The following is a 57,671-nucleotide window of genomic DNA, read 5'->3' as shown; positions in this document are numbered from 1 at the left end:
GCGATCAGCTCGCACTCGTCCGCATCGGCCCGCGCGCGCAGCAGGTTGATCCGCGCGTTGACGGCAGCCCACGCCTGCAGCTGAAAGTCCTGCTTGCGAAGGGTCACCTGCTGACCGACGACCGGCGCGAGGTTGGTGTCGAACGCAAACAAGAAGCTGGCGACGGCGAGCATGGTGTCGATGTCGTGAAAGCCCTCGGCCGCGAACGAGAAGCCGTTGAAGATCCGCAGCAGCTGGTCTTTGGAGCCGTCGTGCGCGTAGCCGAACCCGCGGACCTGATCACCTTGGTGGCTGTCGTCGTAGAACGGTTGACCGGGGCTGTTGAAGAACGCGTCGCCGCCGACCATGCCGAACGCGCCGACCCGCGTGTAAAAGTTGCGCATCTGCGGGATCTTGAGGGTCTGACCGAGCTCGGCGAGGACGAGCTGGCCGTCGCTGCCAAAGAAGCCGGGCCGCGCGACCCCGTACTCGGCGTTGGCCTGCGCGTCGATCCGGTGGCAGTTCTCGCACGTGAACTGGGAGAGATCCGCGGTAATGACCGATTTATTGTTGAAGAAGAAGTCGCGGCCGACCTGCTGCTGCGCGGTCAGTGAATTGTCGAGGTTGCGGATCGGGTTGGGCGGGTAGACCAGCTGCAAGGCGAAGTCGGTGAACGCCTGCATCTGCTCCGGGGCCAGCTCCTGGTCGCGGCCGAGCAAACCTGGGAACGCCACGTTGAAGGTGTTGAACGCGGCGACCTCGCTGTAGGCCCCGGTGTCAGGCTGGGCGCTGGGCTGCTGATCAACGCCGTTGCGATCGCCGCGCCAGTGCATGGGCCCGTGGTTGTCGAGGCCACGCAGGCTCTGGGTGAGCATGGGCCCCTTCATGGGGTGAAAGTCGATGTCGCCGATCCCAAAGTTGGTGCGGATGTTGTCGGTCACCGCCATGATGTCGCCGTCGGGGTTGCCCAGGTCCCAGGCCAGATCGTCTTTGTCGCCAAAGATGTGGCACGAGGCGCAGGACTGATCGCCGTGGCTCGAGGTCAGGGCCGCGTCGTAGAGGAACCGGCGCCCCGCGATGAGATCGGCCGGCTCGGGGTTGTGCATGGTCAGGTGGTCGACCTCCTCGAGCGCGTCGGTGTCGATGATCGAGATGCCGTTGTCGAACCGGGTCATGACGTAGAGCCGGTCGTTGGCCTCGTCGAGGACCAGGCCGGTGGGCCCGCCGCCGCTGACTGGGATCTGATCGAAGGCGTCGGGGTAGAAGCTGTCGTCCTCGAGCTCGGCGGTGTAGTAGATCGCGACCTTGTCGTTGCCGATCACGGCGGTGTAGAGCACGGCGCCGTCGCTGGTCGTGGCCATGCCCAGCGGCTGCGACACGCTCAGCTCGCTCTCGGCGTTTGGCACCGGAGCGCAGCAATTGTCGTAGTCGATGTGCTTGTTGAGCAGGCGCGGGTGAACGCCCTGGTCGTCGAGGACGGTGATGCGATTGTCGACAGCGTGGCCGCGGACGGTGGTGTCGGCGAAGATCCCGGGGCCCTCGAACCGGACTTGGTTGCGGGCCTCGGTGTTGGTGACGTAGATCTTCCCGCTGACCGGGTTGACGATCATGTTGAACAATGTGGTGCCCACGCCCGCGAAGAAGCCGTCGTCGTCGGGGAGCAGCGCTGGCACCGGGGCCTCGGCGTTGATCACGAACACGTCCTTGTCGGGCAGGTTGAACTTGATCATGTGGTCCCAGACCCGACCGAGCTCGTCGACCCAGTGGTCGCCGTCGAACCGGACGATCAGACCATTGTCAGGCTCGCCGATGCCAGCGTGGTTGACGTTGGGCCCGGGGAGGCCGCCGGCCTGCTCGCCACCCTTGGGCATCACACCCGGGGCGATGGTAGCCGTCTGGTTACCCGAGTTGAAGGCGGCGGCGTAGACCCGCGAGCCGTCGGCGTTGACCGCCAGCGCCCGCGGGGTGTCGCTGAACAGGTTGACGATCGTCAGGGGCTCGGCGCTCACCTGGCTGGCCTGAAACACCCATACGTCGGCTCGCCCGACGCTGGGCGTGGTCAGCTGGGGATCGAAGGGGGCATGCTGCCCGCGGTGGGCCGCCGTAATGAAGGCCCGCTCGCCCCCGACCCCGGCGAATACGATGTCTCGGGGCTCGTCACCAACCTGCAGCGTGCGCTTGACGTGAGCATGCGCGCCGACGGCGACCACACTGACACTATCTGACAGGTGGTTGACCACCCATACCTCGTGATTGTTGCGCGCGGCGACTGCGACAGGCTCGAGCCCGACCGCCACCGAGGCCTCACGCTCGAGGCCGGCCGGGGTGATCGCATAGATCTCGAGCCGATTGTCGGGCGTGTTGACCACAAACAGCCGCTGCCCATTGGGCGACATCGCCATTGGGCGGACTTGCCCGCTCTCGAACGCGGTCAGTGGTTGCGATGCGCGTGCCTCACCGCTCGCAGCCAGGAGCGCGAGGGCCGACACCGCGGGAAACACCAGCTTGCGAAGCAACATCGCCTCCATTGTTGATCGATATAGTGGCCAGTTCCAAGATCTATTTCTACTTTTTGATGACGCTGAATAGTGGCATGATTGCCGAGCGCGCAAATGCCCGACGCGCGCGTCTCGAATTCGCGCCTGCTTTCCCGAAAAATAGTAGGATCGAAACACGCTCGAGCGGACACTACATACCCGACACTGAACCACGCAGGCGTCCGTCCGGCAGCCATGGCAGCCGGACGGCAAGCGTTTCGCAGACACCATGGCGAATCTGCTCGGCATAGCCACATTGGCTAGCCGCCCAACAGTCCAGCTCGATTCGGCCACCAGCGGGCTCGACGCTATCTGGGCGAGCCAGGCGATGCTACAAGCGCTCGATGGCGCCCACGCCCACATTCGAGCATCTCACCCTCCGCGTCGGCGAGCTGGGCCCCAAGCTGCATGGCTCGCCGCTGACACCCCCTGACGCTGCTGAGCGCACGTGCCCGACCCATCAAACTTGGTTCGCGGCCACGGCCGACGCGGTGGTCGGAGCGCTCGAGCACGACGGCGAGCTGCATCTGGCCACCGGGGCTGGCGGTCGGGTCTGGCAGATCGACGCCGGCCAGGCGCGCGAGCTGCAGCTGAACGCCGAGCTGCCCGAGCTCCTGCGCTGGACGGCGGCCACTTCCGAGCCAAGCACCGGACACCTCGGCGATCGCCGCAACCTGGTCCGCCAGCTGCGATGGGCCAGGCACACGCCGATCCCGGGCCAGCGGCTGCTGCTCGTCGATGGTCTCAACCCCGACATCGCGCAGCTGCCCCTGAACGCCGAACCGAGCGTGTTGCTCGAGGCCCTCCGCCCCCGCGTGGATCCGCCCAGCCGCTGGCGTCGCCTGCTTGGGGCCAAGTCGAGCGGGCCGAGTGGCGCGGCGTTGGTGCTCGACTGTATCGAGTCCGCGCCGCTGCCCGACGGCTTCACGCCGTGGCTGCGCGCGCTCGAGCAGCGTGGGATGCACCTCGACTGGAGCGGCAACGAGGCCGGGAACTACCCGCTCCCGCTGTTCGAGCTGCCGCCACCGAGCGGCCCCGATCCGCTGCGGTCGGCGCTGTTGGGCATCGCCCGCGATCAGCTCGAGCGCGCCAGCGAAGACGCGTGGGCAGACTGGCCGCCCGACTCGTCCCCGACCGAGGGCTACGAGCAGCTGGTCTCGGGCCAACCCCAGCGCGGGTGGTGGCGCGACGCCAGCCACGAGGAGCTGGTCTCGGGCCTCGAGCTGCGGGGCTCGGAGTTTGCGGACCGCGGCACGCCCACCGCCCAGCTCACGTGGTCCCGCTCGATCAGCGGCGGCGAGCTGCTGGGCCGCTTGCAGGCGTCGGTCCAGGAGATCTGTGCGGTCGCGGTGTCCGGCGTCCCGGACGACGAGTGTGTCGTGGTCTGGTACCTGCTCGGCGGGGTCTCGCGGACCAGCGGCAAGCTCGAGGTCGTCGCGCTCGAGCGTGTGTGGAGCTGAGCCAGCACCCGAATCAGCGGGTTGCGAGCGGGGTTGGATAGCTTTCGAGCAGCTTGTCGTCGAACAGCGGCACGACCCACGCGCCCCCAGCCTCGCGCGTATACACGAGGTACCACAGCGCGGCCTTCGGGTACTCGATCAAGTTGAACGACTCGTAGACGAACTCCACGCTGGTCAGGCGGTGCTGCACGCGGCCGTTGCCGGTTGGGTCGAGGGCCCGCATCCGCGTCGAGGTCACCTGCAGCGCCCGCACGGCGATCTGGGTGCACCAGGTTCGGTCTCCCCACGGGCTCAGTCCACAATGGTTTGGGTCCAACGACAGCGCACCCTCGCGGTGACCCTCGCGCTCGGCGGTCAGCTGCAAGCCAATCCGATGCGCACCCGCGACCGCCGACGAGAGATACAGCGACCCGAGGTCGAGCTCATGCTCTCGATTGCGCTGCTTGGCGTGGGTGTCGTCGTCCGACGTCGTCATGCTCTGCAACGTAGTGGAGGCGGAGCGCGACAACGAGCGCAGTCGTCGCTGCGCGCACGGGCTGATCGCCGCAAGCAATTCACGCATGGCCACCCTCGAAGCTCGAGCCGAACCGGGGCCCGCTTGCCGGGTTCCGTCGGTTTGAGCATGATGGCCGCCAGTGCCGCAACTCGAGGCAGCGGGCGTCGATCCTCGCCACGCAAAGATCGGCCGGGTCGTCCACCGACTTGGCGTGTGGGGCTTGCCCGCGTGTGTCGGCGCGGCGCTCGGCTTCTACCTGGCCGACCGCGGCACGCCGTGGCTCCCGTCGATGCTGGCGCTGCTGTTGATCCTCGGCGCGCTCTCGCTGCTGGCGATCGCCAGCGGTCGCGCGCTGCAAGGTCGAGCGTTCCGCCGCACACCCGAGGGCCGCGTGGTCCGGCGCCGCGTCCTTGTTGCGACCGGCCTGGCCTTCGCCGCCGGGTTCGGCCGCCTGGTCCTGATCTGGGTCGAGCAGCCCAGCCCGCTGACCGAGCTCTCGCGCGATGACTTTGACGAGACCTTCATCCTCGACAGCAAGAATTACAGCGAGCTCGACGCGGGGCTCGAGCACTATCTGGTCCTGCTCGAAGCGCGGCCGGAGCTGTTCGCGGCTGACGCCCTGCTCGGCCCCGATGACGAGCGCCTGGTCCTCGATGCGTGGGAAGCGATCTACGCCTACTCGTTCGCGCTGGATCAGATCCGCGTGTTCTATGAGGACTGGTATCGCTTCGATCCATCTCGGGCCCAGCGCAGCCAGCACCTGCGCAGCTTTTTGCTCACGTTCGCGGCCGAGCTCGCGCTCTACGAGAAGGCCACCCGGGTAGTCACGCTGCTGGGCAACAACCGCAACGTGGTCAAATACCTCGACGGTCAGCATACAGAGCGCGGCCTGGGCGAGAGCTCGTTCTCCAACTTTCGTCAGGAGCTGCAGGGGGCCCGCGACGCCACCCGCGTGATCGCGGGCAAGCAATATCTGCGCTGGCTCGAGCAAGCCATGAAGGGCCGCGCCGAGGCCCGCGCGATCGGCTACGCGTGGCTGTGGGATCGCGTCGAGCGGCACCTGATCCTCATCGAGGGGTTTGGCGTGCTCGCGGCCGGGACCAAGACAATCGGCAGCGACGCCGAGCTGCTCAAGCGCGGGTTTCGGCGGGCCTGGTACCCGGCGCAAAAGGGCGTCGCCGAGTGGATGGGCGACACCCGGGTCCGGCGAATCAACTGGTATTTGATCAACGAGCAGATGCAGGCCGAGCTGGTCGAGCACCTCGAGCCGGGGGACATCTTGCTGTCCCGCAAGAACTGGTACGTCAGCAACGTTGGCCTGCCTGGGTTCTGGCCCCACGCGGTCCTCTACATTGGTGACCCCGAGCAATTCACCGCGTACTTCGACGACCCAGGCGTGCGCGCGTGGGTCCGCGAGCACAGCGGTGAGGACATCGACCTGCCCACCTACTTGAGCCACCGCTGGCCGTCACGCTGGCTCCGGTTTGGGTTTCGAGATCACGGCCAGCCCTACCGCGTGATCGAGGCGATCAGCGAGGGGGTCGTGTTCAACACGATGGCCCACGCCAGCGGCGACTACCTGGCCGCCCTGCGGCCACGGTTGAGCAAGAAGGCCAAGGCCCAGGCGATCGTCGACGCGTTCTCGATGCTCGATCGGCCCTACGACTTCGACTTCGACTTCGCGACCGACAACGCGCTGGTGTGTACCGAGCTGGTCTGGCGCGCGTACCGACCAGCAGCGGACAAGCACGGGCTCGACCTGCGCCTGGTCGAGCTCGCCGGGCGCCCGACCCTGCCCGCCAACGAGCTCGCCAAGCAGTTCGTGGCCGAGCACGCCAACCCCAACGCGCAGCTCGAGTTCGTGTACTTCATCGACGCGGTCGAGCACCAGCAAGCCGCCGTGGTGTCCGACGAGGCCGCGTTCTTGCTGACGCCTGGTCGCACCAAGTGGGACTACCGCAAGCAGTAGCCATGCCGAGGTCTCTGCTCGACATCATCGAGGATCTGCAAGCGCAGCTGGCCACCGGTGCCCAGCGCGTCAGCTTGCGCGTGCTCGATCCCGACTATGGTCGGGGCCGCTTCGCGGGTGAGTCTGTCGAGCTCGAGGGCGAGCGCCACATCCACCGACCGCTGCGGGTGTGGGTTGACCTGGCCGAGCGGCTGGGCCTGCGCTTGTCGACGCCCCGGCCGACTGCAGACGGCCAGCTCGAGCTGTGCTTCGAGCGGCTGGACGCCAGGGCGAGCTGGCACGATGCCCAGCACCCGCGCGGCGACACCACCGAGAAGTACGGGGTGGGATCTGGGTTTGCTCGGGTCTCCAAGCTCGAAGATCCCGGCTTCGTGCTCGACCTCGCCGACGCGCTCACGCGGGCCAAGCTCGGCCCCGCGCCGCGGATCTTGGATCTCGGCTGCAACGACGGTGACGTGCTCACGCTGATCGCCCGGCTGCTGGCGCCCAAGCAGCCTCGCTTCGTCGGCGTCGACCACAGTCACTCGGCGATCGCCCGGGCCCGCGCGCGGCTCGGCGACCCTGCCCACCGCTTCATCGAGGCCGACGTCAACAACCTCGCCGAGATCGAGCCCGAGCTCGGCCGCTTCGACCTCGCGCTCGCGCTGAGCACCCTGCACAGCCCCGGCGTCGACGACCGCGCGATCCTGCGGCAGATCACCAAGCAGCTGCTCGAGCCCAATGGCACGATCATCATCGGCATTCCGAATTGCCGCTATGTCGACGGCGAGCTGCTCCACGGCGCCCGCACCAAGAATTTCAGCCAGCCCGAGCTCTCGCTGTTGATCAAGAGCGTGGCTGGGTTCAAGCGTTATCTGCAACAACACCGTCGCCGCGTCTACGTGACCGGCAAACATTACCTGCTGATCACGGGTGCGCCTGTCTGAGTGACTCTATTTATATCCACCTTCGAACCCACGAATCGAGATTGGCCGGCTGCGCTCGCGATCGTCGGTATCCAGCGGGTGGAGCCCCGAGGGCAGCGGCAGCGCGTCGCGTCGCGCGGCGATCAGCAGCTGGTTCTCCACCGCCCACAGCAGCGCGCGACCGGCCTCGCGCGAGAGCTGATCCTGGCGCTCGCGCAGGATCCTGGCCGCCTGCATCATGGTCTCCACGGTCCGCGCCTCAGACTCTGGCTGGACCGAGCCAAGCGCTGAGCCCATCACATCGAGGGCCTGCGCGAGCGCGCTCGAATTGCGCGCAGAGTCGAACCTGCGCGCGTCGTCAATCGCCGCGGCCGCGAGCTTCTCAAACTCACCTGGAGCGCTCACCGCAGCGTCAGCGAAGTTCGCCAGGGCGCTCAATCCCGTCTCGTCGAGTACCATGGCCGCACTATGGCAGGCTTCACTCGGGCGCACCAGACCAAATGTCGATCGCGCAATCGTACGCTTTGACACGTGTAAATTGTTGACGGGTTCAGAACCAATCAATGGATTAGCGCGGGTGCCCATCGCTGGGTTTGCTCGCCGCCCCTGGAGCCTCGTCGGCGCGCGAGCTTGGCTCGGGCGCGAACACTTGCTGAACACCCGTCAACACCAATCGCACGGCGGCGCCGTGATCCGAGCGTCCATCCGCGGTGAACTCTTCGACGAACTCCGCCGCGACCGTGACGACCACCGCGTCGGCGCCCGGATCCAGGTCGATCTCGCGCGCGCCTTCGGCTGGATCCTTCCACAGCGCGACCGTGCGACGCGGGGTCATGCCTGGCGGGACCGAGCGAAGCGCCATCCCCAGTGAGGTGACGGTCAGGATCGAGCTGCCGGGATCGTCAGCGAGCACACTGGCATAACGCCCCGGCCACCGGGCGCTCAGCTGCGGTCCGTCCATGAGCAGCGCGATCACGAGGTTGGGCCCGACCGCACGAATTACATCGGCGACCGGATCAGGCCGGGCGAGGTCCTCGCAGATGAGCGGGGCCATGCACAGCCAGGGGTTCGCGCACACAAAGTTGATCTCCCGTTGCCGCACCCGCATGGGCTCCCACCACAATCGGTTTGCGTCGAGACTCTGGCCCAGGCCGTATTGGGCGATCTGGGCTGCGTCGAGCCGCCACCGGTGGTGTTTGTCTTGATCATAGCGAGCGAGGTGCGACGGGTGACGCACGCCGAGATACGCATAGTTGCGGCGATGCCCACGAACACCGGCCAAGAAGAACCCGACACGATCACCGAGCGCAGCCTCGGCCGCGTCGAGCTCGGCCTCGTTGATCGAGCTCTCGGGCAAGATCACAGCGCTGATGCCACCGACGTCGCGCTCGGCCGCGGAGATGACCCGCAAGAGGTTGTGGGCCGGGTCAAACCGCTGCGTCGGCTCATACTCGAAGAACCCAAACGCGCGTGGATCCACGACCGTGTCGAGGATCGTCGACGCGCGAAAGTCACTCGCCTGCACCTGATACGGCCACGGAATGATCAGCAAGCTGAGCTCGTGTGCGCGCTCGCCCGGCAGCAACATGGTGCTGGTCTGCCAATTGACCTTGACCTCGGATCGGTCAATTCCGAGGTTGTGTGAGAGTGAGCGAATCGTCAGACCCGTCTGCGGCGTGCGGAGCTTGGGCAGCACCCGAACCCGATCGGTGCCGAAGTCGCTGACGGTCCCGCGATACAGCAGTGCCTGCCGCGCCCGCATGCCAATACCGGGCTCGGCGCATGATCCTGGCACACCAAATCCGGCGCTGGCCACGTCGGCGTGAGCGTGAAGTTCGAGCAGCGCTCGACATAGTGGCCACGCCGCTGGGTCGGTGAGCTTGGCGACCGGGGCGTCAAAGCTGGCTTCGATCAATTGGCACAATGTCTCGATCGTGGCCCCCGGTCCATTGGCCGGGCCGCCCTCGGGGTCGGCCTCCACACCCGCGGCCGGCCGCCCGCCGCTCGGGGTTCGTCGCCGCTCTCGGCTCTCGGCGAAGGCTCGCCAGTCCCGCGCGGTGTGGTTTAGGTGGGCCTGCCAGCGCGCCCGGCGAAGCTCGGCGTGATCATTGACGGTGTCACCCCGACGCCGACGCCGCGGGACGTCGTCGTAGGCGCTATCGGTCTGCTGTGGGCTCATGTCAGGCGGCCACTGGTGCTCGCTGGCCTCGCTGTGCGGCGAGATCACCATGCGATAGGCGCCGCTGTCAGCGAGCACCACGGACGTGAACGCAAACACGTCCGGCGGCCACGCTGGGCGCAGCTGCCAGGCACGCTCACCGGCGATCTCTCGCCACGCTTCGCCAATTGTCTTGCCACTCATGCGCGACCTCCGATTACCCGTTTGTGCGGTCTGGTCCGAGCCAAACCCTGCTCGCCGCTGGCGGGCGTTCTCAGGAACACCTCGAGCCAACGTGTGAATCCATAATAGACGATTGAGACTACGCTTTGACTCGGTCAATTGCACGTGGCACGAACCGGCATCTCCGCGGAAACTCATGACTTTTTTGCCGAGCCATCCCCTGGGCTCAAAAATGTTTATTGCGTTGGCACTCGGCACACTCGACCCGGGAATGGGTGCTCGAGGTCAATCGCTCGTGTGCCCTGCCCCAGCGGTCGGCGAGCGGACTGACGCGGCGATGGGTCGACGGGTCGCTGCCCCCCGCGCGGAGGTCGGGTTGGTGGGCGTAGGCGCGCGCGCTGAGCCAATGTGCGGCCAAGCCCGCAGCCCGACTCGAGATTGGCTATGATCCCGCCATGCCCGGACTTCGGCTCCTGACCCTCGCGCCGAGCGTGTCCGAGCGCGACGGTGTGCTGCGCGCCCGAACGTCGCTGCTGGTCCGGCTGCTGACGCTCGGGACCGTGGTCCGCGAGGTCACGGTTGATCGACGGTCGCGCTACGTGATCATCGACGAGCGACTGCTGTGGCTGCGTCGACGCCGACGGATCATTCCCTTTCGCATGATCAAGCGAATCGCCTATGACTACGAGAGCACGGCGACGTCGCTACATGGCACGATTCAGGGGGCCGTGACCGGCGACGAGATCGAGCGCTTCGATGTGGCCCTGGTGATCTGCGAGCGCGAGGATGTGCCGGCCAGCCACGCGCATCTGCACGAAGAGCGGGTCGTCCTGTTCAGCTTTCACGGCGAGGGCCAGGCCAGCCACTTCACGCTCTCGGTCGACTTTCAGGGCCAGCAAGAGCAGCTCTCACGCCGCTATGTCGAGCGGCTGCGAGCGCTGACGGGCGTGGGGTTCGGCAATGAGATCGAGCCGCTCGCAGACAGCGGTGGCCGGACCTGGGCGTGCGCGGGGTGTGGGCGACCGGGGCCGCCGAGGCCGGGGAGCTGCTACTACTGTGGGGGAGAGCTGCGCGCCGCGGAGTGACGATGGGCCGGCATGCGCGGGCCGAGCTCAGGGCGCGCACACCTCGTGGCGCCACAGGCGAATGCCGTCGCTAATGAACACGCCGCCCGGGACCGGCTCGAGCATGTCCTGGACGCGGGCCCACCCGTGCAGCAACGCGGGCGTGTCGAGGACCGTCCAGACCTGACCATTCCAGTGGGCGAGGTTCTCGGGCTCGAAGCTGCGCGACGACATCATCCACATATCGTTGGGCGCGCGAGCAGAGAGCGCCGACCACTGGTCGTACCCGGCGATCTGCGGGAATAGGTTCTTCGCTACGTTCCAGCCACCGCCACCCCAGAAATACAGCTGCTCCGGATTCGAGCTAGCTTGGCCGGTGCTCGCGGTCATCCACAGCTGGAACTTTCCGGTCGAGGCCAGCGAGATCGCCCTGCTGTTGTTCAAGGGGTTGCTGATATCGGTCCAGATCCCAGCCTCGAACATCCAGGTGACGTTGCTGCCGGCCCCGTTGAAGTTGACGAACACCCGCTGACCACCCTGGGTCATGTGGAGCCCCTGAAGGGTGAGCCCCGGCGGCTGACGATCGACCCAAACACCACCGACGCGGGCGTAGAGACGGTACTGCGAGTCGTCGAGGGTCGCAGTCGCGACCCACAGCTGCGCCTGACCGTCGAGCGTGAACACCTCGGCGGTGGTCACATCGAGGTCGGGGGCCGGAGGCGCGAGCTCGGTCGGCTCACCGTCGATGATCTCGTAGATCGGATGGAAGTCAGGGTCGACCTCGCCAGACAACAGCTGGCGCGTGGCAAAGCCCTGGTCGACAGCGCCGACGAGCCTGTCGAAGCCGGAGAGCTGCGCGAGGTAGGTCGGCGACCAGCTCACGCCGTCCCACTCGTAGCTGCCGTTGGGCGCGTAGGCCGAGCTGTATCCTTCGTGGGACGAGCTGGCGATCGCGCTGTCGAGGTTGTCCGCGACCAGCGTCTGCGGCTGAAAATTGCGTCGCCAATAGACGATATCGACGGTCTCGTTCTCAATGTCGACGAACTCGACGAGGTGACCGTCGTCGTCGCCGACGACCGCCAGCAAGTCATCCATCACGACAAAGTCGCGGGCGTGGGGGAGTGAGAGCCACGCATTCCAGCCGACGCTATCGTAGGCCCACAGCTCGCCCTCGTCGTCGAGCGCCCAGATCTCGGTGTTCGAGCGGCCTTCGATCTTCACGACCTTGGCCACCGTCGGTAGATCATGGATCTCCCAGTCGAGCCCGTCGTAGCGGCGCAGCGTGCCCTCGTTGCCGCCGACCCACACATCGCCGCCATCGAGCGACCACAGCGTGCGCAGCGGCGGCAGCTCGACGGCCTCGATCGTCCAGTCGGCGCCGTCGAAGCTGGCGAGCACGCCCTCGACCGGCGTCAGCCAGGGGGTGTCGGACTGGTCGCGACCGCCGACGCCCCAGGTGCTGGTGCCGTCCGTCCAGATCTGCGTGATCAGACCCGGGGACGCGACGTCGCTCCACTCGACCCCGTCGTAGTGCATCAGCAGCGACGGTTCGCCGTTGCACGAGCAGTCCGGGTCCTCACACGCCATCGTGCCGCAGTCCAGCCAGGCCGTCGCCCACACGTCGTCGGGGCCCGAGCCAGCGAGCGACTGCGGGACGACCTCACCGAACAAGTTGGCCGGTGGAGCCGGAAACAACACGGAGCTGTCCAGCATCACGCCGTCGTGGTGAAACACGCCCTTGCCGTAGCTCGTCGCGAAGCCGAGCACCCACTGATCGTCGACGGCCGAACCCCAGACGTCGTAGCTCTGGGCGAGCATTCGATCGTTTGTGGTCGCCTCGATGTCTGTCCACTGCCCGTCGGCGAGCCGGACCATGTCCGCGCTGCTCCGGATGTTGCTCACGGCGACGAGATCGACGCCGTCCGTCCAGACCCTGTCGAGACCGAGCGCGCGGGTCTTGACCGCGCTCCACTCACCACAGTCGCCGTCTCCGTCTCCGTCACCCGTGGTGCCCCCGTCGCCCGTGGTGTCCCCGTCACCATCCCCATCTCCCGTGGCGTCGCCACCTCCATCCCCATCCCCGTCACCATCCCCCGAGCTCGAGCTCGAGCTCGAGTCGCCATCTCCGTCGCCCGAAGTCGAGCCCGAGTCCGTATCACCGCCCGAGGTCGTGTCGTCGTCGCCACCCTCCCCCACGCACGGCCCAGCGTCGAACAGCGGGACGTAGTGCACGCCCGCGTCGGTCGGCGCGACGTCGGTGCACTGCGAGACCTGGGTGGTGAGGCTCTCCCAGTCGAGCTCACCAGCGATCCCGGCGAAGTCGCGACACGCAGAATCAGACGCGAGGTAGTACTCGGTTCGGCCGTCGAGGTCGAGATCCGCCGGCTCGAAGGGATCGCCGTCGAGGATCACGAACGGCTCGACCGTGTCGTCGTTGGCCGTCGGGGCGACGCATGAGTGGTCGAGCATGATGTCGTTGCCAACCACGGTGTCGGGCCACGCGACGATGTGCCGCATCGCAACCAGGGGACCCGCAGGCGCGTAGACGGCCCCGCCAACGCTGCCTGTGTTGCCGGTGAAGGTCGACGCGACCACCGTCGCGCGACCGAAGATCCCACCGCCGCCGCCGACCGCCGTGTTACCCACGAACTCGGTGTTGACGATCTCGACCTCGTGCTCCTCGAGCAACATCGCGCCGCCGCCCGTCACCGTCGCGTGGTTGGCGATGAAGCGAGCATCACGGATCTCCCAGCCGGGAAGCTCGGTCGCGGGGTGAATGTTGTCGATGTGGATCGCCCCGCCGAAGCCAGCGGCGTTGTCGACGAAGGCCGTCCCCTCAATCGTGGCGAGGGTCTCCTCAGACGAGATCGCGCCACCGCCGTGGATCGCGGTGTTGCCGATGAACTCTCCCCCTTCGATCGTCAGCGCGATTGGGTTCGGCGTTCCGGGATAGTCGTCGAGCGCGACCGCGCCGCCCCAGGTCGCTGTGTTGTCGGTAAACGTGCTGTCGATGATCGCCACCAATTCGTCGCCGGCCGAGGTGTTCGACGCATAGATCGCACCGCCGAACTTGCCGTGGTTCCCGCCGAACCCGCAATTCGTGACGTTCAGCTCGCCGCTCGCCACATCTTGCTCGTTGCCAGCCGTGAAGTAGATCCCGCCGCCGTGCAGGCCCGAGTTGCCCTCGAACCGAGAATCGATCACATCCACCACCGAGCGGCCGCTCACCCGCAGCGCGGCGCCGTAATCAGAGACCACGTTGTCGCTGAGATCGAGGTTTACCAGCGTCGCGGTGATCGGTGGTGTGCCCGAGAACGCGCCGTTCAGAAAGATCGCCCCCGCGTTGCTCCCCGAGATGTGAAAGCCGTCGATCCAGACCTCCTCGAGCTCCGACGCGGCGCTGGCCTGAACGAGGACAACCCGCGCGTTCCAGCCGTCGGCCCCCAAACGGGTGACGTGCGAGTCGACATCGCGCTGCGCGAACGCGACCTCGTCACCCGCGAAGCCGCCATAGATCGCCACGGGCGCGGTGATGGTTGCGACCGGCGACGCCGGGTTCGGGGCGTAGGTGCCCTCGGCTACCCAGATCTCCGGTTCCTGGCACTCGAGCGCGGCGTCCAGGGCCGCCTGAAGATCGTTGAAGGCGCTCGCCCAGGTCGTCCCGTCCCCATCGCCGGGCGCGTCGACGTCTACGTGAATGGGGCCATCGCACAGCGTCGCCGGGGTCGGGCAGATTGTTGCGATCTCGGCCTCGGTCAAGGCCCGATTCCACACCCGCAGCTCGTCGATCTCACCCTGATACCAGCGCGAAGCCAGCGATCCCCGACCGACAGCAGAGAAGCCATAGTTCTTCAGCCCGATGTTCGGGCTGAAGAACTCCGCGTCGAGCGTGCAGTCCAGGTAGGTGCGCGCCGCCACCCCGCCGTCGACGACAACCGTGACCTCGACCCATGTATCGTTGGCCAGCGATTGCGTGCTCCACGGCCACAGGCTGCCATTATTGCTGGTGTCGAGCAGCGCCGACATGGTTCGCGCGCCGTAGGTCTCGGTCCCGACAAACATCGTCGAGAACGGTCCACACCCAAAACACAGCGTGTTGTAGCGGGCGACATCGGAGACCCGCACGCGGGCGTTGATCGTGAAGTCGCCGTCGACTCCGCCGTACAGGCTTGGATCGCGCGGGCCCACGAACGCGATGTAGTCGTCGACCCCATCGAGGCTGACCGCCTCCCCGTTGGACGACGCGACGAACGAGCCACCGCCCAACAACCAACCGTGGCGACCCTTGCCGCTAATATCCAGGACCTGGTCGCCGATCCGATCCTCGAAGGTCCAGTGCAGCTCGAGTCCGTCGGTCGGGCCAGCGCGAAACTGCTCCGGCTCCCCGACCTCGCTTGGCTCGCCCGCACATCCGATGCAAGCGAAGGCCGCCCACATCATGGTCAGACCGGTGGTTGTACGCATCCGGGCTGTATGGTCGACGGCGCTGGGGCCTTCACACCCCCGTTGGAGCAGCCCGACTCGCGGGCGGCTCCGGGCTGACTCAGGGCTTGGACGGCTCGAGACGCAGGGCCTGGCGAGGGCACACACGGACAGCGCGCTCGGCCTTGTCCTCGAGCTCGGGCGGGATCACGGCGAGCCGCAGGTGCAGCTGATCTTCGTCGTCGAGCTCGAGCGCCTCCGGGAGGATGCGTGTGCACGCGCCGTTCGCCTCACAGGCGATCACGTCGATGATGAGCCTCATGCTTTCGCCTTGCCCTGGTCCGCGCCCAGGCGCACGGGCAAATTATCGATCGGGCGCATGATCGGGTTGTGGTGATCGATCACGGGCTCACCAGCGAGCGTGGCGTGAGGGAAGCGCTCGATCAGCAGGATCTCGATCGCCTTCATCATCTCCGTTCGTGCGAGGTTGGCCCCCAGACAGAAGTGACGCCCAAGTCCGAAGGTCAGGTTCGCGACGTTCTCCCGGTGGATGTCGAAGCGGTCGGGGTCGGCATAGCCATTGGGGTCGCGCAGCGCGGCGCCCATCAGGCCGCTGACAGCTTGGCCCTTGCGAACCGGCACGCCCGCGAGCTCGAAGTCGCTCAGGGCGTAGCGAAACAGCCCGATCTTGCCAAAGCTGTCCCAGCGCAAGGTCTCTTCGATTGTGCTGCGCAGCAGCGAGCGATCTGCTTGCAGCTCGGCGAGCGCCTGGGGGTGACGCAGCAGCGTGAACACGGCGTAGCAGGTGCCGTGCACCGTGGTGTCGGAGCCTGCGGTGATCAACGCAAAGATCAGCGACATGAGCTCGGCGGTCGAGAGGCGGTGAGCCTCGTCGCGGGCTTCGATGAGCCTCGTCAGCAGGTCGGCGGGAGGGTTCGGGTCTGTGCGGCGGGCTTCGATGAGCTGCTCGAGCAAGACCTTGCCCTGGGTGAAGCCATTGGCGATCTCCGAGAGCACGGCAGGATCGAGGTTGGGTTGGACCGAGCGGATCGCCGCCAAACCGAACTCGCGAAACCCGGCACGCATCTGGCTGGGGACGCCAAATAGATCACAGATGACGGTCAGCGGGATGGTCTCGGTGAAGTCACGGATGTTCACGACCTCGTCACCGTTGGCGATGAGATCATCGAGGGTGCGCTCCACCGTGGCCCTGACCGCGCCCTCCATCGCCCGCACGGCCCGTGGCGTGAGGGCGACGCTCGCCAGCTTGCGGACCCGCGCGTGATCGGCTGGTGGGAGCTGAAACAGTGAAGTAGCGATGATTGATCCCCAGGCCTCGAAGCCCGGCTGCTCGAACAGCTGCCCGCCCGGGTGATGCTCCCAGTCGGCGATGTCGGTCGAGAGCTGCTCGTGGGTGAGGAAGGTCCGCAGGTCCTCGAGCCGCGAGAGCAGCAGCGTGTCGCGCTTCTCCCAGTGATAGACGGGCGCGTTCGTACGTAGCCACGCGTAGGCGGGATAGGGGTCGTAGGCGAAGGACTCGGAGTCGGGATCGAAGTCGAAGTGCACGATGGTTCCCTTGTGGTTCACTTTATGAATACTGGCTCATCTTTCAGAGATCAAGTGGATCAGTGTTTCTCCAGCAAATTTTAGAGATTGAGAGGAGTGATGTCGCTGGAGTGGCGCCGACGTGGCACCATGTGTTCACAGACCGGAACTTCAGTTCACGCATATTGCGCGCGCAACCACCGAGCCTGGGACCCGTGGACTCATGCTAGCTTCGGCCATGTCACAAGACCTTGACGCCCTCGCCGCCACGGTCCAAGCCACCAGGCCAAGCGCTGCGTCGACGCCAGCCGAGCAAGTCCGCCACGCGCAGGCCTTGCTCGCGTTCGCCCAGGCTCTACAACCCGCGCAATATTTCCGGGACGGAGCAGAGGCCAGCGCTGAGGCGATTGCGCTGTTTAATGATCGCATCGAGGCCGGAGACGAGACCTTGTCACCCGACCTGGCGGCCGCGCTTCTGGTCCACGCCAACTGCCTGCATGGGCTCGGGCTCGGGCGGGCTGTCAGCGTGTTCCAGACCGCCGCGGGCCCGGAGGTCAGGGGCGTGCTCTGGGTCGCGTCGAGATTTTCCCCCGCCTGCTAATGCAGCTCCGACGGCACGCCTTCGCTGACGAGGCAGCCCGAGCACAACCCGTGGCTGAACAACACCCCCTTGGGGATCAGCTCACCAGCGACCGCCAGCGGATACCACTGCTCGTCCACCGCACGAACGTCCCGGCAGACGCTGCACATCGTGCAGACCGGACGCTTGGGTGAAGAGCCCGACGTCGTCTCCATGTAGAAGCGGACGAACTCCGGGACCAACGCGCGCAGCTCGGCTGGAAAGCTGTCGAGCATGGGCTCGCCGTCGAGCTTCAGCTCGGGATCCACGGTGAAGCTGTTGATGACCTGGTTGGCGGCGTGGACCCGGAGCACCTGCTGGTACTCGGCGTCGCTGCAGTTGCGACGCAGCAAGTACTCGGCGGCGTGCTGCTGGGGCCCGTCGAACTGCGAGAGCCACGTCAGCTTGAGCACTCGGCTCCAGCGATCGAACTCGGGCGTCACCGCTGGCATGTCGAACACACGGGCGAGCTCCCCGATCGAGATCTGCGTGGCCCCCTGGGTGGACAGGGTCAGCGAGTGGAGCACGAAGCAGTAGTAGCTCGAGCACCGCAGCGAGAGGACGATGAACAAGGCCTGGACCACCTCGGGTGGCAGCGGCTCGGGCTCGACCAGCACCGCGCGAATGGGGGGCCAGTTGCGCTCGAGCTCACCCGACGCGTGCATGCGCCTGAACACGTTCGGGACCGTGCCGTTGAACACATCCCGGATCTGATCGAGGGTCTCGTCGGTCTCCATGCCGTCGCGTGGCCGGAGTGTAGCCTGGCGACGCATGAGCCGGTGACGCATGGGGCGCCGCGCTGTCGACGGGGCCGATCAGCTGGTTCACGATCGCAGCTGTGACGCTGCAGACACGCAGCTCCGAGCGCGGTGACCGGGCTGGCTCGTGCAGGCCAGCCCGGATTGCGCTCATGTGACCGAGTTCTCAGTCGCGCTCAGACGCACTGCTGCAGGCCGAAGTGGCAACCGTTGATGCAGTCCGCGTTGAGCGAGCAGGGCGAGCCGGCTTCGCCAGTCTGGCAGGTGTCGTCGAAAGCCGAGCAGAACGGAGCGTCGACCGAGCAGTCCGTGTCGTAGGCACACGCGTCGCCAACCTGACCGTCGGAGCACTTGCTCAACGAGCACAGCGGCGCGCCCATCGAGCAGTCGTTGTCGTACGCGCACGCGTCACCCTCTGCGCCGACTGAGCACTTCTCCAACGAGCACAGCGGGGCGCTCATCGAGCAGTCGCCGTCGTACCCACAGACGTCGCCGACCGCACCAGCCGAGCAAATGTCCCCCACCACGCACAGCGGGGCCGCTGGCCCGCAGTCGTTCACGACGTCACACGCGTCGCCCGCCTCACCGGCCGAGCACTCACCGAACGCGCAGTAGGCTGCCGCTGGCGAGCAGTCAGGGTCGAACTGGCACGCGTCCCCGACCTCGCCGGCCGAGCACGAGCCGAGCGAGCAGTAGGGCGCGGACTCGCCACAGTGGGCGTCGGAGCTACACGAATCCCCAACCCCGCCGGCCGAGCACTCGCCGCTCACGCAGATCGGCGCGCCCATCGAGCAGTCGTTGTTGTACAGGCAGCTGTCCCCTGCCTCGCCGGCCGAGCACGCACCGTCCGCACAAAACGGCGCGGAGCCATCGCAGTGCGAGTCGGATGAGCACGGATCACCCACGCCACCATCCCAGCAAGTGCCGGCGAAGCAGCGATTGCCAGAGTACGCGCAGTCGGACTGGTAGTCGCAGGGATCGCCGTCGCTGCCGTCCCAGCACTGGCTGTCGACGCACGCGGGCGAGCCGACCGGACAGTGCGCGTCGTAGGTGCAGCTCTCGCCTTCGTGGTTCTCGGGAAGCGGCGCCTCGGGCTGCTGGATCTGATCGATCTCCTCAACTTCTTCGGCCAGCGGCTCGAAGGTCGTGGGATCGGCGTCGTCGACCATGCAGCTGGTCGTCAGGGCGACGACGAGACCAACCGTGAGGCCAACCGTGAGGTGAGTCGCGAAGAATGGGCGGGTCAATGCCCCAATGCGGAGGTTGCGGAGCGGTGCGGTTTTCATGTCGGCACTCTAGGGAAATGCCTACTGAAAGACAATTCTTAATGCATGCATACACCACGCTACATCGAGAACCGGCTGCGCCATCGTGCAAGCACGGTGACCGCGCTCGTCACAATTTGGCGAGGCCTGGACGCTACTGCATGGCGTTTTTTGTGAACTCGAGCCCGCACTGATATCCTCGCCAGTATGCAGTGCTCAGGGAAGCACTCCAATGTGCTCGAATTATGCCGATCCAACATCTGCCATGCAATGCATGAACTCAGAGATCAAGGTCATTCCGCCGAATCGCAATTCATGCTCACCGACGGCAAGCCACCAACGCTACAATTATCGAGCGCCGACGCCTGGGTCGAGCTTCCGACCAGCGCGGAGCCAATGCGTGGCAGGTTCAGGCTCGACGCGTGGAAGGTGACGCATGGCGATGGTGCAACGATCACGACCGGCGGTGAGGTTGGGGGCGCGGTGGTCTCGGCCGACGGGGTCGTGCGGCCCAAGACGCTCGCGGTGGGGACCGACGCCAGCGTGCTCTGAGATCTCGAGTTGTCGGTGACCGGGCTGGCTCACGCAGGCCAGCCCGGTTCACGCTCATGTGATCGAGTGCTCAGTCGAACTCAGACGCACTGCTGCAGGCCGAAGTGGCAACCGTTGATGCAGTCCGCGTTGAGCGAGCAGGGCGAGCCGGCCTCACCAGTCTGGCAGGTGTCGGTGAGATCCGAGCAGTACGGAGCGTCGACCGAGCAGTCCGAGTCGTAGTCGCACGCGTCGTTGAGCTGACCGTCGGAGCACACGCCCAACGAGCACAGCGGGGCGCTCATCGAGCAGTCCGTGTCGTACGCGCACGCGTCACCCTCTGCGCCGAGCGAGCACTCACCCAGCGAGCACAGCGGCGCGCTCATCGAGCAGTCGCCGTCGTACCCACAGACGTCGCCGACGTCACCAGCCGAGCAGATGTCGCCAACCACGCACAGCGGGGCCGCTGGCCCGCAGTCGTTCACGACGTCACACGCGTCGCCGGCCGCACCGGCCGAGCACTCACCGAACGCGCAGTAGGCTGCTTCTGGCGAGCAGTCAGGGTCGAACTGGCACGCGTCCCCGACCTCGCCGGCCGAGCACGAGCCGAGCGAGCAGTAGGGCGCGGACTCGCCACAGTGGACGTCAGAGCTGCAGGAATCCCCAACCCCGCCCTCCGAGCACTCGCCGCTCACGCAGATCGGCGCGCCCATCGAGCAGTCGTTGTTGTACAGGCAGCTGTCCCCTGCCTCGCCGGCCGAGCACGCACCGTCCGCACAGAACGGCGCGGAGCCGTCGCAGTGCGAATCGTAGGTACATGGATCACCCACGCCTCCATCCCAGCAGGTGCCGGCAAAGCAGCGATTGCCGGAATACGCGCAGTCGGACTGGTAGTCGCAGGGATCGCCGTCGCTGCCGTCCCAGCACTGGCTGTCGACGCACGCGGGCGATCCGACCGGACAGTGCGCGTCGTAGGTGCAGCTCTCACCTTCGTGGTTCTCGGGAAGCGGCGCCTCGGGCTGCTGGATCTGGTCGATCTCCTCATATTCTTCGGCCAGGGGCTCGAAAGTCGTCGGATCGGCGTCGTCGACCATGCAGCTGGTCGTCAGGGCGACGACGAGACCAACCGTGAGGCCAACCGTGAGGTGAGTCGCGAAGAATGGGCGGGTCAATGCCCCAATTCGGAGGTTGCGGAACGGTGCGGTTTTCATGTGAGCACTCTAGGAAAATGGCTATTAAAAGACAACGGCTAACTTATGCATACACTACGCTACATCGAGCACCCGCTGCGCTATCGTGCAAGCAGGGTGACGGCGCTTGTCACAATTGCGCGAGCCCTGGACGCTGTTTTGTGGCACTTTTGTGAACTCGCCCCCGACCACATCGATAGATCGGCGATAGCGGATGGGGCGAATACGCACAACCGCACGGCACCGAGTGTCCGCACTACCCGCGGTCTGTTGCGAATATGAGCGCTCTCCCACATTTGTATATACTCTCGAGACCTCGGCCCGCGGCCGGTCGGGGTCACTCGGCCGATCAACTCGCGCCCCGCGCGATCGGCCACCCAGCACGAACGCATCCGCCGCGCGAGCGGGCCTCGAGCGTGAACCTCGCTAGTTAAAATGACGAACCCGGCCGTTGCGGGCCGGGTCCTGAGTGCGAAGGGGGGGACTTGAACCCCCACGTCGTGAGACACTAGATCCTTAGTCTAGCGCGTCTACCAATTCCGCCACCTTCGCAGAAGCCTCAGCGGGACGCGGTTGATATCACTGCCTCAAGCCCCGCGCAAGCTCTCGCCGATCTTGTGCAATTTGAGCATGTTCACCGGCGTACGTGCCTTCAGAGGCCATCCGAGGGCGATCACGACGCGATCCCCGCGCTCGAACAGGCCCCGGTCGATCGCGGCGTGGTCGAGGTCGATGAAGATCGTCTCGCCGTTGGGCGAGGACGTCTGGAACCGGATCGGGATCACGCCCCAGTACAGCGCGAGGGCCTGAAAGGTCGCCGGCTCGGGCGTGAACGCGTAGACCGGGACCTTGGGGCGGTAGTCGCTGACCAGGCGCGCGATGCCGCCGGTCCCGGTGTAGCAGATGATGCCCTTGCAGTCGGGCAGGCTGCGCGAGCTGATCACGGCGGCCCGGGCGACGGCGTTGGTGGTGTGCCCGAGCTGCATGTCCTTGGGCGGGTCCAGCCAGTAGCGCTCGGTCTGCTCGATGCGCCGGACGATCCGGTCCATGGTCTTGACGGACTCGACCGGGTACTTGCCGGCCGCGGTCTCGCCCGAGAGCATCACGGCGTCGCTGCCATCGAGGATCGCGTTGGCGACATCGGATGCCTCGGCGCGGGTCGGGCGGGGGTTGCGGATCATCGAGTCCAGCATCTGCGTGGCGGTGATGACCAGCTTGCCGTGCTCGTTGCTGAGCTTGATCAGCTGCTTTTGGATCAGCGGGACCTCTTCGGGGCCCATCTCGACGCCCAGATCGCCGCGGGCGATCATGATGCCGTTGGCGACCTCGATGATCTTGGGCAGCACGTGGGGCTGCACGGCCTCGGGCTTCTCGATCTTCGCTACCAGGGGGACCTCGCGGCCGTACTCGTGCATCAAGGCCCGGCACAGCTCGAGGTCTTCGGGGCCGCGCACGAACGACAGCGCGATCATGTCGACCCCGAGCTCGAGCGCGAACCGCAGATCGACCTTGTCCTTCTCGGTCAGCGAGGGCAGCTTCAGGTCGGAGTCGGGCAGGTTGACGCCCTTGCGCGGGCCGAGCAGGCCGCCGTTGACGACGATGGTGTGGACCTCGTTGCCTTCGATCTTGGTGATCCGAGCTTCGAGCGCGCCGTCGTCCATCAGCACGCGCTCGCCGACCTTGGCCTCGGCGGGCAAGCTGGCGTAGTCGATCGTGACCCGGCCCTGCTCGATCGGGGCGTCGAGATCGGCGATGAACACGAGCTCGCCGCCGGTCACCAGCTCCATGCCGGGCTTGGGGATCTTGCCCACGCGGATCTTGGGACCCTGCAGATCCCCGAGCACGGCGACGGGCTTGCGACGGATGCTGGCCTGCTCGCGCACGCGCGTGTAGACCAGCGTGTGGTCCTCGTGGCTGCCGTGCGACATGTTGAGACGCACGGCGTCCACGCCCGCGTCGAGCAACGCGCCGATCATCTCGTCGGTGTTGCTGGCCGGCCCGAGGGTCGCGAGGATTTTGGCGCGTCGCTGCTCCATCGCCGCGATACTGACACAAGCGGGGAGGCGCGCCGAGTGGGCCCGTTTACACTGCGGTAGATGCTGGAGCGCCGAGCCCCCCGCCCCCGTCTGCGTGTCACAGGCCTGCAACCAAGCCTGAGGCCCAGCCTGATCATCGGCTCGATCATCGGACTGGTCACCGCCCTGCTCGTGGGGATCACGCTGCCCACGCTCGCGCAGGCGGGCAAGCGCCAGTCGAGGGCGCGGCCCGGCGCGGTTCGCTATCACCTGTCGATCCCCGCGCCGACGACTCGCTACGTCCACGTCCACCTCGAGGTCAGCGACGCCCGCGGCAAGACCACGCAGGTGGCGATGCCAGCGTGGGCCCCGGGCTCGTACTTGATCCGGGACTTCGGCAAGCACGTGTACGACGTCGAGGCCAGGTCGCTCGACGGCGCGGCGCTGCCGGTCACGCGGAACGACAAGCAGACCTGGTCGGTCTCCAACGCGGGCCAGGGCTTCGCGCTGGACTACGAGGTGTTCGCCGACGAGCTCAGCGTTCGGACCTCGTATGTGGATGATCGCTTCGCGCTGCTCAACGGCACCAGCGTGTTCATGTACGTGGTCGGCGAGACCAACCGCGCGGCCACGCTGGAGCTCGAGCCGCCGCCGGACTGGCCGGTGCACACGGCCCTCGCGCGCTCGTCGACGTCGCAGCTGGTGTACACGGCGGCCAGCTACGACCAGCTGGCCGACAGCCCGCTGCTGCTCGGCGCGGCCCAGGTCCGCGAGTTCGTCGTCGCCGGCAAGCCGCTCGAGTTCGTGCTCGTGGCTCCGGCGGGGACCAACGCGGACATCGGGCGGCTCGCGACCGACACCGAGCAGGTCGTTCGTTCGTTCGCGCGCACGCTCAACGGGCTGCCCTTCGATCGCTACAGCTTCTTGATGGTCGCGGATCCGGCCGGCGGCGGCGGGCTCGAGCACCGCGACTCGACGGCGATGATCGTCGACCCGTGGGTGTTCTCGCGGGCGGACGGCTACGCCCAGGTCCAGCGCCTGGTCGCCCACGAGTTCTTTCACCTGTGGAACGTCAAGCGCATCCACGACGAGGTGCTGGGCCCCTTCGACTACGCGCACGAGACCTACTCGGAGCTGCTGTGGTTTCACGAGGGCTTCACCGAGACCATGGAGACCCGGGCGCTGCTGCGGGCCGGGCTGGTCACGCCCACCGAGTACCTCGAGCAGATCGCGAGGACGTGGACCGGCTACCTGCGCAAGCCTGGCCGCAACCACACCCCGATCGCGTCGCTCTCGCGCGAGGCCTGGATCAAGGCGTACAAGCCCGAGGCCAACCACAGTGAGACGACGATCAGCTACTACGAGAAGGGCAACCTGATCGGGGTGTGCCTGGATCTGAGCCTGCGCCTGCGCGGGCGGGCGAACCACACGAGCGGCTCGCTCGACGGGCTGTTTCGTCGGCTGTGGGCGCAGCGTGATCCCGTGTCGGGGTCGGCGGCGATCGACATCAATGACATCGTGGCCGCGGCCTCGGCCGAGGCTGGCGAGGACATGCGGTGGTTCTTTGATCGCTACGTGTACGGGACCGAAGAGCTGCCCTTGCCGGCGCTGCTCGAGCAAGCTGGGTTTGTGGTCGAGCTGGGCGACGCCGACGGGCGCGACGCGGTGTGGTCGGGGGTCAGCGGGTCGCGCAGCGTGTCAGCGATCGCGCCGGGGTCACCGGCCGCCAGCGCCGGGCTGATGCACGGCGACGAGATCATTGCGATCGACGGCTCCCGCGTCAGCGACGTGCGCGAGGCCAACGAGCGGCTGATGGATCTCGGCGTGGGCGCGACGGCGAGCGTGAGCTTGTTTCGGGGCCAGCGGCTCGAGACCCGATCGCTGACGACCGCCGCGAATCCCCACCCGCGGGTGGGCTGCACCGCGCCGAAGCAGGCCGGGGACCTCGAGCTCGCGCGGGTCCGTGAGCTGTGGCTGCTCGAGCACCTCGAGACTGAATGACCGGGCTCAGTCGCCAGGATCGAAGTCGGCCCCACCCTTGGAACACTCGTCGTTGGGCCCGCACTTGAACCGCACGTGGACGTGGTGGGTGTGGCCCGCCGAGTGCTGCAGCAGGCTCTTGCGGTGATGGGCGCCGCGGGGGTAGGCGATCATCGCGTCGAGCTCTTCGTCGCTGGCGCCCATCAGCTTGGCGGCCTTGTAGACCCGGTCGTGCAGCTCGTAGGCCAGGAACACGGCCTCGACCTCGCGGGTCTCGTACAGCGCCTTCAAGAACCCGTAGAGCGCGAACCAGTCGGCCTCTTCGGAGGTCGGGCGGCGCTCGTGGCCCTCGCGGATGTGGCTGGGCTGGTAGACGCCCTTGAGGCTCGGCAGCCAGATGTCGACGTCGCGGCCGGCCTGGTGCGACTTGTGGGGGTTGAACAAGCCACCGTGCTGCTTGCTCATGTCCGCGACGACGATCTCACCCTCGAATTCGTAGGTGAAGCGGAACGAGGCGATCGCGTGCTGCAGGTGCTGGGCCATGTGGCTGCCGCACCACATGATCTGCGGGTTGCGTCGCTTGTAGAGGCTGTCGTTCTCGGGGAAGTTGATCGCGTTGAGGATCTTGCCGCTCTGCGGGGCGCCGACCGAGATCGCGTCGGGGCGGACGACGAACTCGGGGATCTGCACGTCCTTGCGCCGCAGCGGCTTGGGATCGACCCACACGGTCAGCTCGGCGCCGACTTTGATCGAGTCGCCGACGTCGGGGTTGTAGGCCTGCAGCTTGGACACGGGCACGTCGAAGCGCTTGGCCAGGCTCGACCACGACTCGCGCTTGTCAGTCCGGTAGGTCAGCTGCTGCTGCGGCAGCGGGACCTTGTCGGTCTGGATCTCGAGGATGCGGCCGGGCTCGAGCGGGGTGCTCTCGTCGATGCCGTTCCAGCGCATGACCGCGTTGAGCGAGACGGAGTAGCGCAGCGCGATCTCTTCGAGGGTCTCGGCCGGGATCACGACGTGCTCGATCGTGGTCTTCTCGACCCGGGCCGCGCCGTCGCCATCGGGCTCGAGCGGCTTCATGATCTCGATTGAGCCGCCGTCGTCGTCGGGCTCGTCCGGGGTCTTGGACTCGTCGGTGTCGACGGCGACCTCGTCGCTGCTCCAGTCGTGGGTGGCGATCGAGGTGACGGCCCCGATCAGCAGCAGCGCTCCTCCAGCGACGCCGGCGATGCGAACCACCTTGTTGCGATCGCGGCCTTCGATCGACGCGCGGATGAAGCTCTCTTCGAGCTCGCCGAACGACTCGTCGAGGTCGGCGCCCCGGTCCATGAACTCGATCGCCTGGCGAAGGTTGCGGCCGCGCAGCAGCAGACGGCTGCGGCGGCCGCTCTTGTCCCACTCCGCGGCGTAGCGGGTCACGCGATCGAGGAACCGACGCTCGGCTCGCTCATCGGCGGACCCACGGATCAACGGACCGCGAGCGCGAACGCCGATCGGCGCCGTGACGATCGGCCCCGCACCAGTCGCTGGCCTCGCGGCCCCGAGCGCAGCCCCACCGACCGCGCCAGCCTCGAGCTCGAGAATGTAGCTGCCGACCGTGACCTTCATGCCGGGCTGCAGCGCCACCGTGCCCTGGACCCGCTGCTCGGCGAGCCAGGTCCCGTTGGTGGAGCCCTGATCCTGGATCACGAACACCCCGGTGGGGTCGCGGCCGATCACGCAGTGGCGCGAGGACACACCGCCTTGCTCGAGCACCAGATCGTTGTCGGCCGTGCGCCCGATCGACAGCTGCGCGCCCGTGAACGGGACGTGCCAGCTGCGGCCGTCGGGGCCGGTGATCCTGATCCTGCCCTGCATGATTGTGCGAGCCGCAGCCCCCTACAGCGCAAACGTGTGGTCGACGAGCTTCGACTGCTTGGCCTTCGTGAACTTGGCACCCTTGACCGCAGCCGCCACGCACTTTCCGACCGGGCTGCTGGTGTGCGGCGGGCGAGCCGAGGCGGTCTTGACCTTGCCCTCGGAGATTAAGAAGTTGACCTGGACCTTCATGCCCGGCAGGCCGCCCTGGCTCTTGCAGGCGCTGACCTTCTTTTGGACCCGCTTGATGCCCTTGCTGATGTCGCTGTCGGACAGCGTGTCCTTGATGGTCGCGGGGCCCGTGGGCTTCTTGACTGGGTTGACCTCGGGCACTGGCTCGAGGACCTCCGGGTCGGGCTCCGGCACCGGATCGGGCTCCGGCACCGGATCGGGCTCCGGCACCGGATCGGGCTCCGGCACGGGTTCGGGTGCGGCAGAGTCTGCCGCGGCGCCGCCGTCGTCTTCGTCTGGCGTGCCGCTGTCGGCCGGCTCCTTACCGGTCTCGGCGCTGACCTTGTCCGCGGGCTTGTCATCCGAGTCGGCGGCCGCGACCTGTTTCTTGCGGCCGCCGCTGAACGCCAACCCAAGCACGATCACCAGGACCAGCAGGCCCATGACGCCGCCGAGGATCATGTAGAGCTTCTTGCGAGTGGCGTCCTGCGAGGACGCGCGCCCGCTCGGCCGGGCCGCGGATCCGGTGGCGGCGGACATGTCGGCTCCCTCGGCTCCGGCGAACCCGCCGTCGGGCAGCCCGTCGAGCATCATGGTCGCGTCGCCGCCACCGCCACCGTCGCTGCCGATCGAGTAGCCGCCCATGCCGTCGAGCATCATGGTTGCGTCGCCGCCACCACCACCGTCGCCGCCGAGCGAGACGCCGCCCATGCCGTCGAGCATCATGGTTGCGTCGGCGTTGGGCTGCTCGTCGAACTCTTCGATATCGTCGGGGTTGAGGTAGCCGGGCGGCGGAGCCCCGGGCGTCATGCCGGCGAACGGCGACATCATGCCGTCGTCGTCGAGCACCAGCGTGCCCTTGTCGGTCCGCGGTCGGTTCTGCGGCGGGACCGTGGCGACCTCGCCGTTGGCCTGGGCGATCACCTTCTCGAACGCCGCCATGTCGGGGAAGCGATCGAGCGGCTTCTTGGCCAGCGCCGTGAGGATGATGGTCTCGACCTCATCCGAGATGTCGGCCTCGGGGCACACGTCGCGCGGCGGCGGAGCCGGCTCGTTCATGTGCTGGGTCAGCACCCGCATGAAGTTGGTGCCCGGGAACGGCGTGCGCCCGGTCAACATCTCGAACATCATGCAGCCGACCGCGTAGACGTCGGTGCGACCGTCGACTGGATCGCCGCAGGCCTGCTCGGGGGCCATGTAGCCGGCGGTGCCAAACACTGCGCCCGTGCGGGTCAGGCCGGTGTTTTGATCGTCGACCTTGGCGATGCCGAAGTCGAGCACCTTGACGTAGTCGCGGGCGCTGCTGCGCGCGATCAAGAACACGTTCCCGGGCTTCATGTCCCGGTGGATGATCCCCGACTCGTGCGCGGCCCGGAGCGCGCGAACCACCTGCAGCAAGATGTTGCGGGTCCGCAGCCACGGCAGCCGCTTGACCTTCTTGAGCATCTCGGAGAGGTCGCTGCCCTCGAGCAGCTCCATCACGAAGAACACCGATCCGCCGGGCACCTGACCGAAGTCCATGATGTCGACGATGTTCTCGTGACGGATCATGGACGCCGCGCGGGCCTCCTGCAGGAAGCGCTCGACGTTGGTCCGGTCATGGCAGAATTCCTGCTTGAGGACCTTGATCGCGACCTTCTTGCGGAGCGTGACGTGCTCGCCGAGGTACACCGAACCCATCCCGCCGTCGCCGAGGGTGGAGATGACCTTGTAGCGATCAGCCAGCACCGTCCCGATCAAGTCGGGCGGGGGCTTCCAGCCGGGGATCTGGGGTGGACCACCGGCACCTGGGTTGAGCTCAGTCGGTTCCGACACGAAGACTCCACGGCCAGGGGAAGATACGCCTGGCCGATGTCGAGCGACTTTACCCGATCGTTCGCGACGACACAGCAACGCAGTGCGCAAAGCGCCAACCCCGCTTCATCTTACACCCACGCACACACGGCATCTCTGGCCAGCCCCAACAGCGACCCTCAGCTGTCTCATCTCGCCAATGCGCGCTTTTCGCAGACTTTCGGGACTACTCCGGGCACGCGGGCGTCGGTCGCATGCAGGTCGCCCTGAGCAGATCGCCAGCGAGACCCAGTACCCGCGACCGGCCGGCGAAGGTGGAGTTCGGCGGTGGGCCGCTCCGGGCAGAGCCGAGCGTCGAGCATGGAGCGTCGGACTGTTTGGCGTCGGTGACCTCCCGGACGCGCGGCGACTACCGCCCGTGGACCCGAACGCTCGCGCAGTGAACGAACGTCCGTCTCGCCGTCAATCGCGTGCGTGCCGTCAACGGGCTCGGCGATCAGGAGGATCGTCCGTGCTCGAGCTCATCGTCCCCGTGATCGCAGCGAAGTCGCACGCTTACAGGTCTGCGCGCTGCTGAGCGACGCGTTCGCTTCGGCGCCTCCGCCAGAGCCCTTGGATTGAGCCCACCCTTTGAGCTGACGCTACAAATACACCCATCCTGCGGGAAATCGCCTCCCCCACCCGCAATCTGTGAGCGTCGAGACCACGAAGATGCCCTGCCCTGCGTATCCCGCACCGATACGCTTGACATCGTGTCTGGAGGTCGCACGCAAAGCTGTCGACCGTGACACCGTTGACCACCCGCACGATCTGCCCGCTCCCCACCTGAAACTCGTTCTCGGCAAACAGGATTCCCCCGTTTCTTCCGGCACAGAACGCCCGAAACCACTACAAATACTTTTCATCTGTACGTAGGCGCTGGGGAATCCACGGCCGATCTCTAACCATCTTGCGCCGCGCCGCCGGCCGTTCCGGTGTGCGAGCGGTCGGACTACGATAACCAGCAATGGCCTACGCTCCGCTCAAACTTCAGCGCCGGCAAGGTCCCGTCGCAAATTTGGGTTTCGGCTCGATCCCGACGACGCGAGCCAAGTCGATTTCTTCGTGATCCCAACCTTTGGGCGGATGGTTTGGCCGACGCGAGCCTGCTAGTGTTTGCGCATGAGGTTCGCTCCCTTAATACCTAGGCCCAAGGGTCCCGAGCAAGGCAAGAAAAGGCCGCAAAAGCGGCCTTTTGCGGGGACCTACGTTGCTCCAAAGGTTTGGGAGCCCAGCTCCAGCGGGCCCCTCGCTAGTGCGCATTGGGCCCGCAATCTGTCGTCGATGGAGATCCTGCCGAAGCTCGAGGTAGGCAACGTCAACGATCCGCTCGAACGTGAGGCCGACACGATCGCCGACCGGGTCATGCGAATGCCCGCGCCAAGCCGCGAACTCGTCGGCGGGCCCCCGCCCGAACGCGCGGGCGCGGAGCCCGAAGCTGCGGCCGCGGCCGAGGATTTCAAAGAGGAGGAGCTCACCGAAGCGCGAAGCCACGGCGCCTTTGCGGGCGCGGCCGCCTTGCCTGGTGAGCCACCGTTGGTGGTTCAGCGGAAATGTGCCAGCTGCGAGGTCGCGGAACACGAGGAGCTTCGGCGCTCGGTCGCTGACGAGTTGCTGACTCGCAAGTGCCAGACCTGCGAGGACGAGGCGCTACGTACCTGCGGGGAGTGTAGCGTCGAAGGCGAAAACGAAATCCACGAAGAGCCCGGCGCGAGCTGGCGTGGAGGGGAGGCTAGCAGCCGATTTGCGCAGCAACTTCGCAGCCAGGTCCGCATGGGGGGGCGGCCTCTGCCCGATCAGGCGCGCAGCTTCCTCGAGTCGCGGCTCGGCGTCGAGCTTGGACACGTGCGATTTCATGCAGACACTCCCGCGGGGCTGCTCGCGTCACGTATCAACGCTCGGGCATTCACCCTCCGAAACAACATATTTTTCGCACCGGGGCAAATGCAGCCCACGACGCACTCAGGCATGCGCTTGCTCGCCCACGAGGTCGCGCACACGCTCCAAGCCAATGGGCTGACGCGGCCGCTCGATCGACTAGGTGGTCTCCGCAGCGCCTCCGACGAGACCAGTGCCAGCGTCCATACAAAAACGATCTCGACCATGGTCGAGCAGTCGGCGCTTCGGCGTAGTCCCGACGAGGAGCGCGAAGACGAGGACGAGGAGTCGAACGCACGCTGCGGTCAGAGCGAGGCGGAAAAGCGCGAACTCGATAAGGTCGACAAGAACCCGAACAAGCTGTTGAAGTGGGTGAAGAGGGTCGACGAAGAGGATCTCCGCTTCGATCGTTTGCGCTCCCTTAGAGCTCGCCGCGCTCGCCGCGTGTGTTTGGCCACCGCGTGTGGCCGCCCGGAATTTGTGAACGTGGTCGACGACGAGATCAAGAACAAGCTCGCGTGCTACGACGAGGCTCACCATGATGACGACGAGCTGCGCGGGATCTGCAGCGAGCGCCTCGGGGCCGAGTGCGCGGTCGGGACTCCGCCGCCGCCGGTTCGCAAGCGCAAGCGGCTAACGGAGCAGGCCATCGGCGCCCAACTCCACTCCCGGGGCCTGGACTCCAAGCCCGAGGATGGAGCGGCCTACGAGATGCTCGACCGACAGTCCGTGCTCGTCGCCGAGCTCGTTCGCGCGAAGCACCGGACGGAGTACGCGCTCGGCCAGACGCGAATCCTGAAGGCGGACTACGAGGCAGCGCTCGCCAAGTCGATGGAGACCGGGAAGAGGCCGAAGCTCATGTTACGCAGCCGAACCACGCAGACGTCCTTCGAGGCGGCGTTCGGCGAGTTCACGCTCGAGAAGCTCGACCAACTGATCGAGACTCTCCGCCAGGTCCTGAGGACGATGGAGCGGGGTTGGAACACCGATCCGAGTGACGACGAGACCTTCGTCCCTCGAATTGAGGGCGCGTCCGACGAGCGCGTCTTCGAAGCGTGCAAATACAACGACGACGAGCTCGACTTCCTAGACTGCATGTCAGAAGTCGCGTTTATGAGTGAAGAGGAGATTGACGATCGAGTCGAGCAGGTTCAGCTCGAGCACGCCGCGGAGGCCGGACAGGTCAAGGAGGATCCGACCACCGTCAGCTCCGTGGACAAGACGAGCGATTCCTACTGCGCCAGCGCGGGTGGCTACCACGGGATGGGCCGCATCACTGTCTGCGTCGACTCATCGGACTATGCCAACGACCTCAACCGCGCCGAATTTGGCACGACGATTCTTCACGAGTATTTCCACAAGGTCCTCGACAACTTCGAGCTCGACGTCTACAGCGCTTCGCCGCTCTATCGCTCGGTCAAGTATCTCCAGAGCGCCGAGCACGGGGCGCTCGCGCTGCGCAACCCCGATAGCCTCGCCCAGTTCGTGCTCGACGGCTCGAAGACCGGGCCGGGATCGCAAAAGACGATGCCTCAGGCCGGCCGAGTCCCGCGCGAGGACGACTGCGACGTCCGCACTGTCATGTTCTCCCTCGGCCTCGCCTACGAGTGGCTGCGGCTCGCCGAGGTCAACGACGCGCAAATGGTCGCCTATCACGAGATGTACCCAACGAACGAGACGAAGGCGCGAGCCGACAAGGCCGCGCGTCGGCTCGAGGTGGTTCGGCCGGCGATGGACAAGCTGTCCATCGCCGGCGACGACAGCAAAGACCTCCTTCAGTCAGGCGGGGCGGTGACCATGTCGAACCGGCCGGAGACCATCGTCGTCACACGGCCCCCAACCATCGAAGTCCTTGTCCGCAGCCCGGGCGACTATGTCACAATTCGGCCTGCTGGCTCGAAGCTGAAGGTCACCGTCGGCCCGGACTTTATTTCGAAGGACCTCGAGGATCGCGTCAAGCTGATCCTCGCCGAGCTAAAGCTCAAACCGGGCTACATCGAAGAGCTGAGGACGGACGCCAGCAGCGACTCGGAGTATCAGCTCATCGCGGGCGCGACGCTGACGGGTGACTGCAGCTGATTCGCCGAGGCGCGAGCGACATCCCTTGGCTCCGCGCCCGTGGCTCGGACTCCTTTGGGCCCCGCGGACACGCGTGAGCTGACGTGCGCACATCCAGCATGTGAAAGCGATGACCTCACCTATAGTTGCCTCGCCGTGCGCCGACGACTTCCGCTGTGGAGCTTCATTGCTCGCCTGAGCCTGTCCGGCCTGAGCCTGTCCGCCCTGTCCGGCTGCAACTTGTCCGTGTACCCTATTCACAGCTTCGTCGAGGCTCCGGCGGACGCGTCGTGTAAGACCCTGGGAACTGCGCTGCGTGAGTCGAGCTGGGGTGTGGAGCAGTACCTCACCCTCGACGAGACATGGATCCTCCACGCTGAGCCTCCACGCAAGACCCCGTCGCGCACGGAGTATCGGTGGGGTCCCGCCTCGGCCTGGGCCTTGCGACTGGACTGCGGAGAGGACCTCGGGACCGAGGGTTACCTGGTACCCGTCCGCAATTGCCGGAGCGGCGGCCGAGTCTTCGGGATCGTCGATCCCGCGGACATTCGTGCGATCTATCCCGATCTAGCCCTGGGCACGAGGTGTGGGTTCACGCTCCTTTCGAAGCGTATCGACGGACACTGGGAGCAGCACTACTACTCGAGCGATGTGCAGCCCTCGATGCGGCCACTCCTGCTCTCGGCTCCGCGGGAGGAGGCGGGCCCGTGAGTCGCGGCGGAAGCTGGGTCGCGCTCGTGTGGACCTTCGCCTCGCTCGCCTGCGCGCGAGTGACCACCCACCCCGTGTACGTTCACACGTGGTCGCTAGCGACCGACACGCCGTCGGACTGCACCGGAGTAACTGATCAGGATCAGGCTGAGGGGCTCTGGCCGATGGCGTTTTGGATTGCCGGCGAGCCCGGCGTGCTCCATGCGGGCGACGAGGTGTGGATGTTCGAGATCCGCGATCGCACCGCGTGGTATCGGACGGGATGGAGCGGAGCCGCGCTGGCCAAGCGGCGCTACGAGCCCATCGGCGAGCGACGCGGATTTGAGGTGACGCTCACTTGCGGCGACGACACGTACGAGTTCGAGGAGCTCGAGTGCCCGAGTGAGAGGGGGCTAATCGTATATGTAGACAGCCAGACCCTCGGCTCGCTAGGTAGCGCCCACGCACCTTGCCAGCTTCGCGTCGAGCTGCGGACCGACGAGCAGCGCTGGGTCCATGTACAAGACGGCGTGCTCGTTCGTCCCGACGTGCGCGGGATTGCGCGTCACTGAGTTGAGCGACTTGGCATTGGATCGAGTAACGTGGCATCGACAGGACTGCGTCGTCATCTTTACATGGGCGCGCGCGGGAATCCTATCAGGTCAAAGATCAGCTCTCCCGCTCCAATTTCCCCACCAAAGACAGCGTAAACGAGGCCCCCATATACTTGAGGTGCGGCCGCAACAACAAGTGCGCCCGATACCACCCAGCCTGCCCGGGCACCTCTTCAACGTTGACCCGAGCCTGCCGCAGCGGCCGTTTGCCGCGCACGGCCGCGGCCGGGTTGTCCATGTCGGACACGTACTGGCGCAGCCAGTCGTTGAGCTCGCGCTCGAGATCCCCCCGCTCCATGTGCCGGCCGATCTCCTCGCGCTGCAGGACCTTGAGGTAGTGCGCGAGCCGGCAGACGATGAAGATGTAGGGCAATTGCGCGCCGAGCCGGGCGCCCAGCGAGGCCTCGCGGCCCTCTTCGGTGTTGGCGAACACCTTGGGCTTTTGACACGAGTTGGCCGAGAAGAAGCACGCCTGCGAGCTGCCCTTGAGGAACACCATGCCGATGAAGCCCTCTTCGGACAGCTCGAACTCGTGGCGCTCGGTCAGCTGGATCTCGGTTGGCATCCGCTCTTCGATGCCGCGGCGCTTGGCGGGATCCGGCTCTTGATCGTAGACCCCTCGCATCGAGCGAAACGGCAGCATGGGCAGGCCCGTGACCGCGCCGCCGGCCGTGGGCCCGACGATGTTGGGGCTCCAGCGATAGCGAGCGAAGCTCTCGGCGACCCGAGTCGCAAACGCGAACGAGGCGTAGCCCCACAGGTAGCTGCTGTTGTTGACGGTTCGCTCGCTGTACGTGAACGAGTGCACGTGGTGGCGCTCGTAGGGCGGACGCAGCAAGAACCGGGGCAGGCACAGGCCGACGTAGCGCGAATCCTCGGTCTCGCGAAACGCGTTCCAGCGGGTGTACTGCGGGGTCTGAAAGATCACCCGAATGTCGGAGTAGGTTGCGAGCCCCTCGAAGCTGGCCTCGCCAAAGAAGCGCGGCGCCGCGTTGGCGATGAAGGGCACGTGGGCCATGGCCGCGACCGCGGCACAGTTGGCCAGCAAGGTCATGTCGCGCGGGCCCGGATCGAACTCGTAGGTGGTGCACATGACCCCGAACGGCTCGCCGCCAAAGGTCCCGTACTCGCGCGAATAGACCAGTCGATACAGGCCCGACTTGGCGATCTCGGGGGCGTCCTCGAAGTCGTCGATGAGATCGCCCTTGCTGCAATTGAGCAGGTGGATCTCGGTGTTCTCGCGGAAGTTGACGTTGGCGATCAGGTAGCGCAGCGATCGCCACGCGGCCTCCAACGCCTGGAACTCGGGATGGTGCAGGATCGCGTCGACCTGGGCCGCGAGCAGCTGATCGAGCTGCACGATGTTGACGTCGACGCCGGCCTTGTCGACGACGATCTGCTCGGGCTTGTAGCGCTTGCCAACGTCGAGGCGCTTGTCCTTCACGACCTTGGCGTTGTCGAGCATGTCCTCGAGCAGCCCAGCTGGCGGCGCGGGGTTGGGGTCGCTCAGCGCGGGCGCGGGCGCGGCCTGATTGATCTGATCGAGCCGCACGGGCTCGGGGATCGACGCCTGCACCGCGCTGGCGTCGACGGCCTCGGGCAGCGGGCCGGCGCTGACCTTGGGCGCGACCTCGGGGGTTGGATCGTCAAAGTCGCCCAGTCGCGTGCGCAGGTAGGACTCGACCGCGTCGCGCAAGGTCGCGTGGGCGGGGCTGCGCGCGCCGAGCTCGGCACCCTCGACGACCCACTCGAGCAGCGCGACCTTTAGCTCGGATAGCTCGGAGGTCTCGGCGGCGGCCGGCAAGATCCCCAGCTCGCGGCGCAGCTGCACGCGGTTCTCGGGGCTGGCCAGCGCCTGCTTGAGCCGCTCGACGATCGACGGCGAGATCCCCAGCCACTCCTTGAGCTCGGTCAGCGCGCGCCGGGTCTCGACCAAGGTCCGCAGCTCGGGGACCTGCTGCGCGACCCACTCGGGCCCAAAGTCGGAGTACGACGCGAACCGCAGGTGGACCGCGAGGGTGTCCTCGGGGTCCTGGGTCAGCTTGCTCGGGCAGTTGAAGCGCAGCTGCAGGTTGTGCTCGGCCATGACCGCGCCGAGGCTGCGGTTGTCGACCTTGATCGGCTTGCGCTCGTCGAGCGGGCGATCGTCCTCGTGCCCGCGGTAGTCGCCGAGCACCAAGATCTTGAGAGGCAGCTCGCGCTCCTGCTTGGACTCTTGCTCGCGGTAGACGAGGTTGACGCGGTCGCGCGCTGGCGAGGCTTGCTTGGACATGGTCGCGGGTCTTTCAGCGGTTGGGCGCGATCCCGTCGAGCAAGCCCGCGCCGCTCTGGCCGGGGCGGTCGATCGCGGCGCGCTGGTGCGGCGTCAACAACCTGCCTCCGCGGGCCGCGACCTCTTCGTCGTCGGCGAGCAACGGCCAGATCTGCTCGTCGAAGGTGCCTGGTGTGCCCAACACGCCCAACAGCTTCGCGCCCGGCGTGCCCAGGATCAACAACATCCGGTATTGCCGACGCGACCACATGAAGCTCGGCGGCGAGGGCCAGCGCAAGATCCTGCGGGCGAGCTCGAGCCAGAACAACAGCTCGGCGTCGGAGGTCACGGGGCAGTCCATGGTGATCGCCGGCCCACCTCGAGGTGGGCGGCCACCCGCCCGGTAGCAGCCGTTGAGCAGCATGCCGATGCCGTAGATGTGATCGTCGTTCCAGCGCTCGCCCTCGGGGTTGCCGGTCGGCCGCGAGAACAGGCGATCGAGCAGCTCGTCGGCCGAGACGTTCGAGAGCATCTGCCAGGTGTTCTGCATCGCCAGCCCGATCGCGGCGTCGGAGGGCACGGGCAGCTGCTCGAGCAGGGCCGGCACGTGGGCCATGTCGACGCTGTCGACCTTGTCGAGCAGCTCGGCCGCGGCGGCGATGAAGGGTGAGTAGGCGTAGGGCAGCGCCGGCCAGCTGCGGGCGTGGGCGACCCCGTCGAGGTGATGAAAGATCGCGAGCGGAAACTCGCGACCGACGCCGTCTTGGCTGCCCTTCATCACGCCGATGATGTGGCCGTCGTCGCCGGGCGCCCGGAACATGAAGGGCAGCGGCTCGGGCGGCAGGTGAGCGCGCATCGACGGCAGCGTCATCACGCTCTCGCGCAGGTACTCGTCGAACGCACGCACGACCGGCGCCCCGATGTTGACGCGGACGAAGTCTCGCGCCGACGGGGTCTTGCCGAACAGCCCGACGCTGCTCACTTAGCGCCCTCGCCCTCAGCAGGGCCGGCCGAGCACGAGTAGCCGCTGATGATCGACTTGGGCACGCGCAGCGAGCTGAACAGACCCATGTACTTGCCGGACCCGCGCGAGGGCACGCCAAACAGCGGGGTCTCAGCCCGCTTGGGTCGCAGCCGGATGGTCACGATCCCGACCTGTTGGTCGGACAGATCCCACTTGATGCTGTAGACCTGCTGGCCAGCCGCGCCCGAGACCGTGGCCTCTTCGAGCAGGTGCCAAAAGCCCCAGTCGCCCTTGCGCAGCACGTCGCCGGTCTTGCCCAGGCCCTTGGCCTTGATGCTCGCGCCCGGAGCCCCCTCGGTCCCGGGCCACGTCATGGGCTTCCACGACTGCGGACCGTTGCGATAGGTGACCTTCTGACCGTCGACCTCGAGGGTGATCTCGGAGACGCCGGGGGTGCCGTCGATCTGGATCTCGAACTCGAACTTGGGCGTGGCCGAGCCAGGCGGGAACATCACCGCGCCGATGTCCCCGACCTGCGTCAAGAACGGGGGCACCTGGGTGTTGAACGACGTGGTCATGGCCGCGCCGCCGTCGACCAGGCTGAACGCGTTGCCGCTCTTTTGGATGCGAGACGCCAGCGAGGCGTTGTAGAACTCCCAGATCGGGCCCTGGTCGGGGGCGAACCACTTGCTGAATTCGCCGATCGGCAGATCGTAGCCCTTGGGGTTGAAGGGGTACTTGCCGGCGACCTCGCCGTCGAACGGGATGTAGACGGCCGCGCACCACGAGGCGCCCGTGCCCGCCGCCTGGCCGCCCTCGACGACCCCGCGGACGGCGTCGAAGGGCGGACGCAAGATCCGGTCATAGCGGTTGCGCCATGGCTCTTGCTGCTCGGAGATCTGGCCCTTGACGGCCTGCGTGGTGGTCCGCAGCTTCTTGGCCAGCGCGTCGAGCTCGGCGCGGTCGTCGACGGCGGCTTGCAGGGCGTCGCGGACGGCGGTGAGCTGCTCGGCGTACACGTCGATCTGCAGGGCGCCCGCGACCGCTGGCGGACCGTCGGGGCCCTCGGCCGGAGTGCTGATGTCGACGCCAAACCCGACGAAGGGCGCGAAGTAGTCCTTGACGTCCTTGTTGGCGTAGAACGCCTTGGTGCCCTCGGGCGTGGTCGCCTCGACCTTGGCGCGGACGTCCTTGGGCAGCTGATCGGGGTGGTACCAGGGCACGGTGCCAGCCTCGCGCTCCTCTTCTTTGAGCTCGCTGTGCCACGCGACGTGGTTGAGCAGCACCCGCAGCGGCGTGCCGCCACGCGCGAGGTCCTGGAACATCTTGAGCGAGCCAACCAGATCACTGGACGCGTCGACGTAGATCTTGGCGACGAACTGGTCCCACTCCTTGATGTACTGATCCATGTAGCGCGAGCGCAGCCGCAGGCGGTCGGTCATGCGCCGCTCTTTGGCCTCTTTGTCGGTCAGGCCGAGCACCCACTCGCTGCCGACGAACTCGCCCTGGTCCTTGGCGAGCTCGATCCGGCAGTACTTCTCCCAGCCAAACCGGGTGAACGCGCCGCGGACCTTGACGCCGTCGTTCTTGTAGACGTTGGTGCCGAGCTTGAGCGTGGCGAGGGTGATGTCCTTGACGCCGTCGACGTTGCCGGCCTCGGCGATGAGCTCGGCCAGCCAGGTCTCGGTCCGATCGCTGCGGCGCAGGACCTTGCGAACCGACTCGACCATGGCCTCGTCGATCTCGAGCTCGAGCTCGGTCTCCTCGCGCAGCACCGTGACGTAGGTGCTGGTCACGGTCTCCATCTTGCGGAAGCTCTCGGACTCGGGGTCGACCAGCATGGCCTCGGCCCACCACAGCGCGACCTGGTGGCCGAGCCAGTTGTTCTCGCGGTTGCGCTCGAGCCCGAGCTGCTCGGACAGCAGATCGGGCTTGTACTCGCTGAAGTCGTTGGCGAGCAGCAGGTAGGCCCGCAGCATGTCGTGGGCGTTGCTCGACTCGTCGGCCGGCGGCTCGTCCTCGTCGCCCGGGTAGCGGGCGGCGAAGTTGGTCAGCTCGAGCTGCTTGTCCTTCATCATGGGCACGACCAGCTCTTCGCGGACCGAGCGACCAAACAGCGAGCGGGTGGGCTTTTGCAGCTCGCCGGCCTGGTACATGCCCCAGCGCAGCTTGAACGGCCGCGAGTCGTGCTCATACCCGTAGAGCTCGGTCTGGGCCTCGTAGAGCGGGTACAGGCGATCGACGTTGGGGATCGGCGCGCCGTCGTCGGCCTCCTCGTCGCCGACCGTGTCGACGGCGCCGCTGACGGTCGCGAGCACCTGTTGGTTGGCCTTCATCGAGCGGACCGGGAGCACACACAGCCCGACCGCGGTCGCGAAGATGCTGCTCGCGCCCGCCCACTTGATGATCGACGCCTTGCGGACGTGCTTGGAGCTGCGCCGCGCGAGCTCGCGGTCGGCGAAGATGACCTTGTTGAACAGGTTGCCCAGGAAGTAGCTGCGAGCCTCGACCTGGGGCTGGCCAGCCAGCGCCGACTGCATGCCGAACGCCTGGGCCATCGAGCCCATCAGGCGATCGATCGGCCGGCCCTCCTGGGTGCCGCTGGTGAAGTAGCAGCCGCGCAGCATCGGGGTCTCGGCGTAGACGTTGCCGGTGAACACCAGGCCGATGAAGCTGGCCAGGTTGTCGCGGAGCAGCTCGAAGTGCTGGGGGAACTCGTAGATCTTGCCGCGTGACTCGACCCGACGATCGTCGCCCATCCGCCGCAGGGATCGCTGCTCGGTTCGGTCGGCGAGGCGGTCGAACTGATCGCAGAAGGTCCCGGTTGGATCGACGCCCGCGTAGGCGCCCGTGACCGGCAGCGTGAAGCCCCAGATCGACTTGCGCTCGTTCTTGCCCATCTCCGAGTACATCTCGACGAAGCCGGGCAGCAGGTCACACTTGGTGAACAGCACGTAGACCGGGACCGACATCTCGAGGTGCTTGGTGACCTCGTCGATCCGGGCCCGGATCTTGGTTGCCATGGTGTTGATCTCACCCTCGGCCGCGAGGGCGAGATCGGCGACCGAGACCGCGAGCAGGATCCCGTTGATCGGCCGCTTGGGCCGGGTGTCCTTGAGCAGATCCAAAAACGCGATCCACTCGTCGCGATCGGTGTCCTCGGTGGTGTAGCGGCCCGCGGTGTCGACGATCACCGCCTGATTGGTCATCCACCAGTCGCAGTTGCGGGTGCCGCCGATGCCCTTGACCGCGCCCCCGCCCTTCTCGGACAGGTACGGGAACTGCAGCCCCGAGTTGCGCAGGGCCGTGCTCTTGCCGACGCCGGGCGGGCCAATGATCACGTACCAAGGCAGGGCGTAGAGCGCCTCTTTGCCGAGCTTCGAGCCCTTGAGCGCGCCGACGGCCTTGTTGAACTCGGACGACATCGCGTTGATATCGGCCTGCATGTCCGGGCGCGCGCCCGCGGCCTGGGCGGCGCCCTGACTGGCGAGCGCCTTCTCGATCTTGTTGGCGGCGCGGCGGGCCTTGAGGATGCCCCAGACGACGATCGCGACCAGGACCAGGACGATGATGACAGTGGCGAGGACGGCGACCCAGACCGGCAGCTTGAGGAACCACCACAAGCCCCAGACGACCAGGATCAACAGCGCAGCGAAGATGTACTTCAGCATGGGAGGACTCCGAATGATCCAGTCAGCACGGTCAGCCGTCGGCGGGCTGCATCATGGGTTGGACACGCTCGACCACGTTCTTGGTCTGCTTGTCGAGGCCGATACGCAGGACGATCAACAGCCCGAGTGAGAACAACAAGAAGAACAGGGCGACCCACACGGCCGGGAAGCCGTCGGCCCGGCCCGTGTCCTCTTTGGGGCGCAGCGGCTGGACCGAGAGCGGCTGATCCTTGAGGTCGTTGCGCAGCGCCTCTTTGACCCGGCGAATGATCGTGTCGAGCTCGAGCTCGCCGCCCCGGATCGCGTACTGCCCCTGAAACCCGAGCAGCAGGCACACGTAGTAGACGCGCAGGATCTCGATCCGGCCGGGGTCGCTCATCACGGCGTTGAGCCGGTGAAAGAAGCCCTCGCCGGCCAGGTTCTCGTTGAAGTAGTGCAGCTGCAGCGGCCGCTGCATCCAAAAGTCGCGGATCGCCCCGCCCTTGTGCAGCGCGAGCTCGTCGGCGAGCGCGACCACGGCGTAGGCCATGTCGACGACGTCAAACTCCTCGTACTTGGCCTGGCGGGCGTTGGTCAGCATCTGATCGATGAACCCGCACAGCCGCTGGTACGGCATCTGGGGCGAGACCGCCGAGGCCGCGTCGAGCGAGCGGAACTGGATCAGCGCGTTGAAGCAGTCCTTGGTGACCTCGTTGATTCGTTCCATCTGATCGCTCTCAGCCGTCGGTGCGAGGGATGCCCATCATGGTGATCTTCGCGTGCTTGGGGTCGAAGGGCGGCGGCACGTAGATTGCGATCGTTCGCTCGGCCAGCACGTCGCGCCAGTAGCGGTCGTCCTTCTTGATCATGAAGTAGACCTGGTTGGGCTTGATCGCGATCTCGTTGGGCGGGCGATGGGTCGGCTGCAGCGGCACGCCGGGGGTCGCCGACTTGACGATCGCGCTGATCTGCTTCCACGACGACATCTTGGACAGCTGCGGCAGCTTGTTGGCGACCTGCTGCTCGGGCGAGTCGGACTCGACCGCCAGCACCCAGTCCTTGCAGTCGATCATGCGCTGCTCCGAGAGCCGGCCGATCCACATGCCGTCCTCGCGGGCCTCGAGCGGGATCTTGATGCTCATGTCCTTGACCGCGGCGCCGAGCATCGTCTTGATGTTCTGGAACATCGGCAAGAAGCAGTTGCGCAGATCCAGGTACTGAAACCGCGGGAAGCTCGACGGGTCGAACTCACCGGTGAAGCTGCACAGCCCGCCCGCGTACTGCAGCAACATCAGGTACGCGGCCAACGACGAGGTGTTGGGCTCTTCGCTGGTGTGCTTGAGCATCGGGATGCCCGAGTTGATCGCGTTGAGCAGCAGGTAGCGGGTCACGTCGGCGGCGGCGAACTCGATCGTGGCGGCGTCGCGCTGGCGGCGGGTGGCCGTGAGCGCGCGCTGCTTGACGACCGAGAGGCTCATGATCTCGCGCAGCCCCGACATGATCACCGGCGACGCGCCGATGTGGAGCACGGGCGGGATGTAGCTGTCGGACAGCGTGAACGAGCCGTCCTCGTCGCGGACGATCTCCGCGACCTTGAGCTTGATGTGGTCCTCGTCCTTTTCCTCGCCGAACAGCAGCACCGCCGCCGCCTGACCGACGTCGAGGTTGCGGGTGTTCTTGCTCATCGAGATGTCGCCGACCGAGCGGGTCGTGGCCAGGTAGCGGCCGCGCCACTCGCTGTCGATCTCGTGGAAGTTGGACACGCCCTCGCGCAGGACCGGCAGCCCGAGCGAGACCTCGAGCTGCTTGGCGGTGGTCGGGAAGTGATCGCCGATCGTGCGCGAGGGCACCGACATCTTGCCGCGCAGATCGGTGCCGTCGGGCATCACGCCGTCGAAGCGGGTCAGCTCGAGGCGCCCGCTCTTGAGCGCCCCTGCGTCGAATTCGACGGCCTGCACGCCCCAGCTGAGCGGAGTCGAGGCCGCCAGTCGCTCGTGCAACGTCTGCTCTTCGAACAGTTCCTGCTGCTGGAGGTGCTGCGGGGAGATCAACATCCCCTCGCGCCAGATCACGCGGTCGTAGTGCTTGCGGTTGGTGGTCGACATGGTCGGAATCGGGGACGGAGGGCGGAGGCGGAGGACAGGCCGAGCGAGCGGCGGAGCGACGACTACTTGTCTTTCTTCTTTTTCTTCTTCTTCTTGCCGCCGTCGTCTTCGGCGGCTTTCTTGGGCGAGTAGAGCGGCGTGCACACGCCCTCGAGGTTGGCGTCGTCGAAGCCCGGGGGGACGTTCTTGCCGCCGTCGATCTGGTTGCGCTCGAGGTACAGGTACATGCACGGTTCGCCGAGCGACTCGGGATCTTCGTCGTCGCTCTTCAGCTCGCAGGCTTGCTTGCCGTAGGTGTCGGGGACCTCGTAGACGCGATACCAGGTGTTGCCGACAGGCTGCTGGAACACGCCAAACGCGAGGATGTACTTGACGCCGTTCTCGGGGGTGAGCTTGATGAGCTCGGTCGAGTCCGGGTAGATCTGAAATTCTTTGTCCGAGATGTACTCGTCGCCGAGCGCGGTCTCGTGGTCCTCCCACAGCTCGGTGAAGTCGAGGCTGCGGATCGCCAGGTCACCGTTGAGCTGATACACGCGCACGACGGTGGGCAACGGGTTGCCCTCTTCGTCGAGGTTGAGATCCGCGGCGGCCTGAATGTGCAGGGCGATCTCTTTGAACGCGTACTCGTCGGGCTTGCAGGTCTCTTTGTCGCCCTTGTTCTTGCAGCCGCCGAGCGTGAGCGCGCCGAGGCTCAAGGCGAGACCGAGCGCCCAGCTGGTGGCGCGAGTGGAGTGACGATAGCGAGCGAGGTGAGGCATGACGGACATGAGATCGGGACGAGTGCTAGGGGGAGTCGGAGCTGGCCAGCGGGCGTTCACTGGGGCCGGATGGCAGATGGCAGATGGCAGATGGCAGATGGCAGATGGCAGATGGCGGACAGCAGGTAGAGTTCAGGAGCCTGTGGGGGCGTCCGGCCGGGCCTGGGCGAGCTCGGCCAGCTTGGACGGGTCGAAGGTTACACCGCGCCGCGACAGTTCGGCCATGAACGCGGGGTCGCGGTGATGCTGCCAGTTCGCGTCGGCACCGTCGCGTGACAGGATCGGTATGACCCCGCCCTGCGCGTCGAATTCGGCCAGGATCACCGGTGACTCGGCGCCCCTGGCCGAGCGGCCAATGACCACGACGACGCTGATCGAAGCGGCGACGTGCTGGCGCAGGGCGTCGCGGTCACGACCAAAGCCGCCGAGCACCAGACCCTCGACGCAGCTCGCGAGACCAGCCGCGGGGTCACTGACGCCCAGCCCCAGCACCAGCTGCTCGACCCCACCCGACAGACCCGCCCACGCGCTGGCCAGGCCGGCCCCGCCCGCGCGATGGATCAGCAGGCGGGTCGAGCCGGCCTGGATCGCCAGGTTGATCGGCCCGGCCGTGAGACCCGGCTCGGCGTCGAGCACCAGCGCCCCGCGAGGCGGGACGATGCGGCTGCCAGCGCGGACGATGCCCAGCTCGGCGACGTCGAAGCGCGCGAGCTCGTGGGCGAGCGCCGACAGTAGCTCGGTGCCCTCGCAGCCGTCGCCGATGCAGACCAACACGCTGCCGCCCGCACACAGGACCGCGCGCAGGTAGTCGGCGACGGGGTGCGAGACGGCGCCGACCTGGCTGAGCCCACCCGTGACCGCCCGAGCCGGGCGGCGGATCACGACCACGGGGCCGTCGGGCGCCACGCTGACGTCGGCCCCACGCAGGCGGGTGCCGTCGGGCATCCGGTGGTCGAGCCACGGCGCGGCCGCGTCCCACTGCAGGTGCGCGCCCGCGAACCGGTGCAGCGCCATGGCGATCGCGGCCGAGCACGAGAACCCTCGCGGGAGCCGCTCGCGGCCGTTGCCACGATCGACGTAGACCCGCTGTGGGCTGCGAATGATCACCTCGCGAACTTGCTCGCGGGCGTCTTCATCGTCGAGCACGCCGGTCAGGGGCCCGAGCGCGAACACCTCCGCGAGCAGGTGCTCGGCCTCGACGCTGGGCTCGTCGAGCATCAGATCGGGATCGTTGCGGGCGCTCACCGCCAGGCGCCGCTTGGCGCCCACGCGCGCGGCCTTGCGCTGCTTCTCGCCGTCGTCTGGGGGGTGCTCGGGGGTCACGCCGAGATCCGAGAGCAGCTCGTAGAACACGGCCGCACGCACCGCGTACTCCGGGCGCATGTCGAGCTCTTCCTCGGTCTGGCCCCACGTCGACGACGTCGATGCCGCAGCAGGGTGAGCCTGCGAGCGCGGCACCGCGGCCGCCGAGGAGCGCTCGGGTGCCTCGACTACCGTCGCGGAGGAGTACTCATCGGGCTCGGGACCGAGGCTCGGCGGGCCAGCTGGGGGCCCCGACAAGCTGGGCGGCGCGTCGACGCCTGTGGGCGCCGACAGGCTGGGCGGACCACCCAACGCTGGCGGGCCGCTGTCCAATCCGGGTGGGCCGGCGCCCAGCCCAGGCGGGCCGCTGTCCAATCCGGGCGGGCCGCTGACCAATCCAGGCGGACCGCTGTCCAATCCGGGTGGGCCGCTGCCCAATCCAGGCGGGCCGCTGTCCAACCCGGGCGGGCCGCTGCCCAATCCAGGCGGGCCGCTGCCCAACCCGGGCGGGCCGCTAGAGTCCAAGCCAGGCGGACCGGCGTCCAGGCTCAACGCGGGCGGACCCCCGCCGAGGCTGGGTGGGCCGCCGAGATCTGCAGGACCCGCACCGCCCAGGTCACCCAGGCTCGGCGGTCCCCCGTCGAGGCTCGGCGGTCCTGCGTCGAAGCTCGGTGGGCCGGCATCGAAGCTCGGTGGGCCGGCATCGAAGCTCGGCGGTTCCGAGTCGAAGCTCGGCGGGCCCGCGTCGAAGCTGTGTGGTCCCGCGTCGAAGCTCGGTGGTCCCGCGTCGTCCAGATCAGCCATGGCTGGTGGTCCTGCGTCCGCACGGGGTCCCGCGGGGGCGGCCAGCTCGTCGCCGCCGCGACCGCGCCCGCGGCGGGATGGCGTCACCGGCTCCGGTCCGGCCGTGGGACGCGGCGGTCCACCGCGAGATCGCTCGACGACACGCGGCTCCGGCTCCGGCTCCGGCTCCGGCTCCGAGTCGTACACAGACTCCGACTCATACACGGGCTCGGCATCGAACTCTTCGACCTCCTGGATCTCCTCGACCTCCTCGAGCTCTTCGACCTCCTCGAACTCCTCGACCTCCTCGACTGACTCGGGCGCCGCGTAGCCCTGTTGCTGCTGGTTCCAGTGGCCTTGTTGGTCGTGGCTCTGCTGGTCGTGGCTGTGCTGGTCGTAGCCCTGCTGGTCGTAGCCTTGCTGGTTGTAGCCCTGCTGGTCGTAGCCTTGCTGGTTGTAGCCCTGCTGGTCGTAGCCTTGCTGGTTGTAGCCCTGCTGGTCGTAGCCTTGCTGGTTGTAGCCCTGCTGGTCGTAGCCTTGCTGGTCGTAGCCTTGCTGGTCCCACTGCCCTTGCTGAGCTTGGCCTTGCTGAGCTTGGCCTTGCTGAGCTTGGCCCTGCTGAGCTTGGTCCCACTGGCCTTGCTGATCGTGGCCCTGCTGAGCCTGATCCCACTGCCCTTGCTGATTCCACTGCCCAGCGTTGCCGCCTTGCTGGCTCTGCTGTCCCCACTGACCCTGGTCGTTGCCGACCTGAGCTTGGTTCCACTGGCCGCCACCATGTTGGGGCTGTTGAGCCTGCTGAGCCTGCTGAGCCTGGTTCCACTGGCCCTGGTCCTGCTGGCCGTAGCCGCCGCCGCCGTGATTCCACTGGCCCTGATCGTAGCCGCCATCGCCCCCGCCGATCTCGCCCGACAGCGAGCCGCTCTTTCGCCCGACACGCAGGGCCTCGGCCTGCTCGGGGGTGGCCATCTGCGTGGACCCAGTCTGGACGGGAGCCTGCTCGGGCTCGGGCGGAAACTGCTGGTTGTCAGCCGCGACCTCGATCTTGATGTGGCAGACGTAGACCTCGTCCTGCAGGGTGATCTGCCGGGTCCCCTGGATGCGCTGGCCGTTGACGAAGGTGCCGTTGGTGGAGCCTAGATCCTCGATGTAGAGCTGGTGGTTGTGATCGATGTGGAGCCGTGCGTGGTTGCTCGAGATACCGCGCTCTGCGAGCACGAGATCATTCGCGGCCACTCGACCGACCTTGACCTCCGTCTTGTGCTCGAAGCTCTCGATCCGCGACGGCTCGCCCTGATTCGAGATCCTGATTCGCATGCCGATCCTGCGGGCCCCGAGCATGACCCGAGCGCGGCCTAGCTCCAACCGGTTTCTGGTCTCGACATCACCAAACTCGCGCACGGTGGGTCACCCCGGACACCCCCGCAGATCCACACCGGCCACGCGCCCCATCCCGCCTGGTGGCCTCGCGCCCACGCGCGCGAGCGAGAGCGCCCCCGTGAGCCAGCGATCTCACCCCATACCGGCCTCAACCCACGCCTGCGCGACCGATCTTCGGATCGCCCATGAACTGTACGAACGTCTCGAGGGGACCCAGCGACCAGACCGTCAACGAGGCCGCGTGGCTTCGCGATCGGATCACGTTGACTTCAGTACAGCGCTGCTGTACGCCTGAACACCGAAAATGCGCGCGCCGGGTGATTACCGTCAGCGAGTCTTGAAGGCGCTGAGCGTCTTTGCTCTGTCCGTCGGGCTGCTCACGAGTTCGAGCTGCGCGAGGCGCCTCGTGCTCTCGCCAGCAGAGTTCGAGCGGATCGACAAGCGCGAGCAGGCCGTCGAGGCCCTCCGCGTCTACGTCAACAAGCGACTGATCGTCGTCTACGAGGCGGACAATCGGAACGCGACCTACGAGGTCGACCGCACGATCAACACCTCGCAGGACCGCCAGCTGCTGCGGGTGATCATCAGCCGCTCGACCATGGGCCAGATCATCGACAGCCAAGACAGCAACGGCGCGCCCAAGCTGTGGGTCACCTACAGCTCGCGCTGCAAGGACAAGGACTGCGCCTACGGGTTCGTGCAGACCGAGGACGGCGTGTTCCGGCTCAACACCGTGCCCAAGCGCGAGGGCTACCTCGACCCCAAGGCCTACTTCCGGCGTGAGACCAAGCAGATGACGCAGGGCAAGCTCGCGTCGCTGGCCGAGAAGAACAACGTCTACCTGTTCAAGAAGAAGAACGGGAAGATCCGCACCATCGACCTGATCGTCAAGAAGCGCACCGACAACAAGCGCCAAGTCGACACGATCCGCGACGGCGGTGTGCGCTGATGTTGCGGGCTCCACGAGCGGGCTTCAGGTCCGCGCTCACTGGCCTCGCCGCGGTCACGGCGATCGCCGCGGTCACCCTGCTGCCGGGCTGCCGCAACAAGGGTCCGTCCGGCCCCACGCCGATCTGCATGGCCGAGGTCGCGGGCGGCACCGCGGTCGAGTCCGAGGCCCAGGAGCTCCCGGCCGACATCTGGTTCTCGATCATGCTCGAGGGCTTCGATCGTGAGCGCCGGCTCCCGGGTGACGATCCCAAGGACTGCACCGGTCGCTCGACGATCGCCCCCACCCCGCCGCCGCTGGCCGAGGGTGAGGAGCCGCGCGAGGACGACAAGCCCGACATCGTCGCCGGCTGCAGCATCGCGGGTGACCCCGACGCCAGCCGTCTGCCCACCCGCCCGCTCACCGACGAGGACCTGATCATCAACAAGGGCCCCGACGGCATGAGCCTGGTGTGGGTCCAGGCCACCCACTACGACAACGGCGAGGCCAGCGGCCCCGTCGCCATGGTCGAGTGGACCAAGGCCGGCGTGGCGATCCGCGCGCTCGGCAGCCTGCGCGCGCAGACCAACAAGGCCCGCATGCGGATCGAGATGGCGGGCGAGCAGCAGATCCTGGTCGTCGAGGGTGACCAGTGCAACCCCGAGGTCAGCAAGCTCTGCAAGCGGATCATGAAGCTGCTGCCCAACCTCAACGGCCGCTTCGCGACGGTCCCGCTCAAGCTCGAAAAAGACGAGGTCGTCGGCGACATCGACCCCTGCCTGGGCGACGCCGCGTTCGCGCTGTTCGAGCAGTACACCTCCAACCTGCCCGACGGCTGGATCCGAAAATTCGAGATCTCGCGCAGCGTCACCTTCGACAAGGGCGCCCCCCTGGTCGCCGAGCAGGTCACGATCAAAGATCAAGATCCGAACCAGCCGGAGGCACCCCCGGCGGAGTTCCGCGAGGCCTCGACGGACCGGACCTTGGTCTACCAGCCGGAAGATCGCTCGTTCGCGACCCGCGGCTCGCTGTGGGAGCAGATGATCGACAACTACGGCTCGGTCGCCCACGACGCCAAGGCGTCCGACGACGACGAGTAATCGCCGCCCAGAAGTCCGACCGGCCCGCCCTACCCGTTCCCGACTTCCGAGTAAGCCCGAGCAAACTCCGGCCCAAACACGAGCGCCGCGATCCCCCGGTCTTCCACCACTTCCACGTAGCGCTCGGAGTACTTCTTCCATGCGCCCGCAGCCTTGCTCAGCCCGCCGACGCCACGCTCGACCTCGGACGGCCGGAACTGATCCATGAGCGCCTGCACGCCCTCGACCACGCCGTTGATCAGGGCGACCTGGTGCAGCATGAAGTCGCTGTACACCGCGGACAGCTGAGCGTTGCGCTCGGGGCCGCCGCGGCGCCAGTCGAGTAGGTAGTCGAGGACCCCGCGAGCGTCGGCGGCGGCGTGCAGCGGGGTGAACTCGCGGATCGTGCGAACGCCCATTTCTTCGCCGAATCGGGCCTGGACGTTGCGGATCTCGACGAAGGCCTGGGCGGTGGTCTGCAGGATGTCGCTGATCCGCGCGAGGAAGGCCGACTGCTCGTCGGCGTCACCTGGTGGGGACACCGTGCCGAGCACGTGGGCGGCGAAGTTGGTCACGGTGCTCGAGGCTTCGGGCACGCCGCCGGCCGAGGCAGCGGGCGCGGCGAACGGGGTCGCGCCGGGCATCTCGGGGAACTCGCGGCGCAGGAACGCCATGGCGGTGTCGCGGGTGTTCGCGGGGATCTTGGCCATCGCGGCCTCGACCGCTTGATCGAACTGGGCGCGCGCGGCTTCGTATTGTTCATACGCGGGACGCAGCTGGCGAATCGCCCGGTGGACGCCACCAAGATCGACGAAGCCCGTCGCCTCGGCGCCCGAGCGACGCGGGGGCGGCGAGGTGTCGTCGACGGCCGAGCTGGGGCTCGGCAAGGACGGCGGCGGCTGGGCTCCGCCGAGCGGGGGGGGTCCGCCCATCATGGATGGTGGACCACCCATCATCGGCGGGCCGGCTGACGGGGAGCTGTCGAACGCTGGGGGTCCGTCGAGCGACGGTGGGCCACCTTGCCCGAACGAAGGGCCACCCAGCGCGGGTGGGCCATCCAGCGAGGGTGGCCCCGAGATGCTCGGCGGCCCGTTCAAGCTCGGCGGCCCGCTGAGCCCGGGTGGCCCCCCCATGCCAGACAGGCTCGGCGGCCCGTCCAGCGAGGGTGGTCCGCCCATGCCGGACATGCCTGGGAGCTTCGGCGGCCCCGACAGGCCTGGCGGGCCCGGCGGCCCAGACAGGCTCGGCGGCCCAGACAGGCTCGGCGGGCCGCCGTATGGGCCGCCCTGTGGGCCCCCGTGTTGGCCCCCGAGTTGGGCGCCGCTGGCCGCGTGCTGGACCGTCGCGGGTGCGTGCGGATCTCGGGGAAGATCATCGAGCGACTGGACCGCCTGGATCGGCATGGTCGGCAGCCGCGGCGAGCGAGTCGGCACGCCCGCGTTGGGATCACGCTCGTAGCGGCCGCTGTGCTCGGCCTCGGACTCCTCCCACACGAAGCGCATCTCGAGCTTGCCAACCGTGACGCTCAGCCCATCGCCGAGCTGGATGCTGTGGTTGGCCTCGATCCTGCGCCCGTCGATCGCCGAGCCGTTGGTCGAGCCGAGATCCGTGAACGCGCCGCCGCTGTCGTTGAAGTCGACCTTGGCGTGCCAGCCCGACACGAAGCCGAAGCTCAGACACAGGTCGTTGCGGGGGTTACGACCGATCCGGACCGGTGAGCGCGAGTACCTCTCTTCGCGCGTCCGTCCGGTCTCCGAGTCATAGACGTGGACCTTGAGCGACCGCACCGCTCACCGTCCTCCTCGTGCGTCTTCTTCTTCGAGCAGCTTCTTGGCCTCTTCGAGAGAGACGATCACCCGGGTCTCCTCGCGTTGCAACTCCACATCGTCACCCTTCGCCAGCCACGCGTCGTCGCCGATCCGGCTCTTTCCAAGGATCGCGCCGACCTGCGACTCACGGCCCAAGATCAGCTCGAGCTCGAATTCGATGAGCTCGTAGCTGAGCAGATCGAGCAGCTCGCGCACCGCGAAGAACGCGTCACCGCCGGCCATGAACCGGCGCAGCCCCTCTTGATCCAAAGGCCCAACGACGACCTGGGCCTTTCCGGCGCGGTGCAGGCACAGATCTCCGATCACCGCGCTGACCCCGAGCCGCGAGTTCTCGATCGCCAGGCGGATCTTGTGGGCGGGATCGATGTCGGCGTACGAGCCCTGGAACTGCTTGACCTTGACGTCGGCGCCCTCGAGCTGGTGATCGAGGATCTCCATGACCGCGAGCTCGACGGTGCGGGCGGTCCGGGCCGGGCTCGCCAGCAGCGGGGCGATGCGCAGCAGATCGAGGGGCTTGATGTACTCGAGCTGGCGGCGGTCGTAGTCGTCGATGCCGAGCATCGCCAGCAGCCGCAGGCTCCACACGTCGCGGCCGTTCTTGGCGTACTCGCGCGGCCAGTCGTACTTGCGGACGCCGCGGTACAGCAGGCTGTGCAGGCGGTGGTGAAACAGATCGAAGAAGTCGGCCTTGATCCGGCCTTCTTCGTCCTGACTGGCGGCCTCGCTGGCCAGGTAGGTTGGCAACGGGCTGCTGGTGCCCATCAGGCCGACGATGTTGAGGGTCATCTCGACCAGGTCCGCGCGCCCACCTTGGGAGCTGCGCCCGTCTTCGCGGACCTCGACCCCCTCGACGTCGCCGGGCTTGAACGCCAGCGAGCGAGCGTGGCGAAACCGCACGGCCTCTTCGTCGTAGGGGCCGTCGCCGCCGATCCGCTTGGCGTCGCGCGTGATCTCTTCGAGCAGGCCGATGGCGACGAAGGGATCGATCGCCCCGGGCTGATCGAGCAGGCGCTGGAACCACGCCGGCGGGTCGCTCAGAGAATCCTGTGGTGGCCGTTCCTGGGGTCCCATCGGAACTCGATCTTCGACGGGTGCAGGCGCACCCGCAGCTCGTGAAAAGAGTTGATGCTGCAGTAGGTCGAGAGCAGCTCGTCGAGCACGATCCCGAACAGGTGGGCGTCGCCGATGCTGGCGAAGCGGGTCTCGTCGAGCTCGACGGTGGTCTCGGCTCCGCGCACGGGCGCGCCGTCGAGCATGCGAGTGACCGCGCGAAACTCCGTGCCGCGGATCGCTTCGACCTTGAGCTCGTTCGCGCGGCCGGCTGGTGAGCCCGAGCCGGCGAGGAAGTTGTAGAGCGACAGCAACAGCTTGAGGGTCTCGGGCTCGGTGACCCGGCGCCGGTTGAGCGCGAGGTGGCCGAGCAGCCGCCACTGCAATTCGCTCGCGAGCGGGGCCCGGACCGCGGGGCTGACCGCCGTGATATTGGCGAAGTCCGGCACCGAGCTGCCGCGCACTGGCTTGCAGATGTCGCCGATCTGCAGCTCGAGCGGCAGCGTGCGGTTGGTGCACAGCAGCTCGATCGACAGGGTCTCGTCCTCGTCGCTGGCGTCGCTGTCGCGTGGACGCGCGACCTGGACGTAGGTGTCGGTGCCCTCGTCGAGCGGTGAGCGAGTCCGCCGCAGCACGTAGTAGCCGTCGGCGTCGGCCCCGATCTTGGTGTGCTTGAAGGTGTAGAAGTTGCTGTAGTTGCGCCGGTTGCCCCGACCCGGCCGCACGCCGACGACGCTCTCGACGTCGTAGACCTCCATGTGGGCCGGCTTGGCTCCGGCCGCGCGCAGCAGGTGGTCGGGCATCAGCGGATCGAGCTTGACCGGCTCGGCGGTGGCCGAGAACAAGTTGACGACCGGCGTGCAGTGGAGCCGGAAGCTCTCGCCGCCGATCGGCGACGACAGATCCGGCGGCCGCTCGAACACCATGGCCAGCTCGATGTAGTCGCCGGTGAACTCGAGCCCGTCGAGCCCGCGGATGTCGAAGAACAGGTACTTGGACGGGAGCGCGAAGTACTCCTGGACGAAGCGCGAGCCCTCGGGCGCGAACTTTGGCCACGGCAGCACGGCCTCGTCTTCGCGCAGCCCAACCGGCTTGATCTTGTCGCGGTCGAGCACCCGCAGCGGCTCCCCGCGCGGGGTGTTGCGCTCTTCGGAGCAGCGGATCTCGACGTGCTTGCAGTGGCGAAGCACCCACAGGTGCAGCGTGGCCGCCAGCGAGATGTCGCCGGACAGGAACAGCCGGATGCCTTCTTCGCGGGCGATGATCGGCCGACCGGCCTCGGTGGTCTTGAGCTTGATCCGGATGATCGGCCGCGCCGCGACCGACTCGTCGTGGTCGATGTCGACGATCTCGATCGGCAGCAGGTCCGTGTCGAAGCAGGTCTGGAACGTGCACGCCGTCCCCTCGACCGGGACGCTGCCGACCGCTCGCCCGCGCGGCACCGTTCGGGCCCCCCGCAGCGCGCGGATCTGCGGCTTGAACTCGATCACCGACATCGCTGGCAGCGGTCGCAGGTACTGCGGGAGCAGCATCTCGGCGAGGCCGTGGACGACCTCGGGGACCGCGTCGTCGACCCGTTCGCGAATGCGCGCGCTGAGGAACGCGAAGCCCTCGAGCAGTCGCTCGACGTCGGGGTCGTCGCTGCGCTCGGACAGCAACCCGGCGCTGGTCGGATGGGTGGCCGCGAACTCGCGCCCCATCTCGCGCAGGTAGGTGAGCTCGCTTTGGTAGAACTTGGCGAACATGATCAGGACTCTGCGTGGCCGCTGGAGGCTGCGGGAATCATATCCTTTTTTGGTCTCCCACGGGCGTCGACTCACTTTGGGGCTGGTCGCTGGGCGGGGTCCCGCGGGCTCGCTGCGCCGATGTGGCTACGCTACCGTGACTCGGCCGCCGTGGGTCATCTCGCTGCGCAGGCGGACGACGCCGCGGCGGCGGTCGCCGATCAGGCGGCCGGAGATCTCGAAGGTGAGCATCAGGGGGTCGTCGCTGGGGACCGTGCGGACGCTGACGTTACGCAGGCGTGGCTCGTACTTGGCGATCGTGGCCCGGATGCTGCGCTGCATGATCTGCGCAGCAGCTGGGAAGTCGTGGATGATGTCGACGAGATCGACGACCCCGAAGCCCTCGGCCGAGACCGCGTCGCCCAGGCGCGTGTTGAGCAGCGCCTGCAGGTTGCCGACGATCAACTCGATGTCGTCGACGCCCCGCGTCGACTCACCTGTGATCCGAGAGAGGATGCCCCGAGCAGCCATGGTCAGCCTGCAAATGATGGCCTAGTGGCCGGTTCCAGACAAGCCGCGCGGACGCCCTCCCCTTCACTCCCCACTCGCTAGTTCAGCTTCACCAGTGATCCGGAGATCGTTGCCACGCCCGTCGCGGTCACGTCGACCTTGGGGCCGGCCACGGTGACGCCCCCGGCGTCGATCTTCACGGAGCTGCCCCCGACGCTGATCGTGACCTCGCTCGGCGAGCTGATCGTGATCGCGCCACCTTCGATCACGAGCGCGCCCCCGCTGTTGCTGAACTCCACCTTGGACGAGCCCTTGCCCGTCAGCGCGCCGCCCGTGGAGTCGAGCAGCAGATCACCGTCGGCGACCACGCTGAACACGGCGCTGGTGTAGTGGTCGGCGTTGCCCCCCTCGAGCTTGACCGTCGCGGACCCGGCCTGGCTCAGGAACACCTTGGTCGCCGCGGTCACGACGAAGTCATTGCCGCAGTCGATGCTGCTGTCGCCCGGCCCGGCCTCGCCCGGGTTGACGCTGATCTTGCTCGAGCCGCCGACGACCTGCACGTAGTCCTTCTTGGCCTCGAAGTGGACCGTGTCGCCCGAGATGATCGTGGTCTTGCCCAGGACCTCGAGCAGCTCGTCGACCTCGACGGTGGTGCTGCGGCTGGCGTGGTAGGTGTTGGTCTCGTCCTTGGTGATCTCGGTCGTGCGGGTCTCGAGCACCGTCATCGTCTGATGACCCTCGATCGTCTCGGTCTGATCCTTCTTGACGGTCTGGGTCTGGTTGCCGCTGACCGTGTTGCTCTGGTCGGCGCCGACCGAGGTCGAGTGGCAGTTCTCGACGACCTCGTTGTAGTCCTTCTGCGCGTGCACGAAGATCTCTTCGCTGCCCGCGGCGTCCTCGAAGCGCATCTCGTTGTAGCCGTCGCTGGCCGGCGAGCTCTTGGTCCGGATCGTGCTCTGGGTCTTGTTGTCGGGCACGCCGACGCTGATCGCGTTGTCGCCGTTGTAGACGCAGCCGGTCACCAGCGGACGATCGGGGTTGCCCTCGAGGAACTCGACGACGACCTCCATGCCGACCCGCGGCACAAAGAAGGTGCCGAACCCGGGCCCGGCCCAGTGGTGGGCTGGGCGGATCCACATCGAGGTGTCGTCGGTCAGGCTGTGGACGCGATCCCAGTCGAACCTGACCTTCACGCGGCCGTGCTCGTCGGTGTGGATCTCTTCGCCGTCGGGCCCGGTGACGATCGCTGTCTGCGGCCCATAGATGCGTGGGCGCGGGGTCACGAGCGGCGGTCGAAACGGCTTGTCGGGCTCGAGCACCAGGCACTCGAACCGGTTTTGGTAGCGCGGCGCCGCCGTGGTGTCGCCCATGACCACGTCGGGGCAGTCACCGGTGTGGATGACTCGCCGGACCACGTACTCGCGATCGAGGTCGCTGCGCTGGTGCTCGACGACGGCGAACTTGCGGCCGGGGAACATGCCGGTGACGTTGCCGAACCCGCGCGCGACCTTGTCGCGCGCGGTCCGATGCACGAGCTTGCGGATCGTGCGGGGATCGGGGTCGGCCTCGACGAAGCGGCCGTGGTGGTAGACCTCGCGGCGGATCCCGCGGTCGTCGGTGTTGGGGTCGCCCTCGGGCGGCGCGCCAGCCTCGATCGGCTCGATCGGCGCGAGCCAGTCGAAGACCCGCTGGTAGACCCCCGTAGAGGTCAGCTCACGGGTCCAGTCAAAGAACTGCAGGCTCTCGATCTCGATCCGATCTGGCCGGTCCACGACGATGTGCAGGTCGGGCTGATCGTCGATCGTGGTGAGATCTACGAGGTTGTCGTTGCTGTCCTCGAGGACCATGACCTCTTTACCGGTCCCGCGCTCGCAGTCGAACCAGTAGGTGATGCCCTCGGCCTCGAGCAGCCGGCTGACGAAGTCGAAGTCGCTCTCGTGGTACTGAACAATGTACTCGCGGCTGGCGTAGGTGCCGGCCAGGCCGGTGTCGTCGAACTCGCGCTCGTAGTCGGCGAACCCCAGCTCGAGCACCTCCTTGACGACGTCGAGCACGCTGGCGTCCTGCCACAGGCGGGTGTCGACCCGCTGCGTCAGCAGGTACCAGGCCGGGACGATCTCCACCCGGACCTGCAGCCGATCATCGGCGACGCCGATGTACTCGACGACGTGAATGATGCCGTGGACCGTGCGTACGATGCTCTCGCGGTCGATCGTCAGCTCGACGTTGGCGCCGAGCAGCAGCTCGGTGTCGGCCGCAAGTTCTTCGCTGACCAGGTCCAGGGTCAGGATGTAAGGCTCGGACAGCGCCTCGACCAGCTGGATGCTGCGCACGGCCCAGCTGGCTTCAGGGCCGTCTTGGACGGTGAGGGTGTAGTTGACCTTGGGCAGCGGGTCATCGCTGCCGATCAGATCCGAGATCGCGTCGACGACACGCTCGAGCCCCTCCTCGACCACGCCGCCGACCGCGTCCGCGCCCGCGCTGGCGATCTCCGGGGGCAGACCCAGCGCGCCGAGGCCGTGCTCGACCTGATCTTCGATCGCGTCGGCCGCCTTCGGCACCCCGGCCTGCATCGCATCGCCAACGAGATCACCGAGCGTGTCACCGTGAACCTCGGGCGCGCCCGATCGACTCGGCGCGTTGGGGACCGTGCTGCTCGCCGCGGCCGTGGCCGCATCCGTCGCCTGCTGTTCCAACTCATGGGGCGCGTTGTCGTCGCTCATGCTCGGCCTCGCGTGACGGCGCGACAGCTTCACCGCCGACGGCCAACGACGGCGACGCTACCACGTAGTTTTCGCGACGCGGTCCACGTTCGTGGCCGGGTCAGCGTGCGCGTGCGGGTCTCACCCGGCCGCGCGGTTGGGCCGAATCCAGTGCTCTGGCCGGTCCTCTTCTCGCGCGCGAGACTCTGCGCAAACGCGAGCCCCCGACCTTGCGAACAGGCCGTTTTAACCGCGAGATCGCGGTCTCGTGGCCATGTATGCAATCGGCACCGGCGCGGGCGCGCCCCCCTCCTCCGTGGGCGCGCCCGCATCGGCACCAGCCATCACGTCCGATGATCGCGATGCCCATGCCGCGAGCTGCGAGAGCCCAACATGGACGTCATGAACAACAATGAGTTCTCTGATCCGAGACCCGAGCCGTCGCGCGAGTTCCAACCCGACCCCAAACCCGACCCCAAACC

General features: G+C 67.1%; 37 protein-coding genes, 1 tRNA gene and 1 pseudogene (1 of these 39 running past the window's edge). 12 read left to right on the top strand and 27 right to left on the bottom strand.

Features of this window, described 5'->3' with window-relative positions; all coding sequences use genetic code 11:
* On the bottom strand, positions 1–2,507 hold the 5' portion of the coding sequence (locus tag ENSA7_RS28615; protein ID WP_106092552.1) for a beta-propeller fold lactonase family protein. Its footprint begins 229 nt before the window's first position; the window shows 2,507 of its 2,736 coding nt (coding positions 1–2,507); the start codon lies at positions 2,505–2,507; its stop codon lies off the left edge, out of view.
* Positions 2,508–2,860: 353 nt separating this feature from the next.
* Here ENSA7_RS28615 and ENSA7_RS28610 point away from each other — a divergent pair, with 353 nt between their 5' ends.
* Entirely contained in the window at positions 2,861–3,976 is a 1,116-nt protein-coding gene (locus tag ENSA7_RS28610; protein WP_106092551.1) for a hypothetical protein, read from the top strand.
* Positions 3,977–3,989: 13 nt separating this feature from the next.
* Here ENSA7_RS28610 and ENSA7_RS28605 read toward each other — a convergent pair whose 3' ends face one another.
* Entirely contained in the window at positions 3,990–4,451 is a 462-nt protein-coding gene (locus ENSA7_RS28605) for a hypothetical protein (RefSeq protein WP_106092550.1), read from the bottom strand.
* Between the two features lie 160 nt (positions 4,452–4,611).
* On the opposite strand from ENSA7_RS28605, the gene ENSA7_RS28600 reads away from it, so the two are divergent.
* Together ENSA7_RS28600 and ENSA7_RS28595 are read left to right on the top strand one after the other, a co-directional pair.
* The gene (locus ENSA7_RS28600) at positions 4,612–6,441 is read left to right on the top strand and encodes a YiiX/YebB-like N1pC/P60 family cysteine hydrolase (protein ID WP_106092549.1); all 1,830 of its coding nucleotides are present in this window, start codon (positions 4,612–4,614) and stop codon (positions 6,439–6,441) included.
* 2 nt (positions 6,442–6,443) lie between these two features.
* On the top strand, positions 6,444–7,367 hold the full coding sequence (locus ENSA7_RS28595) for a class I SAM-dependent methyltransferase (RefSeq protein WP_106092548.1): 924 nt from the start codon (positions 6,444–6,446) through the stop codon (positions 7,365–7,367).
* 6 nt (positions 7,368–7,373) lie between these two features.
* Here the strand turns inward: ENSA7_RS28595 and ENSA7_RS28590 are convergent, their stop codons facing one another.
* Positions 7,374–7,805, bottom strand: coding sequence for a hypothetical protein (locus tag ENSA7_RS28590; RefSeq protein WP_146158239.1), 432 nt, complete (start codon positions 7,803–7,805; stop codon positions 7,374–7,376).
* Between the two features lie 109 nt (positions 7,806–7,914).
* A complete protein-coding gene (locus ENSA7_RS28585) occupies positions 7,915–9,708 on the bottom strand; it encodes a hypothetical protein (protein WP_106092546.1) in 1,794 nt (597 codons plus the stop codon).
* Positions 9,709–10,142: 434 nt separating this feature from the next.
* Here ENSA7_RS28585 and ENSA7_RS28580 point away from each other — a divergent pair, with 434 nt between their 5' ends.
* Positions 10,143–10,772 (top strand): hypothetical protein, encoded by a 630-nt coding sequence (locus tag ENSA7_RS28580; protein WP_106092545.1) that lies wholly within the window; start codon positions 10,143–10,145, stop codon positions 10,770–10,772.
* Between the two features lie 27 nt (positions 10,773–10,799).
* On the opposite strand, the gene ENSA7_RS28575 is transcribed toward ENSA7_RS28580, so the two are convergent.
* The 3 genes from ENSA7_RS28575 to ENSA7_RS28565 all read right to left on the bottom strand — a co-directional run bounded on the left by ENSA7_RS28575 (position 10,800) and on the right by ENSA7_RS28565 (position 16,739).
* Positions 10,800–15,215 (bottom strand): LamG domain-containing protein, encoded by a 4,416-nt coding sequence (locus tag ENSA7_RS28575; protein WP_106092544.1) that lies wholly within the window; start codon positions 15,213–15,215, stop codon positions 10,800–10,802.
* A 79-nt stretch (positions 15,216–15,294) separates the two neighbouring features.
* Complete coding sequence (locus ENSA7_RS28570; RefSeq protein WP_106092543.1) at positions 15,295–15,495, bottom strand: ferredoxin; 201 nt, start codon at positions 15,493–15,495, stop codon at positions 15,295–15,297.
* Complete coding sequence (locus ENSA7_RS28565; protein ID WP_181234207.1) at positions 15,492–16,739, bottom strand: cytochrome P450; 1,248 nt, start codon at positions 16,737–16,739, stop codon at positions 15,492–15,494. Before ENSA7_RS28565 ends, ENSA7_RS28570 begins: the two co-directional genes overlap by 4 nt.
* A 217-nt stretch (positions 16,740–16,956) precedes the next feature.
* Between ENSA7_RS28565 and ENSA7_RS28560 the strand changes: the two genes are divergently transcribed.
* Positions 16,957–17,319 (top strand): hypothetical protein, encoded by a 363-nt coding sequence (locus ENSA7_RS28560; RefSeq protein ID WP_146158238.1) that lies wholly within the window; start codon positions 16,957–16,959, stop codon positions 17,317–17,319.
* On the opposite strand, the gene ENSA7_RS28555 is transcribed toward ENSA7_RS28560, so the two are convergent.
* The gene (locus ENSA7_RS28555; RefSeq protein ID WP_146158237.1) at positions 17,316–18,110 is read right to left on the bottom strand and encodes a hypothetical protein; all 795 of its coding nucleotides are present in this window, start codon (positions 18,108–18,110) and stop codon (positions 17,316–17,318) included. The two genes, ENSA7_RS28560 and ENSA7_RS28555, sit on opposite strands and share 4 nt — an antisense overlap.
* 161 nt (positions 18,111–18,271) lie before the next feature.
* On the bottom strand, positions 18,272–19,381 hold the full coding sequence (locus ENSA7_RS28550) for a hypothetical protein (RefSeq protein ID WP_146158236.1): 1,110 nt from the start codon (positions 19,379–19,381) through the stop codon (positions 18,272–18,274).
* A gap of 294 nt (positions 19,382–19,675) precedes the next feature.
* Between ENSA7_RS28550 and ENSA7_RS28545 the strand changes: the two genes are divergently transcribed.
* A complete protein-coding gene (locus ENSA7_RS28545; protein ID WP_106092538.1) occupies positions 19,676–19,912 on the top strand; it encodes a hypothetical protein in 237 nt (78 codons plus the stop codon).
* A gap of 80 nt (positions 19,913–19,992) precedes the next feature.
* Here the strand turns inward: ENSA7_RS28545 and ENSA7_RS28540 are convergent, their stop codons facing one another.
* The 3 genes from ENSA7_RS28540 to pyk all read right to left on the bottom strand — a co-directional run bounded on the left by ENSA7_RS28540 (position 19,993) and on the right by pyk (position 23,117).
* Positions 19,993–21,102 (bottom strand): hypothetical protein, encoded by a 1,110-nt coding sequence (locus ENSA7_RS28540; protein ID WP_146158235.1) that lies wholly within the window; start codon positions 21,100–21,102, stop codon positions 19,993–19,995.
* 449 nt (positions 21,103–21,551) lie between these two features.
* Positions 21,552–21,633, bottom strand: a tRNA-Leu gene (locus ENSA7_RS28535).
* A gap of 35 nt (positions 21,634–21,668) precedes the next feature.
* On the bottom strand, positions 21,669–23,117 hold the full coding sequence (gene pyk, locus ENSA7_RS28530) for a pyruvate kinase (protein WP_106092536.1): 1,449 nt from the start codon (positions 23,115–23,117) through the stop codon (positions 21,669–21,671).
* A gap of 60 nt (positions 23,118–23,177) precedes the next feature.
* On the opposite strand from pyk, the gene ENSA7_RS28525 reads away from it, so the two are divergent.
* Complete coding sequence (locus tag ENSA7_RS28525; RefSeq protein ID WP_106092535.1) at positions 23,178–25,097, top strand: M61 family metallopeptidase; 1,920 nt, start codon at positions 23,178–23,180, stop codon at positions 25,095–25,097.
* A gap of 6 nt (positions 25,098–25,103) precedes the next feature.
* On the opposite strand, the gene ENSA7_RS28520 is transcribed toward ENSA7_RS28525, so the two are convergent.
* Together ENSA7_RS28520 and ENSA7_RS28515 are read right to left on the bottom strand one after the other, a co-directional pair.
* A complete protein-coding gene (locus ENSA7_RS28520; RefSeq protein WP_106092534.1) occupies positions 25,104–26,930 on the bottom strand; it encodes a penicillin-insensitive murein endopeptidase in 1,827 nt (608 codons plus the stop codon).
* A 21-nt stretch (positions 26,931–26,951) separates the two neighbouring features.
* Positions 26,952–28,916 carry a serine/threonine protein kinase gene (locus ENSA7_RS28515; protein WP_106092533.1) on the bottom strand — a complete coding sequence of 655 codons (1,965 nt, stop codon included), beginning with the start codon at positions 28,914–28,916 and terminating at the stop codon, positions 26,952–26,954.
* Between the two features lie 1,140 nt (positions 28,917–30,056).
* On the opposite strand from ENSA7_RS28515, the gene ENSA7_RS28510 reads away from it, so the two are divergent.
* The 3 genes from ENSA7_RS28510 (at position 30,057) to ENSA7_RS28500 (ending at position 34,132) form a co-directional block, all read left to right on the top strand.
* Positions 30,057–32,891, top strand: a complete 2,835-nt coding sequence (locus tag ENSA7_RS28510; RefSeq protein WP_106092532.1) for an eCIS core domain-containing protein — start codon at positions 30,057–30,059, stop codon at positions 32,889–32,891.
* A gap of 135 nt (positions 32,892–33,026) precedes the next feature.
* A complete protein-coding gene (locus tag ENSA7_RS28505; protein ID WP_106092531.1) occupies positions 33,027–33,581 on the top strand; it encodes a hypothetical protein in 555 nt (184 codons plus the stop codon).
* The gene (locus tag ENSA7_RS28500; RefSeq protein ID WP_106092530.1) at positions 33,578–34,132 is read left to right on the top strand and encodes a hypothetical protein; all 555 of its coding nucleotides are present in this window, start codon (positions 33,578–33,580) and stop codon (positions 34,130–34,132) included. The genes ENSA7_RS28505 and ENSA7_RS28500 overlap by 4 nt, the downstream gene beginning before the upstream one ends.
* A 97-nt stretch (positions 34,133–34,229) precedes the next feature.
* On the opposite strand, the gene tssC is transcribed toward ENSA7_RS28500, so the two are convergent.
* From tssC to ENSA7_RS28465, 8 genes and pseudogenes are all read right to left on the bottom strand, one after another.
* Entirely contained in the window at positions 34,230–35,711 is a 1,482-nt protein-coding gene (tssC, locus tag ENSA7_RS28495; RefSeq protein ID WP_443655666.1) for a type VI secretion system contractile sheath large subunit, read from the bottom strand.
* Between the two features lie 285 nt (positions 35,712–35,996).
* A pseudogene (tssB, locus tag ENSA7_RS46360) lies at positions 35,997–36,446 on the bottom strand (type VI secretion system contractile sheath small subunit); the annotation flags it as partial.
* 13 nt (positions 36,447–36,459) lie between these two features.
* Positions 36,460–37,407 carry a type VI secretion system-associated protein TagF gene (gene tagF / locus ENSA7_RS28490; protein WP_106092528.1) on the bottom strand — a complete coding sequence of 316 codons (948 nt, stop codon included), beginning with the start codon at positions 37,405–37,407 and terminating at the stop codon, positions 36,460–36,462.
* Complete coding sequence (tssM, locus tag ENSA7_RS28485) at positions 37,404–41,060, bottom strand: type VI secretion system membrane subunit TssM (RefSeq protein ID WP_106092527.1); 3,657 nt, start codon at positions 41,058–41,060, stop codon at positions 37,404–37,406. The genes tagF and tssM overlap by 4 nt, the downstream gene beginning before the upstream one ends.
* A gap of 31 nt (positions 41,061–41,091) precedes the next feature.
* Positions 41,092–41,766, bottom strand: coding sequence for a DotU family type IV/VI secretion system protein (locus tag ENSA7_RS28480; protein ID WP_106092526.1), 675 nt, complete (start codon positions 41,764–41,766; stop codon positions 41,092–41,094).
* 10 nt (positions 41,767–41,776) lie between these two features.
* Complete coding sequence (tssK, locus tag ENSA7_RS28475) at positions 41,777–43,144, bottom strand: type VI secretion system baseplate subunit TssK (protein ID WP_106092525.1); 1,368 nt, start codon at positions 43,142–43,144, stop codon at positions 41,777–41,779.
* Between the two features lie 62 nt (positions 43,145–43,206).
* Positions 43,207–43,911 carry a type VI secretion system lipoprotein TssJ gene (gene tssJ, locus ENSA7_RS28470; protein WP_106092524.1) on the bottom strand — a complete coding sequence of 235 codons (705 nt, stop codon included), beginning with the start codon at positions 43,909–43,911 and terminating at the stop codon, positions 43,207–43,209.
* Positions 43,912–44,034: 123 nt separating this feature from the next.
* Positions 44,035–47,304 carry an FHA domain-containing protein gene (locus tag ENSA7_RS28465; protein ID WP_181234206.1) on the bottom strand — a complete coding sequence of 1,090 codons (3,270 nt, stop codon included), beginning with the start codon at positions 47,302–47,304 and terminating at the stop codon, positions 44,035–44,037.
* A 469-nt stretch (positions 47,305–47,773) separates the two neighbouring features.
* Here ENSA7_RS28465 and ENSA7_RS28460 point away from each other — a divergent pair, with 469 nt between their 5' ends.
* Complete coding sequence (locus tag ENSA7_RS28460; RefSeq protein ID WP_146158234.1) at positions 47,774–48,316, top strand: hypothetical protein; 543 nt, start codon at positions 47,774–47,776, stop codon at positions 48,314–48,316.
* Positions 48,316–49,395, top strand: a complete 1,080-nt coding sequence (locus tag ENSA7_RS28455) for a hypothetical protein (protein ID WP_106092521.1) — start codon at positions 48,316–48,318, stop codon at positions 49,393–49,395. Before ENSA7_RS28460 ends, ENSA7_RS28455 begins: the two co-directional genes overlap by 1 nt.
* Before the next feature lie 29 nt (positions 49,396–49,424).
* Here the strand turns inward: ENSA7_RS28455 and ENSA7_RS28450 are convergent, their stop codons facing one another.
* The 5 genes from ENSA7_RS28450 to ENSA7_RS28430 all read right to left on the bottom strand — a co-directional run bounded on the left by ENSA7_RS28450 (position 49,425) and on the right by ENSA7_RS28430 (position 57,210).
* Positions 49,425–51,161, bottom strand: coding sequence for an FHA domain-containing protein (locus ENSA7_RS28450; protein WP_106092520.1), 1,737 nt, complete (start codon positions 51,159–51,161; stop codon positions 49,425–49,427).
* A gap of 3 nt (positions 51,162–51,164) precedes the next feature.
* Complete coding sequence (gene tssG, locus ENSA7_RS28445; RefSeq protein ID WP_106092519.1) at positions 51,165–52,274, bottom strand: type VI secretion system baseplate subunit TssG; 1,110 nt, start codon at positions 52,272–52,274, stop codon at positions 51,165–51,167.
* The gene (gene tssF, locus ENSA7_RS28440) at positions 52,238–53,998 is read right to left on the bottom strand and encodes a type VI secretion system baseplate subunit TssF (RefSeq protein WP_106092518.1); all 1,761 of its coding nucleotides are present in this window, start codon (positions 53,996–53,998) and stop codon (positions 52,238–52,240) included. Before tssF ends, tssG begins: the two co-directional genes overlap by 37 nt.
* A 126-nt stretch (positions 53,999–54,124) precedes the next feature.
* Entirely contained in the window at positions 54,125–54,508 is a 384-nt protein-coding gene (gene tssE / locus ENSA7_RS28435; RefSeq protein ID WP_106092517.1) for a type VI secretion system baseplate subunit TssE, read from the bottom strand.
* Positions 54,509–54,585: 77 nt separating this feature from the next.
* Positions 54,586–57,210, bottom strand: a complete 2,625-nt coding sequence (locus tag ENSA7_RS28430; protein ID WP_106092516.1) for a type VI secretion system Vgr family protein — start codon at positions 57,208–57,210, stop codon at positions 54,586–54,588.
* Between the last annotated feature and the right edge of the window lie 461 nt (positions 57,211–57,671).

The sequence above is a fragment of the Enhygromyxa salina genome (genome assembly GCF_002994635.1).
Taxonomy (GTDB): Bacteria; Myxococcota_A; Polyangia; order Nannocystales; family Nannocystaceae; genus Plesiocystis; species Plesiocystis salina_B.
Note: the sequence above shows the minus strand (reverse complement) of the source record. Positions and strands in the feature narration are given on the sequence as shown.

Bases quoted from the DNA above. Each gene is read 5' to 3' on its own strand.
- ENSA7_RS28610 (WP_106092551.1), top strand. From the start codon at position 2,861: ATGGCGCCCACGCCCACATTCGAGCATCTCACCCTCCGCGTCGGCGAG.
- ENSA7_RS28605 (WP_106092550.1), bottom strand. From the start codon at position 4,451: ATGACGACGTCGGACGACGACACCCACGCCAAGCAGCGCAATCGAGAG.
- ENSA7_RS28595 (WP_106092548.1), top strand. From the start codon at position 6,444: ATGCCGAGGTCTCTGCTCGACATCATCGAGGATCTGCAAGCGCAGCTG.
- ENSA7_RS28590 (WP_146158239.1), bottom strand. From the start codon at position 7,805: ATGGTACTCGACGAGACGGGATTGAGCGCCCTGGCGAACTTCGCTGAC.
- ENSA7_RS28585 (WP_106092546.1), bottom strand. From the start codon at position 9,708: ATGAGTGGCAAGACAATTGGCGAAGCGTGGCGAGAGATCGCCGGTGAG.
- ENSA7_RS28580 (WP_106092545.1), top strand. From the start codon at position 10,143: ATGCCCGGACTTCGGCTCCTGACCCTCGCGCCGAGCGTGTCCGAGCGC.
- ENSA7_RS28575 (WP_106092544.1), bottom strand. From the start codon at position 15,215: ATGCGTACAACCACCGGTCTGACCATGATGTGGGCGGCCTTCGCTTGC.
- ENSA7_RS28570 (WP_106092543.1), bottom strand. From the start codon at position 15,495: ATGAGGCTCATCATCGACGTGATCGCCTGTGAGGCGAACGGCGCGTGC.
- ENSA7_RS28560 (WP_146158238.1), top strand. From the start codon at position 16,957: ATGTCACAAGACCTTGACGCCCTCGCCGCCACGGTCCAAGCCACCAGG.
- ENSA7_RS28555 (WP_146158237.1), bottom strand. From the start codon at position 18,110: ATGCGTCGCCAGGCTACACTCCGGCCACGCGACGGCATGGAGACCGAC.
- ENSA7_RS28550 (WP_146158236.1), bottom strand. From the start codon at position 19,381: ATGAAAACCGCACCGCTCCGCAACCTCCGCATTGGGGCATTGACCCGC.
- ENSA7_RS28545 (WP_106092538.1), top strand. From the start codon at position 19,676: ATGCTCACCGACGGCAAGCCACCAACGCTACAATTATCGAGCGCCGAC.
- ENSA7_RS28540 (WP_146158235.1), bottom strand. From the start codon at position 21,102: ATGAAAACCGCACCGTTCCGCAACCTCCGAATTGGGGCATTGACCCGC.
- pyk (WP_106092536.1), bottom strand. From the start codon at position 23,117: ATGGAGCAGCGACGCGCCAAAATCCTCGCGACCCTCGGGCCGGCCAGC.
- ENSA7_RS28525 (WP_106092535.1), top strand. From the start codon at position 23,178: ATGCTGGAGCGCCGAGCCCCCCGCCCCCGTCTGCGTGTCACAGGCCTG.
- ENSA7_RS28520 (WP_106092534.1), bottom strand. From the start codon at position 26,930: ATGCAGGGCAGGATCAGGATCACCGGCCCCGACGGCCGCAGCTGGCAC.
- ENSA7_RS28510 (WP_106092532.1), top strand. From the start codon at position 30,057: ATGAGGTTCGCTCCCTTAATACCTAGGCCCAAGGGTCCCGAGCAAGGC.
- tssM (WP_106092527.1), bottom strand. From the start codon at position 41,060: ATGCTGAAGTACATCTTCGCTGCGCTGTTGATCCTGGTCGTCTGGGGC.
- ENSA7_RS28480 (WP_106092526.1), bottom strand. From the start codon at position 41,766: ATGGAACGAATCAACGAGGTCACCAAGGACTGCTTCAACGCGCTGATC.
- tssK (WP_106092525.1), bottom strand. From the start codon at position 43,144: ATGTCGACCACCAACCGCAAGCACTACGACCGCGTGATCTGGCGCGAG.
- tssJ (WP_106092524.1), bottom strand. From the start codon at position 43,911: ATGTCCGTCATGCCTCACCTCGCTCGCTATCGTCACTCCACTCGCGCC.
- ENSA7_RS28465 (WP_181234206.1), bottom strand. From the start codon at position 47,304: ATGCGAATCAGGATCTCGAATCAGGGCGAGCCGTCGCGGATCGAGAGC.
- ENSA7_RS28455 (WP_106092521.1), top strand. From the start codon at position 48,316: ATGTTGCGGGCTCCACGAGCGGGCTTCAGGTCCGCGCTCACTGGCCTC.
- tssG (WP_106092519.1), bottom strand. From the start codon at position 52,274: ATGGGACCCCAGGAACGGCCACCACAGGATTCTCTGAGCGACCCGCCG.
- tssF (WP_106092518.1), bottom strand. From the start codon at position 53,998: ATGTTCGCCAAGTTCTACCAAAGCGAGCTCACCTACCTGCGCGAGATG.
- tssE (WP_106092517.1), bottom strand. From the start codon at position 54,508: ATGGCTGCTCGGGGCATCCTCTCTCGGATCACAGGTGAGTCGACGCGG.
- ENSA7_RS28430 (WP_106092516.1), bottom strand. From the start codon at position 57,210: ATGAGCGACGACAACGCGCCCCATGAGTTGGAACAGCAGGCGACGGAT.